Origin of the sequence: Chryseomicrobium imtechense (genome assembly GCF_041475995.1) — a bacterium.
Lineage (GTDB): Bacteria > Bacillota > Bacilli > Bacillales_A > Planococcaceae > Chryseomicrobium > Chryseomicrobium aureum.
Window position 1 is genome coordinate 1 of sequence record NZ_JBGOBM010000018.1, and the last position, 49,034, is coordinate 49,034.

The 49,034-nt window shown below is 40.7% G+C and carries 47 protein-coding genes and 1 other annotated feature; of the genes, 11 read left to right on the forward strand and 36 right to left on the reverse strand.

What is annotated here, in order from left to right:
* Nucleotides 1–112: 112 nt before the first annotated feature.
* A complete protein-coding gene (locus AB5N96_RS12605) occupies nt 113–703 on the reverse strand; it encodes a phosphatidylglycerophosphatase A family protein (RefSeq protein ID WP_204588895.1) in 591 nt (196 codons plus the stop codon).
* Between the two features lie 87 nt (nt 704–790).
* Between AB5N96_RS12605 and AB5N96_RS12610 the strand changes: the two genes are divergently transcribed.
* From AB5N96_RS12610 to AB5N96_RS12620, 3 genes are read left to right on the forward strand one after another with little or no spacing between them, the layout of a single operon-like run.
* The gene (locus AB5N96_RS12610) at nt 791–1,510 is read left to right on the forward strand and encodes an alpha/beta hydrolase (protein WP_204588894.1); all 720 of its coding nucleotides are present in this window, start codon (nt 791–793) and stop codon (nt 1,508–1,510) included.
* Between the two features lie 53 nt (nt 1,511–1,563).
* On the forward strand, nt 1,564–2,076 hold the full coding sequence (locus tag AB5N96_RS12615) for a 2'-5' RNA ligase family protein (protein WP_204588893.1): 513 nt from the start codon (nt 1,564–1,566) through the stop codon (nt 2,074–2,076).
* A gap of 3 nt (nt 2,077–2,079) precedes the next feature.
* Nucleotides 2,080–2,511, forward strand: coding sequence for a GNAT family N-acetyltransferase (locus AB5N96_RS12620; protein ID WP_204588892.1), 432 nt, complete (start codon nt 2,080–2,082; stop codon nt 2,509–2,511).
* 432 nt (nt 2,512–2,943) lie between these two features.
* On the opposite strand, the gene mgtE is transcribed toward AB5N96_RS12620, so the two are convergent.
* The 5 genes from mgtE to AB5N96_RS12645 are packed head-to-tail and all read right to left on the reverse strand — an operon-like array spanning nt 2,944 to nt 7,082.
* A complete protein-coding gene (gene mgtE, locus AB5N96_RS12625) occupies nt 2,944–4,314 on the reverse strand; it encodes a magnesium transporter (protein WP_204588891.1) in 1,371 nt (456 codons plus the stop codon).
* Nucleotides 4,311–5,222 carry an RluA family pseudouridine synthase gene (locus AB5N96_RS12630; RefSeq protein ID WP_239584740.1) on the reverse strand — a complete coding sequence of 304 codons (912 nt, stop codon included), beginning with the start codon at nt 5,220–5,222 and terminating at the stop codon, nt 4,311–4,313. Before AB5N96_RS12630 ends, mgtE begins: the two co-directional genes overlap by 4 nt.
* Nucleotides 5,212–6,018 carry an NAD kinase gene (locus AB5N96_RS12635; RefSeq protein ID WP_204588889.1) on the reverse strand — a complete coding sequence of 269 codons (807 nt, stop codon included), beginning with the start codon at nt 6,016–6,018 and terminating at the stop codon, nt 5,212–5,214. The genes AB5N96_RS12630 and AB5N96_RS12635 overlap by 11 nt, the downstream gene beginning before the upstream one ends.
* Nucleotides 6,015–6,686, reverse strand: a complete 672-nt coding sequence (gene yjbM / locus AB5N96_RS12640) for a GTP diphosphokinase (protein WP_204588888.1) — start codon at nt 6,684–6,686, stop codon at nt 6,015–6,017. The genes AB5N96_RS12635 and yjbM overlap by 4 nt, the downstream gene beginning before the upstream one ends.
* 15 nt (nt 6,687–6,701) lie before the next feature.
* Nucleotides 6,702–7,082: a UPF0738 family protein gene (locus AB5N96_RS12645; protein ID WP_204588887.1), complete on the reverse strand. Its 381-nt coding sequence runs from the start codon at nt 7,080–7,082 to the stop codon at nt 6,702–6,704.
* Nucleotides 7,083–7,166: 84 nt separating this feature from the next.
* On the opposite strand from AB5N96_RS12645, the gene AB5N96_RS12650 reads away from it, so the two are divergent.
* The 3 genes from AB5N96_RS12650 (at nt 7,167) to AB5N96_RS12660 (ending at nt 8,988) form a co-directional block, all read left to right on the forward strand.
* Nucleotides 7,167–7,715, forward strand: coding sequence for a CYTH domain-containing protein (locus AB5N96_RS12650; RefSeq protein WP_204588886.1), 549 nt, complete (start codon nt 7,167–7,169; stop codon nt 7,713–7,715).
* A gap of 65 nt (nt 7,716–7,780) precedes the next feature.
* Nucleotides 7,781–8,179: a globin domain-containing protein gene (locus AB5N96_RS12655; RefSeq protein WP_204588885.1), complete on the forward strand. Its 399-nt coding sequence runs from the start codon at nt 7,781–7,783 to the stop codon at nt 8,177–8,179.
* Nucleotides 8,176–8,988, forward strand: coding sequence for a DsbA family protein (locus AB5N96_RS12660; protein WP_338032413.1), 813 nt, complete (start codon nt 8,176–8,178; stop codon nt 8,986–8,988). The genes AB5N96_RS12655 and AB5N96_RS12660 overlap by 4 nt, the downstream gene beginning before the upstream one ends.
* A 215-nt stretch (nt 8,989–9,203) precedes the next feature.
* Here the strand turns inward: AB5N96_RS12660 and pepF are convergent, their stop codons facing one another.
* The 5 genes from pepF to AB5N96_RS12685 form a co-directional block, all read right to left on the reverse strand.
* A complete protein-coding gene (gene pepF, locus AB5N96_RS12665; RefSeq protein ID WP_204588884.1) occupies nt 9,204–11,015 on the reverse strand; it encodes an oligoendopeptidase F in 1,812 nt (603 codons plus the stop codon).
* A 621-nt stretch (nt 11,016–11,636) separates the two neighbouring features.
* The gene (locus AB5N96_RS12670) at nt 11,637–12,173 is read right to left on the reverse strand and encodes a competence protein CoiA (protein WP_499705699.1); all 537 of its coding nucleotides are present in this window, start codon (nt 12,171–12,173) and stop codon (nt 11,637–11,639) included.
* Nucleotides 12,174–12,242: 69 nt separating this feature from the next.
* Nucleotides 12,243–12,875 carry an adaptor protein MecA gene (mecA, locus tag AB5N96_RS12675; RefSeq protein ID WP_204588882.1) on the reverse strand — a complete coding sequence of 211 codons (633 nt, stop codon included), beginning with the start codon at nt 12,873–12,875 and terminating at the stop codon, nt 12,243–12,245.
* A 143-nt stretch (nt 12,876–13,018) separates the two neighbouring features.
* Nucleotides 13,019–13,414 carry a transcriptional regulator SpxA gene (spxA, locus tag AB5N96_RS12680; RefSeq protein ID WP_133079788.1) on the reverse strand — a complete coding sequence of 132 codons (396 nt, stop codon included), beginning with the start codon at nt 13,412–13,414 and terminating at the stop codon, nt 13,019–13,021.
* A gap of 408 nt (nt 13,415–13,822) precedes the next feature.
* The gene (locus tag AB5N96_RS12685) at nt 13,823–15,031 is read right to left on the reverse strand and encodes a putative glycoside hydrolase (RefSeq protein WP_239584739.1); all 1,209 of its coding nucleotides are present in this window, start codon (nt 15,029–15,031) and stop codon (nt 13,823–13,825) included.
* A gap of 107 nt (nt 15,032–15,138) precedes the next feature.
* Nucleotides 15,139–15,341: a binding site (T-box leader), on the forward strand.
* A 47-nt stretch (nt 15,342–15,388) separates the two neighbouring features.
* Between AB5N96_RS12685 and trpS the strand changes: the two genes are divergently transcribed.
* Nucleotides 15,389–16,378, forward strand: coding sequence for a tryptophan--tRNA ligase (trpS, locus tag AB5N96_RS12690; protein ID WP_204588881.1), 990 nt, complete (start codon nt 15,389–15,391; stop codon nt 16,376–16,378).
* A 243-nt stretch (nt 16,379–16,621) separates the two neighbouring features.
* Here trpS and AB5N96_RS12695 read toward each other — a convergent pair whose 3' ends face one another.
* From AB5N96_RS12695 to AB5N96_RS12725, 7 genes are all read right to left on the reverse strand, one after another.
* Nucleotides 16,622–18,445, reverse strand: a complete 1,824-nt coding sequence (locus AB5N96_RS12695; protein ID WP_204588880.1) for an oligopeptide ABC transporter substrate-binding protein — start codon at nt 18,443–18,445, stop codon at nt 16,622–16,624.
* 54 nt (nt 18,446–18,499) lie between these two features.
* On the reverse strand, nt 18,500–19,408 hold the full coding sequence (locus AB5N96_RS12700; protein ID WP_204588879.1) for an ABC transporter permease: 909 nt from the start codon (nt 19,406–19,408) through the stop codon (nt 18,500–18,502).
* A 30-nt stretch (nt 19,409–19,438) separates the two neighbouring features.
* Nucleotides 19,439–20,401: an oligopeptide ABC transporter permease gene (gene opp4B / locus AB5N96_RS12705; RefSeq protein WP_204588878.1), complete on the reverse strand. Its 963-nt coding sequence runs from the start codon at nt 20,399–20,401 to the stop codon at nt 19,439–19,441.
* Between the two features lie 2 nt (nt 20,402–20,403).
* The gene (locus tag AB5N96_RS12710) at nt 20,404–21,351 is read right to left on the reverse strand and encodes an ABC transporter ATP-binding protein (protein WP_204588877.1); all 948 of its coding nucleotides are present in this window, start codon (nt 21,349–21,351) and stop codon (nt 20,404–20,406) included.
* Nucleotides 21,348–22,367 carry an ABC transporter ATP-binding protein gene (locus AB5N96_RS12715; RefSeq protein WP_204588876.1) on the reverse strand — a complete coding sequence of 340 codons (1,020 nt, stop codon included), beginning with the start codon at nt 22,365–22,367 and terminating at the stop codon, nt 21,348–21,350. The genes AB5N96_RS12710 and AB5N96_RS12715 overlap by 4 nt, the downstream gene beginning before the upstream one ends.
* Nucleotides 22,368–22,737: 370 nt before the next feature.
* The gene (gene fabF / locus AB5N96_RS12720; RefSeq protein ID WP_204588875.1) at nt 22,738–23,970 is read right to left on the reverse strand and encodes a beta-ketoacyl-ACP synthase II; all 1,233 of its coding nucleotides are present in this window, start codon (nt 23,968–23,970) and stop codon (nt 22,738–22,740) included.
* Nucleotides 23,971–23,989: 19 nt separating this feature from the next.
* On the reverse strand, nt 23,990–24,925 hold the full coding sequence (locus tag AB5N96_RS12725) for a beta-ketoacyl-ACP synthase III (protein WP_392456045.1): 936 nt from the start codon (nt 24,923–24,925) through the stop codon (nt 23,990–23,992).
* A 173-nt stretch (nt 24,926–25,098) separates the two neighbouring features.
* Between AB5N96_RS12725 and AB5N96_RS12730 the strand changes: the two genes are divergently transcribed.
* Entirely contained in the window at nt 25,099–25,284 is a 186-nt protein-coding gene (locus AB5N96_RS12730) for a YjzD family protein (protein WP_204588873.1), read from the forward strand.
* A gap of 250 nt (nt 25,285–25,534) precedes the next feature.
* Here AB5N96_RS12730 and AB5N96_RS12735 read toward each other — a convergent pair whose 3' ends face one another.
* A complete protein-coding gene (locus tag AB5N96_RS12735; RefSeq protein WP_239584738.1) occupies nt 25,535–27,664 on the reverse strand; it encodes an ATP-dependent Clp protease ATP-binding subunit in 2,130 nt (709 codons plus the stop codon).
* A gap of 120 nt (nt 27,665–27,784) precedes the next feature.
* Complete coding sequence (locus tag AB5N96_RS12740; protein WP_204588872.1) at nt 27,785–28,093, reverse strand: metal-sulfur cluster assembly factor; 309 nt, start codon at nt 28,091–28,093, stop codon at nt 27,785–27,787.
* A 111-nt stretch (nt 28,094–28,204) separates the two neighbouring features.
* Between AB5N96_RS12740 and AB5N96_RS12745 the strand changes: the two genes are divergently transcribed.
* Both AB5N96_RS12745 and AB5N96_RS12750 read left to right on the forward strand, forming a co-directional pair.
* The gene (locus AB5N96_RS12745; RefSeq protein WP_499705700.1) at nt 28,205–29,023 is read left to right on the forward strand and encodes a Cof-type HAD-IIB family hydrolase; all 819 of its coding nucleotides are present in this window, start codon (nt 28,205–28,207) and stop codon (nt 29,021–29,023) included.
* A gap of 10 nt (nt 29,024–29,033) precedes the next feature.
* The gene (locus AB5N96_RS12750) at nt 29,034–29,885 is read left to right on the forward strand and encodes a DegV family protein (protein ID WP_204588870.1); all 852 of its coding nucleotides are present in this window, start codon (nt 29,034–29,036) and stop codon (nt 29,883–29,885) included.
* A gap of 34 nt (nt 29,886–29,919) precedes the next feature.
* Here AB5N96_RS12750 and AB5N96_RS12755 read toward each other — a convergent pair whose 3' ends face one another.
* From AB5N96_RS12755 to ftsE, 16 genes are all read right to left on the reverse strand, one after another.
* Nucleotides 29,920–31,227 carry an alpha-amylase family glycosyl hydrolase gene (locus AB5N96_RS12755; RefSeq protein ID WP_392456041.1) on the reverse strand — a complete coding sequence of 436 codons (1,308 nt, stop codon included), beginning with the start codon at nt 31,225–31,227 and terminating at the stop codon, nt 29,920–29,922.
* A 123-nt stretch (nt 31,228–31,350) separates the two neighbouring features.
* Nucleotides 31,351–31,725 carry a YisL family protein gene (locus tag AB5N96_RS12760; RefSeq protein ID WP_204588868.1) on the reverse strand — a complete coding sequence of 125 codons (375 nt, stop codon included), beginning with the start codon at nt 31,723–31,725 and terminating at the stop codon, nt 31,351–31,353.
* A gap of 14 nt (nt 31,726–31,739) precedes the next feature.
* Nucleotides 31,740–32,636 carry a fumarylacetoacetate hydrolase family protein gene (locus AB5N96_RS12765; protein WP_204588867.1) on the reverse strand — a complete coding sequence of 299 codons (897 nt, stop codon included), beginning with the start codon at nt 32,634–32,636 and terminating at the stop codon, nt 31,740–31,742.
* 56 nt (nt 32,637–32,692) lie between these two features.
* Nucleotides 32,693–33,850, reverse strand: a complete 1,158-nt coding sequence (locus AB5N96_RS12770) for a DUF418 domain-containing protein (RefSeq protein WP_499705701.1) — start codon at nt 33,848–33,850, stop codon at nt 32,693–32,695.
* 14 nt (nt 33,851–33,864) lie between these two features.
* On the reverse strand, nt 33,865–37,458 hold the full coding sequence (addA, locus tag AB5N96_RS12775; RefSeq protein WP_499705702.1) for a helicase-exonuclease AddAB subunit AddA: 3,594 nt from the start codon (nt 37,456–37,458) through the stop codon (nt 33,865–33,867).
* Entirely contained in the window at nt 37,455–40,916 is a 3,462-nt protein-coding gene (gene addB / locus AB5N96_RS12780; protein WP_499705703.1) for a helicase-exonuclease AddAB subunit AddB, read from the reverse strand. The genes addA and addB overlap by 4 nt, the downstream gene beginning before the upstream one ends.
* Before the next feature lie 55 nt (nt 40,917–40,971).
* Nucleotides 40,972–41,475 (reverse strand): signal peptidase I, encoded by a 504-nt coding sequence (gene lepB / locus AB5N96_RS12785; RefSeq protein WP_204588863.1) that lies wholly within the window; start codon nt 41,473–41,475, stop codon nt 40,972–40,974.
* Entirely contained in the window at nt 41,456–42,103 is a 648-nt protein-coding gene (locus tag AB5N96_RS12790) for a TVP38/TMEM64 family protein (protein WP_392456032.1), read from the reverse strand. Before AB5N96_RS12790 ends, lepB begins: the two co-directional genes overlap by 20 nt.
* A gap of 75 nt (nt 42,104–42,178) precedes the next feature.
* Nucleotides 42,179–42,445, reverse strand: coding sequence for a CsbA family protein (locus AB5N96_RS12795; RefSeq protein ID WP_204588861.1), 267 nt, complete (start codon nt 42,443–42,445; stop codon nt 42,179–42,181).
* Nucleotides 42,442–43,617 (reverse strand): PDZ domain-containing protein, encoded by a 1,176-nt coding sequence (locus AB5N96_RS12800; protein ID WP_499705704.1) that lies wholly within the window; start codon nt 43,615–43,617, stop codon nt 42,442–42,444. Before AB5N96_RS12800 ends, AB5N96_RS12795 begins: the two co-directional genes overlap by 4 nt.
* Before the next feature lie 115 nt (nt 43,618–43,732).
* On the reverse strand, nt 43,733–43,900 hold the full coding sequence (locus tag AB5N96_RS12805) for a lipoprotein (RefSeq protein ID WP_499705705.1): 168 nt from the start codon (nt 43,898–43,900) through the stop codon (nt 43,733–43,735).
* Between the two features lie 49 nt (nt 43,901–43,949).
* Nucleotides 43,950–44,516 (reverse strand): TlpA family protein disulfide reductase, encoded by a 567-nt coding sequence (locus tag AB5N96_RS12810; protein ID WP_392456026.1) that lies wholly within the window; start codon nt 44,514–44,516, stop codon nt 43,950–43,952.
* Nucleotides 44,513–45,118, reverse strand: a complete 606-nt coding sequence (locus AB5N96_RS12815) for a hypothetical protein (RefSeq protein ID WP_499705706.1) — start codon at nt 45,116–45,118, stop codon at nt 44,513–44,515. The genes AB5N96_RS12810 and AB5N96_RS12815 overlap by 4 nt, the downstream gene beginning before the upstream one ends.
* Nucleotides 45,119–45,184: 66 nt before the next feature.
* The gene (locus tag AB5N96_RS12820) at nt 45,185–46,528 is read right to left on the reverse strand and encodes a murein hydrolase activator EnvC family protein (protein ID WP_499705707.1); all 1,344 of its coding nucleotides are present in this window, start codon (nt 46,526–46,528) and stop codon (nt 45,185–45,187) included.
* 38 nt (nt 46,529–46,566) lie between these two features.
* A complete protein-coding gene (ftsX, locus tag AB5N96_RS12825; RefSeq protein WP_204588856.1) occupies nt 46,567–47,454 on the reverse strand; it encodes a permease-like cell division protein FtsX in 888 nt (295 codons plus the stop codon).
* A complete protein-coding gene (gene ftsE / locus AB5N96_RS12830; protein ID WP_204588855.1) occupies nt 47,444–48,130 on the reverse strand; it encodes a cell division ATP-binding protein FtsE in 687 nt (228 codons plus the stop codon). Before ftsE ends, ftsX begins: the two co-directional genes overlap by 11 nt.
* Nucleotides 48,131–48,639: 509 nt before the next feature.
* Between ftsE and tnpA the strand changes: the two genes are divergently transcribed.
* Nucleotides 48,640–48,945, forward strand: a complete 306-nt coding sequence (gene tnpA / locus AB5N96_RS12835; protein WP_094944451.1) for an IS66 family insertion sequence element accessory protein TnpA — start codon at nt 48,640–48,642, stop codon at nt 48,943–48,945.
* Nucleotides 48,946–49,034: the final 89 nt, after the last annotated feature.

Sequence of the window (49,034 nt, forward strand, 5' to 3'; positions counted from 1 at the left end):
CGCAGGAGCCCGCGACGAGGAAGCTCTCGCAGCGCCCACGGAAAGCAGCCCCGTAGTGGAGCTCAACGTCTCACTTTGCACTATTTCTGAACAGTCGGCTCCACATCTAAATCTAAGTTGTAGCCCCATCAATTTTTGATTCTGGCGCTGTCTCTTCTGGTGTGATATCACGGAACGTCTCATTTTGTTCCTCAAGATCACGCGTTCTATGTGCAATTCGAGAAGCCGCGCTTGCTGCTACACCTGCTGCTAAATCGTCTAAAAATGTGTGAACTTGCTCCCCTGCTTTTGTATCAAGCTGAGAGATGATTCCAATTTTATTTTTATCCAAATGGCCGAAAGTCGTTACAGCGATACTTCCGTATGTGAAGACAGAACCTAGAGCAATCGTTTCATCTACTCCAAACAACCCTTCATCGCTTTCGACGATTGATTGTAGCGGTTCAGACAACATTTTCTTTTCCGCTAGTTCGTCCAATTCAATCCCTACTAAAATGGCATGTTGCATTTCACGCTTTTTTAAAACCGATTTGACCGATTCTTCGCAGTGTTCCATAGTAAATCCATCATTATATGGGAGTTGCATTTCATAGACGATTTTCGCAATATCCTCAATTGTCACGCCTCGACGATTTAATGCATCTTTCGTTGCTTGGTAGACCGTGTCGGAATGGACACGTGTGCGTTGTGAATTTGAATCCATAATTCTAACCTCCTAATTGTTCATCCATTATACTATTTTGTGAGGATTTGATACAATTTGAATACAACGTACGAATGGAGTGAGACGATGGAAAGAGGAAAAATCGAAGAAAGATCACTATATAGCGAAGCACTCCAACAAGAAGTGTCGCTACTAGTCTATCTTCCAGCTACTTATTCACCTTTATATAAATATTCACTATTGATAGCTTCAGACGGGAAAGATTACTTTCAGCTAGGCCGTATTTCTCGTGTAGTCGATGAATTATTGCATGAAGAAGAAATTGAAAACTTGATTGTTGTAGGCGTTCCTTATGAAAACGTAAAAGATCGACGGTCGAAATACCATCCAAATGGTGATCAAAACAAAGCTTACATGAGATTTCTGGCACAGGAGCTTGTACCTTATTTGGATGAACAGTTTCCAACCTATCAAATTGGCATGGGTAGAGGATTAATTGGTGATTCATTAGCAGCAACGGTCTCCTTAATGACGGCATGTTCATATCCCCATACATTCGGAAAAGTAATTCTGCACTCTCCTTATGTAAACGATGCTGTTTTAGAAACTGTGAAAAATACTTCGGCGACTCATTTCAGCATTGATCATGTAATCGGTCTTGATGAAACAGCTGTTGCTACAGGTGATGGTGTCGAAAAGAACTTTTTAGAAGACAACCGCGAATTATCAACACTATTTGAAGACAAAGGATTCACCTATCGTTATGAAGAACAATCTGGTGGACATACATGGAAGACATGGCAAAAAGATATGAATCGGGCAATCTTGATGAATTATACGAAATAGACAAATTATTTGGTATACTAATAAAAGAACCATAAGATATGGAGGGATCGACTATGAAATTCGGTATCGTTGCATTTCCATCAAAAGCAGTTCAAGATTTTGCGAATTCATATCGAAAGCGATATGACCCACATTATGCGTTGATCACACCGCATATGACTTTAAAAGGCGTATTTGAAGCAGATGATCAAGAAATTAAAACAATTGCAGCTAAAGTGGCTAAGGTGGCTGCTTCTCAAAAACCATTTAAATTAAATACTACGGGTATCAGCTCTTTCGCTCCTGTAACCAACGCCATCTATTTCAAAGTGGAACCAACGGAAGAATTAGTATCGTTGCATAAGAAATTAACGGAAGTGGACTACCAAGATTCTGAGCAATATGCTTTTGTGCCTCATATTACAATTGCTCAAAAAATGACGTCTAGTGAACATGACGATATCTATCCACAACTTAAAATGATTGGTGCAAAGTTTGAAGAAGTCATTGATCGAATTCATTTGTTGTATCAATTGGATGATGGTTCTTGGACGGTTCACGAAACTTTCCGCTTAAGTGGAGAATAATTCATGATTGTTGCTCACAAAGTTCAGTCAAAAAAACACTATGAAGATGCACTTTCTGTGCGTAGAACAGTTTTTATCGAAGAGCAAGCTGTTCCGCCGGATTTAGAAGTAGATGAGTTCGAAGACAGTGCTGTTCATTTTGTGGCTTATGATGAATTGCGCCCTATAGGTGCAGGTAGATTTCGTTTATTACCAGATGCTATCGCGAAAGTTGAACGCATATGCGTATTGCCAGACTATCGCGGGAAACATATCGGGAATTCGCTAATGGATGAAATTGAAAAAGAAGCGAAATTGCAAGGGTGCCGTCAGTTAAAGTTGAACTCTCAGACTTCTGCGATTCCTTTCTATGAAAAACGCCACTATACCATTTCATCTCCAGAATTTATGGATGCCGGTATTCCCCACAAAACGATGATAAAAGAAATCGATTAAAAAAAGTAGGTACTCCTCGGTTATTTCGAGTGAGCGCCTACTTTTTTGTGTGCTAAATTTGAAAATAGTTTCCATAATATAACTTCGGTAGAACAAATATGGATTTGGGTAGAATAAATCTCAGTTTCGGTAGAAGAAAGTATGTTTTCGGTAGAAGAACGACCGCTCAGTTCGCAAACAAAAAACCGGCATACACCCAAATTGGTGTATGCCGGCGTTCTCCACATCTAAAAAGAAATCGAGTTGCGCCTCCTAGAAATCCCGCAAGAAGCCATCGCAACCCATGAAGCAGAGAGCGCTTCACGGGCCACGCTGTCATCTTGCACTATTTCTGAACAGTCGGCTCCACATCTTAAAGTAAAGTTGAGTGGAATGGAGGGGTTGACTCCAGTGGGATCAAAGTCTGCCGTGAGATCCCGCAGGAGCCTTTTTTTATAGTCCTGGAATAAATGTCGTTGCTAGACCCAAATATATTAAAATACTAATAATATCATTGATTGTTGTAATGAATGGACCAGAGGCAACGGCTGGGTCAATCTTCATGCGGTGAATCAACAGCGGAATAAAAGAGCCTGCGATTGTAGCAACTAAGATTGAAGATGAGATTGCTGCTCCTACAAGTAGCCCAATCAAAATATCCCCTTTCCAGAAATACACTAACAACACGACAACAATTCCACTGATTACACCCGTAATCAAGCCAGTCCCCGCTTCCCGGAATAACAACTTTAATTTTGATTGTTCTTCAATATCACCTGTCGCAATACCTCGAACCGCAACGGCCAGAGCTTGTGTCCCACTATTACCAGCCATTCCAGCAATTAATGGAATAAAAACAGCAAGCAGGGCAACTTGATCTAAAGTCGCTTCAAACATACCGATAATATTTGCAGTAAACATCCCTAAAAACAAAAGAATTATAAGCCAAGGTAAGCGTTTTTTGGCAGCTTGTAATGGATTTTTATCAAACGTGTCCATATCTGAAACAGCCGCTAACTTCGAGTAGTCATCCGATGCTTCTTCATCTAAAACATCAATAATATCATCGACTGTGATAATTCCTAATAAGTAACCACGATGATCGACGACTGGTAGTGCAAGGAAGTCATAATCTTTCATCATTCGCGCGACTTCTTCTTGGTCTTCTGTGACCGGCACACTTACAACTCGTTCGTTGGCAATGTCTTTGATTAACGTATCTTCATCTGAAATAATCAAATCACGTAGCGAAATAACTCCCGTTAAAAAATGGTCATCATTCACGACGAACAAGTAATAAATCGTCTCAGCGTCTGGAGCTTCTCTTCGTAAGATTGTCATGGCCGATCGGACGGTAGACGATTCAGGAATCGCAACGTATTCCGTTGTCATGATAGAACCGGCCGTATATTCATCGTAGTGGAGTAAATCTTTAATTTCTTGTGCGGATTCCGCATCCATCATACTTAAATAGCTTACAACTTGCTCTTTATCCAGTTCATTTAACACGTCAACGGCATTATCGGCATACATGTGAGACAGCATGTCAGCAGCATAGGAAGGTTCCATCTCTTCAAGCAACTCTTGATAGTCGTCATCATCAAAATTGTTGGCCTCGAAAATTTCTGCTACTTCTTCTGGTGATAGAAAATGAAAAATTTGTTTGCGAATTTCTGGATCGACTTTATCAAAAAATACAGATTGGTCATAGGGGTGCAAATCCATAAATTCATCGCGAAATAAATCAATCTGATCGTTTTGTAAGTAATCGAGTAGCCGTTGTTGTTGAAGTTCTAGCACTTGTTCTTTTGTTTCTTCATTCATAACACATGTCCCCTTTCGAGTATGTGGGTAAAGTCATCGGGCAGAGGACATTCGATGACGAAATCAGTTCTCGTTATTGGATGTGTAAACGATAGTGAGTGAGCATGAAGAGCATGGCGCGGAATGAGCCGTAGGGACCCTCCATACAAATCATCACCAGCTAGAGGACATCCAATATGGGCCATATGAACGCGAATCTGGTGCGTTCTCCCGGTCCACAAATAGAGTTCTACATACGCATAATCTTGAGTTTCAACTCGAAATGTACGAATGAAATCATAGCTTGTACGTGCTGTTTTTCCATCATCTGAAATACAGCGCTTAATGATGGAGTGATCTTCTCGCCCAATCTTAGCCGTAATCTCTCCTGAAAGTGGAATAGGAATTCCTTCCACTACTGCGCGATAGCGTTTTTGAATAGCTCCACGCTGCATTGCCTCACTCAACAGATGATGGGCATGACGATGCTTGGCGATTAGCACAAGACCCGTCGTATCTTTATCTAGACGAGTGACCATATGGACTGTAGTTTTGTAATTTTGTTGTTTGTAATACCCCGCAATACGATTCGCCAGTGAATCGTTTGGATGATCTTTTGAAGGAATGGCGGGTAAACCGGATGGCTTGTTTACAATCAAAATGTGATCATCCTCGTAAAGAATGGTAAGCTCTTTTTGTACCGGAATGAGTCCGTCGCTCAGCTCTTCTTCAGGGAAAATGACTTCAATTTGATCACCATCACGGATGATTGTTCGCACTGTTTTCTCTTCGCCATTCACTACTAGCTTTCCTCCACTATATTTGATGGCAGTCAAAGCACGTTTTGAAATGCCGTGCATTTTTATTACTTCCCGCAAGTAGGTATCTTCGCCTGCGTGGAGGAACTGATAGCTAAAATTAGTCTTCATGATCCGCATCGATAAAGGAATCGTGGACTCTCTTCCAAAACGGGAAAGGACGGAAACGGGCGAAACGTACTTTCTCGTCTGCCACACGGTAACTGATAGAAGATACGTCTTTATGAAGCAATTGAAGATGGTCAACAGTCACCATGAAATCAACGGCTTTCACTGGTTTAAGTGTGCATGTATGGTGTTTTGGCAAGACGAGCGGTGAGCCGACTGTACGGAACACTCGGTTGTTAATCGAAGCAATTTCCGATAACTGAATCGCTTCTAAAGAGGGATGCACAATGGCTCCCCCTAAAGCTTTATTGTATGCAGTAGAACCGGATGGTGTGGACATACAAAGACCATCTCCGCGGAATGTCTCAAAGTGCATTTCGTTTAAAAACACATCCATCACTAGCGTCACATCTGGTGATTTCACAGTGGACTCGTTTAATGCCAAATACGTGGCAGGGTCTTCACTGGACTGGTAGTCGACCGTCACTTCAAGAAGGGGGTATTCGATAAATTTAAATTCTTCTTTTGCGATACTGATAACCAGCTTTTCAATTTCTGTAGGCTTCCAATCTGCATAAAAGCCAAGATGTCCTGTGTGAAGCCCAACGAAGGCGACTTGTGATGAGCTAGAGCGGTATTTATGGAAAGCGTGAAGCAATGTACCATCTCCACCAATGGATAACACGATATCTGGTTGATTTTCATCATACTCTAGTTCAAAGCTTTTCAAGTAGCGCATGGCCGTGTCACGTAGTTCGTTTGACAAAGCGTCGCCTCTTGACTGTATGGCAAACTTCATTCTGACTCCTCCCTCTTCCGCTCTTTCCAGCCTAGCGTGGACTGTTCTTTGTATTCTGTAAAGTAAACTTGCGCCTCTTGAATTTCATTTCGTATCAAGGACATTTCTTCATCTAATCGAAATGCCGCTTCTGCTGCCGATTGAAGACGACTTTTTATATTTTCAGGGAAGTCCCCTTTGTATTTGTAGTTTAATGAATGCTCTATAGATGCCCAAAAGTTCATAGCAAGAGTTCGAATTTGAATCTCTGCAAGTATCTTTTGTTCTCCATGCATTGTTTGAACAGGATATTCAACAATCAGGTGATAGGATCTGTACCCACTTTGCTTTTTGTTTGAAATATAATCCCGTTCTTCTACGACTCGCATGTCATGTCGTTTACTAATCAATTCTACAACATGTTCAATGTCATCTACGAATTGACACATTAACCGAACACCTGCAATGTCTGGGATCTCAGCCGCAAGTTGCTCGGACGGAACAAACGGGATGCGCTTTTCTAATGTTTTGTCATATATACTTGCGAGCGGTTTCAAGCGACCTGTCACAAATTCGATTGGTGAGGTGGCATTATGTACCGTATAATGTGCGCGTATTCCTTTTAATTTTACCTTCAATTCATTAACCGCTTGTTTATAAGGGTCTAGAAATTGCTCCCATTGTCCCACGCGTCACACCCCCCTCTAGTTTTGTTGTACGTAAAATTGTTGAAATGTCTTTTCAACTTCCTCTACAAAGCGATGACCATAATTTTCATTTCCTTCAATTGAATACAAGAGAGATGTCAGCTCTTCAAAAAAGTGAGTGAGCTCTATTGTAAACTCTCCATTGGTTACAAAAACAGGAGCGGGTTCTTTGCTGACTAAACTTAGCGCTCCCCAGTCTTTATGGTCGAAGTGCAAATAGCAGTATTCGTCCCCTGCTTCTAATAAGTATACAAAACTCATACGATCTGTATCTGTTATCATGCGCCCACTTGCTGAATGGCTCGCAGTTAAATAATCGGTAGTTACTGTCCATTTAGATTGTTCATGCATAACTGCTAATACGTTTAGTGTTTCCAATTCAAACACCCTTTCTGCTTACTATAGGCTTATTTTAGCATACTCTATGAAACTAGCGGTATAATGGTTGTAAGAGGTGATCAAATGGAAATGCATAACGAAATTGAATTTAAAACGATGCTGACGGAACAGGAGTATACGCATTTACTTAGCTCTTATTCGTTCACATCTTACACTCAATTCAATGACTATTTGGACACAACAACCGGCAGCTTTTCAAAGCAAAAAAAGGGCCTCCGTATCCGGACAAAAAATGGTCAGTATGAAGTAACTGTAAAAACGCCAACTACTGAACTCGAAACACTCGAACAGAACTGGTCCCTATCTAAAAAGCAATACGAAGAATTTAAGCAGACAGGAGACTTATCGTATCTTCACGAACAATTTTCAGAACCGTTACAATCAATCGGATCTATGGAGACACTGCGCCATGAAATGCCTTATAAGAGTGGCGTCATCATGGTCGACTTTTCCAAATTTCTACATACACACGATTATGAGCTTGAATTTGAAGTGCCTGTCATTCAAGACGGAGAGCGTGAATTTCATGCGTTTTTACAAGAACATTCTATTCCTTATCGACCTGCAAAAAAGAAGCTAGTTCGCATGAAAGAAGCTATGACTAGGGTCTAATGTTTGAGAAAACAGTACTAGGTTGGTAGAATAGACAGACAGTACTAATAAAAGGAGTTTCACCAATGACCAACAAACCGATACTTCCCTATGACCAAATTGGGGCTGAAAAATTGTCTCAACTGATTGATGTTTTTTATGGATATGTCGGTCAACATCCATTATTGAAACCCATTTTTCCAGATGATCTGACTGAGACGGCAAGAAAACAAAAACAATTTATGACCCAATACCTTGGTGGCCCAGATTTATATACAAATGAGCATGGACACCCTATGATGCGTATGCGCCACAATCCATTCCCGATTACACCTGAACGTGCTGAAGCATGGCTACTGTGTATGGAGAGAGCAATGGATGATGTCGGCCTTGAAGGACCTTTTCGTGACCAATATTATAAGAGACTCGTTTTGACTGCACATCATATGGTCAATACACCAAGTGATAAGGAGGATGTGCTGTGACAAAATCTCAGCCAAATTTCGAGCAGACTGCTACAAGTTGTATGCAACGCCCGCTTGAAATTTATGCATTTCTCGATCCTTTGTGCCCAGATTCCTGGCGTTTTCAATTGACGCTCAAACGTTTACAAATTGATTATGGTCATTATTTTAGTCTTCGTGTGATTTTAAGCACCAATCTATCGAAGCTGAATTCAGGAAATGTTTGCACGGCCCCTATCCAATCTGACCAGCCAATCATGGAAATTGAACATCCTGTTCTTCCAAGCATTGCTGTAAAAGCTGCAGAATTTCAGGGAAAACGTGTAGCTAACCGATTTTTATCGAACTTACAAGAAGCTTATTTTGTATACAGACAAAATGTAAATTCGCTAACTACGCTAAAAGGAATTGCACAAGACTCTGCAATTGATGTAAAAGAATTTTTACAAGATATTCGGTCTACTGAATGTGCAAAATCGTTTCAAAGTGATCTTTCCATCTCTTGTGAAATGGAAATCGATCAATTTCCATCCATTGTTGTCTTTAATGAAAACATCGAAGACGAAGGCATTAAAATTTCCGGCACTTATTCCTATGAAATTTATGAGCACATCTTATCGGAACTTGTAGGAGATTCTATTACCAAACAAGATCCTCCAGAAGTAGAAAACTTATTAGACCAATTTATATCGCTATCTTCTAAAGAGATTGCTATATATTACAATATGCATGAGAAACAAGTAGAATATGAGATGAAAAAGAAATATCTTCAACGTGAAGTCGATCGTGTAGTAGTTGGAGGTATTACGAAGTGGAAATCATTAAAATAGGAAAAAGACCTTGTTCAACCTACCGTTGACAAGGTCTTTTTCTACTTACAAAGGGGATGGGAGAAATGTTCACGTTAAACAAAGGGGTGTATGTTTTATGTGAATTATTTCACATCCTTAATTTATCATGGTTGTCCGTACATTTCAATCGATGTGAAGGGTATTTCACAATATCGTCAAAATGAAAACCCTTTCTTGTAGAAAGGGTCTCTTTTTTACTGATTTGCAAGCAATTTTTCAAGCTCACTTAATTTTTCTTCAAATACTTTACATGCATCTTCAACAGCTTTTGAACTAGTCATATCTACTCCAGCAGCTTTTAATACTTCAATTGGATAATCTGATGATCCAGCTTTTAAGAAGTTATTGATATAACGATCGACTGCGGGTTGGCCTTCTTCAAGAATTTGCTTGCTCAGTGCAGTTGCAGCACTAAGGCCTGTCGCGTACTGGTAAACATAATAGTTGTAGTAGAAATGAGGAATTCTAGCCCATTCTAAGCCGATTTCTTCATCTACCACCATATCGTCTCCAAAATATTTCTTGTTAAGGGCATAATACTCTTCTGTCAGTTTCTCCGCTGTTAACGGAACGCCCTGTTGATCCAACTCATGGATAAGGTGCTCGAATTCAGCAAACATCGTTTGACGGAAGATTGTCCCACGGAATCCTTCCAACCAGTGGTTCAACAAGTAAATCTTTTTCTTCGGATCATCTATTGTCTTTAATAAGTAATCATTCAATAGTGCTTCATTAGTTGTAGAAGCCACTTCTGCCACAAAGATAGAATAATCTCCATATGCATAAGGTTGCTCTTGACGTGAGTAATAGGAATGCATGCTATGCCCAAACTCATGCGCAAGTGTGAACAGGTTATTCACGTTATTTTGCCAGTTCATCAAAATGTAAGGGTTCGTCCCATATGCACCTGATGAGTATGCACCAGACCGCTTTCCTTTTGTCTCTTCTACGTCCACCCAGCGATCTTTAAGACCTTGTTTGACGATAGACACATAGTCCTCACCAAGTGGCGCAAAACTCTCTACCATCGTTTGTGCGGCTTCTTCATAGCTGTACTCCATTTCAACTTCTTTTACAAGAGGTGCAAACAGGTCATACATATGCAACTCGTCTAACCCCATTACTTGCTTGCGAAGTTTTACATAGCGGTGCAACAAATGCACATTGTCATTGATTGTCGATACTAAATTGTCATAAACAGTCTCTGGAATATGATTACTTGCCATAGCAGCAGCGCGAGCATTTTTATAATTTCGAATAGACGCTTGAACGTTATCGCCTTTAATGTTGCCTGAAAGGATTGAAGCAAATGTATTTTTGAACTGGCCATAAGTGGCATACATCGCTTTAAACGCCTCTTCACGCACTCGTTGATCTTTACTTTCTAAAAAGCGCATGTAGCGACCATGTGTCAGTTGAACTTCCTTACCGTTTTCATCTTTGACCACTGGGAATTCGAGGTCTGCATTGTTTAGCTTCCCAAAAGTATCTGCCGAGGCAGCACTAACTTCTGCAAATTTTGAAACTAGCTCTTCTTGTTCTTTCGATAAAACATGTGGACGTTGCTTTGCAATTTCATCAAGTAGCTGTTTGTATAGCTGCAACTCTTCGTGTTCTTGCAAATACTGCGCCACTTTTTCATCGGACAATTCAAGAAGCTCAGGAACAAAATAAGAGAGTGCTGTCAATACTTTTACATATAGCGATTTAATACGGCTCTCCATAGCCTGTGATGAGTTGTTTGCTGTGTCCTCATCATGACGCATGTGCGCGTATGTGTAGAGGATGCGTAAGCGCATAGATAACTCGTCTCGATACGTAAGTGCATCGAATAGTTTATCTGCTCCATCACTAAGCGTCCCTTGGAAAGACGTAGCTTTTTCAGCCAAAGTAGATACTGCTTTATATTCGGCTTCCCACTCTTCGTTTGTTGCAAAAATATCTTCAAGTTTCCATGTTTTTTCAACAGGGACATCTTTTCTAAGTAAAACGTTTGATTCTGACATTTGCTGTTCCCTCCTTAGCATACTTTCCTATTTTCTCAATCTTTTGAACGTTTTGCAACTATCTGAAAACTATACCATTGCGAAATATAGCAGGTTTTACTGGATGATTTAGAAAATGGCCGGTGTGGCAAATGATTTGCTTTTAGAAAGGATGAATAGGTTTCTATTAATTGAAGATTCCTTGTCGTGTGCAACGTGTGATCAGATAAACTAAATAAAAAATCATCAGCTGTTCCCTCTCTACATGTCACTAAGAAATTGACATACGCAAACTGCCAGTAGATATCTGGTCCAAGTGAATGAGGAAGCATACATGGGAGACCAATATAAGTAGGGAAAGTTGCTTCTGTTTTTCTCCATTTGGTGATCAAGAAATGAAAACGTTTATCTTTTGAAAACGAAAATAAGAATGCCTCCCTTCTCATCTTTTCATAATTCTTTTTTAACAAATAGAGTACTTTTTGAGGTTTTGGTTGTATCACCTTTGGTTGACTAATATAAGAAAGCGGGGAATTCCCTTGGAGTTCTATCCGTTCACAAACAGCATAGTCTCCTGTATAGAATTCATACAAAATTAGTTGATGAAGTGTGGCGGTTTTTACACAAAGAAACGTTATCGATTTACTTCCATTTACTTCCATTCATGTGTGTAAAAATGCCGGCTTGAAGAAATTTTGAGAGTTTAACGTAGGAGAAATCTGTGAGGTTTTTGGGAAGAAAATCTGCGTGTAAAATCCATCGGCACTGATAGCCAAGCGAAAGATACCCTGCTGTGCGCAATTGTAATTGTTCAGCTGAGATTTTACTACACTGGAATTCAAAGATCATGGGGATTGGAGATTGTAGACAGACATCTGCTCGTTGAACAATTGTAGGGATGTAGAATTCAAGGTGGACGTCATGAAAATGGGTGCGTAATGCAGAATAAATAAGGGACTTACCTGTGAGGTGATTTTGAGTTTCACGTTGTGAAGCAGCACTGTTCGTGCATGATACATCATGTGCAAAGTGTGCGACTTTTACCGATCCTCTTTTTAATGTTAGGCGCTGCTCACACTCCGGGCAATAATACTCTCTCCTTGGTAGCTGATGAATAGCTTGTTGCGACATTTCATAAAGGCATATAATTGAGCCTTCTGAAGTGATTGCAGTAAACATAAATCCTCTCCTTTCATGTACTGCTCACACTATAGCACATCCAAAAGAAAAAACCTCCTAAAAAGGAGGTTAAAAGTGTTTGGATAGTTGCTTGAATACGTCTTCTTCTAAAATCGTTTTAGCATATTCTTCTAGAACATGAATTGTTACAGATGCAACTGAAGCATATTCGACTACAATGCTTTCAAGATTTAATTTGTATTCATCCACATCATCTTCATTGAAAGTTAATGCCAAATAGTAGTGCCCTTCATAGAAAAATAACTTTGAAGACAATAGTTCATCTTGTAAGCGTCTTGCTAGTGGGAGTAGATCATCAAATTCTGCGAATCGATAGAGTACGGATTGTCCCTTATCATAAAGCTCTTCATCAGAAAGTAAATCCTGATCAAATAGGTTTTCTGACTCACCCATCAATTTTGCAAGGGGTGCTGGATAATCTGCCGGTTTACCGTCTTGTGCAATATCTGGTTTTGTAACGACGACTTCAATACCTTTATCTACAGCATGTACTTGAATCCATAATGGACCTTCAAAATCAAAAGGATTGATTTCTTCAACTTCATCCATCATTTCCCAGAAAAGTTGTTCACTTTTCTCTCTGCTAAACCAAATCTCATCTGGGTTGAATCCACGTTCTTCAATGTCGATGTATGAAATGTAAATTTTCAAAGTAGTGTCATTAATACGTTCGTAATTCATTCTACACATCTCCTCTCTGGTTCAACCGCGTCCTGCTTATTTCTATTGTATGACGAATAGCTTTGAATTGAAAGTGTTCCGCTTGATGAAAAAGGTACAAAGAAGGAGTTGATCGACTAGCAATCAACTCCTTTCATCTTTGATTAGTTTACCATGCGTTGTGCTTCTAGCAACTGATAAGCACGCACTTTGCGTGGTAAAAATCGTCTGATTTCATCTTCATTATAGCCAACCTGTAAGCGTTTCTCATCGATAATAATTGGACGACGTAAAAGTCCAGGATGATCTTTGATCAACTCATAAAGGCGTTGAAGTGGTAAACTGTCCAAATCAACATTTAATTTTTGGAAGATTTTCGAACGTGTCGAAATAATTTCGTCTGTTCCATCCTCAGTCATTCGAAGAATCTCCTTAATCTCAGCTATCGTTAAAGGTTCGGAGAAAATATTGCGCTCTGTATATGGAATTTCATGTTCCTCCAACCATGCCTTTGCTTTGCGGCAAGACGTACAGCTTGGAGATGTATAGAGGGTCACCATCATCTGATTACACGCCCTTTCAGAAATTTATAAGTGTGTTACATTCTTTAAATTAGAATAACTCTAAATAACAACTTGTAGTTTTAGTATACATCAATTTTCTTTGATTTTAAACCCTAAATTTAAAATAATTTTATGTACTAATTGTGACTACACATAGTTACAAGGTGTAGTACTAGTTTACCCAGCATAAGCTAATTATAAACATAATTCGTCTTACTAAATTGAAAAAATCATTCTCATTTAGAGCTGATCCATTGAAAATTGCTGTTCTATATATAGTAGTACGCATAAATAACACAAAAGGTTGCATAAAATATAAAATATTTGATTGATAAATTTGAAAAACCAGCAGTTACTCTAGATAGTCTAGAGAACTACTGGCAATTGTTTACTCTTTTCGCATTACTATGGAGTGTAATCTACATTAGGTGTATACGAGTTACCTGCGTTCCATAATAGAAATTCATCAATTCCTGCCTCGTTCAATGCACGAATTTGATCTTCTACTTCCTGTTTGCCATACACTTTATAATTCCCTGCACCTAAATACGAAGCGGTGAAATCTTGGATCCACGGCCTTGAAGTCGGAGGATTTTCTAATTCCGCAAGTTTTGCATTTTCAACTTTCGCATACTCTTGCACTAAACGGTAAGGCTCTAAATCTGGTTTCGCAATACCAAAATACGATGTCCAGTGGCTTGGATAAATCATAGATGAAATAACATCCACGTTATCGGAGATTTTAGAGAAATTTTGACCGATTCCAGGTGCTTCCGGTAATGTTGCAGAATAACCAAATATATCTACTGAAACTTCTACATCATAAGGCTTCAGTTTCTCCCGTGCATATGCAACAAAGTCGGTTACTGCTTGTACCCTGCTCTGAACGTCATCTAAACCAGATGTAGCATAATCTCCTTGAGAATAGTTCAAACTTTCCCAACGATTCTCAAACCCCTCTGGAAAACGAACATAATCAAATTGAATTTCTTTATACCCCATCTCAGCAGCTTCAATCGCTATTTCCACATTATAATCCCATACTTCTTGTAAGAATGGGTTTACAAACGCTTCCCCACGGCGATTCTTCCATACAGACGAACCTTCTTGGAATGACCATTCCGGTTTACGTTCTGCAAGTTCCGTATCTTTGAATACTACTACTCGTGCAATCGGATAGATTTGCTTCTCTTCCATAATTTCAAGAACGCCTCTCATATCCTTCACAAACGGTTTTCCAATGTCGTAGGCAGCGAGTGGGCTATCTTCTTCTGGTATGTACGTTAAATTGCCAAAATCATCTTTGACATCAATCACCATCGCGTTAAGGTCTGTTGAGTCAAGAAGGTCAACAAGACGTGAAAAGCGTTCTCCACCTGCTGAGTGGCCTGTGACATAAATTCCTCGAACAGCATCTGGATAGTCAAAAGTTAAACCTGATGAAAATCGAAATAACGCAGAAGCTTCTAAAACTTCTTCATCAATCGTTGAATATGTAAATTGTTTTCCCATGAAAGGTTCTCTTTCATCCTCAGCAAACGTGGATGACGGTGCTAAAAGGCTAGTTGTTAATAGAACACTGGTCGCAAGAGCTATCATTCGATACGATCTCATGTATACATCTTCCTTTCTATGTTAAGTGTACCAATTGTTTTACTGTGTGAAAAGACTGAATATAGACATTGCATGACTGTTCGAAGTAAGCTATACTTTTGTCAAATAACTATGCGATGATGAAGAAGAGTACTTTAGATCCTAAACTTCAGAGAGGCTGTGGGTGGTGTGAGCAGCTGTTTAGACTAAACGAATGGGCTTCAGAGCTGATGTATAATCCGGTTCACCCCGTTAGCAGTGACAAAGCGACCATAGAATCTCTATGGTAATTTGGGTGGTACCGCGGATTTAAGCATCATTCGTCCCTATTTAGGGAGAATGGTGCTTTTATTTATGGAAAAAAAGGAGCGAATCAGTATGAAACGAATTTTTTCAGGAGTACAACCAACCGGAACTGTAACATTAGGGAATTACATCGGCGCGTTCCGACAGTTTATTGACTTGCAAAATGAATATGACTGTATCTTTTGCGTCGTTGACCAACATGCCATAACCGTACAACAAGATCCTAAAGAATTAAGAGACAATATACGCTCACTAGCTGCCCTTTATTTGGCTGTTGGACTTGACCCAGACAAAGTGACTTTATTTATTCAATCAGAGGTACCAGCGCACGCGCAAGCTGGTTGGATCATGCAATGCATCTCAAGCATCGGTGAACTTGAGCGCATGACACAATTTAAAGACAAGTCAGCAGGTAAAGAAGCTGTCTCTGCATCTTTGTTAACATACCCACCACTGATGGCAGCAGATATCTTATTGTATAAGACAGATATAGTTCCCGTTGGTGATGACCAAAAACAACACATCGAGTTGACACGGGATCTTGCAGAGAGATTCAATAAACGGTATAAAAAAGTGCTAAAATTACCTGAAATTCAGTTACCTAAACATGGTGCACGAATTAAATCACTACAAGAACCCACTCGGAAGATGAGTAAATCGGATGAAAATCAGAAAGCTACTATGCGGTTACTGGATACACCTAAGCAAATTGAGAAAAAGATTAAGAGTGCTGTAACAGATTCTGAAGGCAAAGTATATTATGACGTAGAAAACAAACCAGGAGTGTCAAACTTACTAGCAATTGAGGCATCTCTCTCTGGTACATCAATTGACCAGGTCGTAGAAAAGTATCAAGACAGCCAGTACGGAGAATTTAAAGCAGGTGTTGCGAAAGTAGTCATAGATCATCTTGCACCGATTCAAGAGCGCTACCACGCACTTATTGAGTCAACTGAACTTGATGAAATTTTAGATAAAGGTGCTGAAAAGGCTAATCGTATTGCTATCGCTACTCTTCGGGAGATGGAGAATGCGATGGGCTTAGGGCGAATGAGAGTATAAGTATAAATAGAAGACAACCGATAAGCAGCTTGAACTCAAGTGATAAAAAAATCATTTCGAGAACAAGCTGTTTTTTTAATCCTATCGTTATGTAATTTGTCATTAGAAGAAGCTGTGCAAGAAGAAATACCGCTATGAAATAACAACTACAAAACAGAAAAAACCACATAGTATTCCCCTTTCCTTTCACTATATGAAAAAAAGACCCTTTACAGAAGAATCTGTAAAGGGTCTTGGCGTGAATTATTTCACTGGAGCATCAGCAGTAAGTTCGATGTCGATTAAATCGAAATCTGTTTCATAGCTGAAGTCATAGTTTTTAACGCGATCGTTAATTGGAAGTAACTCATATCGGAACTGCATTGGGATTACAGCAGAAACTTCATGCATGTATTCTTGCCACTCACGGAATTTACTTGCACGGAAATCAGCATCAAGAGCTTCTACAGAGTCGATAGCTTGTAGTAAGCCTTCTAGCTCTTCAGACGTATAACGGCTGAAGTTGTAAACTGCAGTTTCAGAATATAATCCTGATGGAGATGGGTTTGTACCAGTACCCCATGCACCCATGAAGATATCGATTTCTGGATCGTCAGCTTGTACTTTGTCGTAGAATGTGTTGAACTCGATTAGACGACCAGTTGCAAGTTGCACATCAAGACCAACTTCTTGCCAGTTTTGTAGGTAGTAGTTGATTACTTGTTCTTGAGTCTCGTCACCAGACATAGCTGCTAACATGATTTCAAGTTTTTCACCGTTTGGATCTTCACGTAGTCCGTCGCCGTCTACGTCTTCGTAACCAGCGTCATCAAGAATTTGGTTCGCCATTTCTGGGTCATACACGTATCCTTCAAGTGATGGATCGTGGAATGAAGCAAATACTGGTGGAATTAGAGAATTCGCACGCTCACGAAGACCGAAGTAGAATACTTCAGATACTTGTTCGATATCTAATGCGTAACCCATAGCTTTACGAAGCTCTATGTCACCCATTTTTGAACCTTCAATATCAGTTTCAACTAAGTTTGTATCGTAGTTGAATTTCCCAAGCTTGAAACCAAGGTACGAGTAGTAAAGTTCTTCACGACCAAGAAGAGTAATGTTTTCAAGGTCTTTTACATTTTCATAAGCACTTGTTGGGAATGACATAGCTAAGTCATACTCACCAGTCTCCATTGCTTTTGCAGCAGATGCTGATGGTACAGTTTGGATGACAACGCCATCTAACTTCGCTTCGCCAGCCCAGTAATTTTCGTTACGGACGAATGATACAGACTCACCAGGTACGATGCGATCAAATTTGAATGCACCAAGTGTAACTGGGTTTACGCGAACTGCTTCAGACTCTAAAAGCTCTGCTACAGGAATATCACCAACGATGTGGCTTGGCTCTGCGTATGTCCAAAGACCATCTCCACCTGAGTAGATAGCTGGAGATACTTTGTTGAATTGAATTTCTACAGTTTTCTCGTCAACGATTGTAATACCAGAGATTGTATCAGCTTCACCAGCATTGTACTCAACAGCACCTACGATATTTTGGAAATCAGCATCGTAACGTACACCAGCATAATCTGGGTGACCGATGATCAAGTATGGTTGCACGATGTCTTCAGCTTTTAACGGTTCGCCATCAGACCATAATGTATCTTGATTGATTGTGATTGTTGCTTTGTTGTTGTCTCCATCAACTTCGATAGAAGCAATTCCATCGTTTGTCAATAAGAAGTCACCATCAGTTTTGAAAAGTGAGTTACTTGACCAAGAAAGAATATCTGCATCATATGCATCTTCATATAATGTATAAGAGAAGATTCCTTGGAATGGTGAATCATTTACTAATGCAACCTTTAAAGTACCACCTTCAATTGCGTCACCTTCGTTTTCAAGTACAGTTGGGAATAAATCTTCAGTAGATTCTGCGCCCTCTTCAGTGCCTTCTTCAGTACCTTCTTCAGAAGTACCTGGCTCTTCGCTTGGAGTTGCTTCTTCTTCGTTGTTACATGCTGCTAAGAACAACATGAATGCAACTAGCAACGCAAGTATAGCTAAAAGCTTCTTATTCATTCGTTTTCCTCCTTTTTATACTCTCTTTTTATATCAAACGATGTACGTTTAATATCACCCTAAGCGCTGACGCGCATCTGCCGAACGGCGTATTGCCTGTCCAACATAGTTAATTGCCAACATTAGTAATAAAATTAATAATGAAGCTGGCAACCAGTTCCACCATGCATTTTCTAAAATAAATGGATCATTAGCATACGCAACGAGCGTCCCAAGAGATGGTGTTGATGGTGGCAACCCAAATCCTAGATACGATAATCCTGTCTCAAGACCAACATTTCCAGCAAAGTTTAACGTCATTTCAACAATTAGAATGGACGATAAGTTCGGCATCATTTCTTTAAAAATAATGACAGAGTCACTTGTTCCCATTGTTTTAGAGGCGTTGATATAATCGCGGCGACTTTCTGTTAAAGCTTTACTACGTACGAGACGTGCAGTTCCTACCCACAAGAAGACACTCATGATTAGAACGAAAGTTACTACTGTATATTTTGGAACGATAGAAATGAATACAATAATGATCATCAATGATGGAATCGTAATGAAGAAATCAATGATTCGCATGAAGATGTTATCAATCCATCCACCGAAATACCCTGTGATTAAACCAATTGCTATACCAACAATACCAGTAATCAAAGTTACTGAGATGGCAATTGTAATCGAATTACGCGCTCCAATAATGAGTTGGCCTAATATATCTCGGCCTCCTTTATCTGCGCCTAGCCAAAAGTCACTACCTGGTGGTGCCATTTGATCTCGTAAACTGATTCGCATCAACTGCGTTTGATCAATCATAAATGACCAAATATAAATTGTAGTAATCAAAACAATTAAGAAAATCAATGATGTCATTGCTAGTTTATCTTTAGAAAACTCACGCCAGATTACTTGAAATCCAGTAGGTGGCGCGGCTGCAGGTGTTTTTTTCTCTACATCAATAGTCTGTTTTTCAGCCATCGTTCGAATCCTCCTTTTCCATTATGTTTGTCAATCAATCCGGATACGTGGGTCAACAATACTCATGATGATATCGGATAGTAGACTTCCCAATAATGTTAAGAATCCGAAAAGCAATACCAGTGTTGTAATTACACTATAGTCACGACCGTTGATTGCCTGTACAAACAATTGGCCCATTCCTTGGTAACCGAAAATCGTTTCAATGAAGATCGATCCACCTAAAAGGTTTGTTATTGTAAATCCAAGGAATGCTGCGATTGGTAACAATGAGTTACGGAAGATGTGTCGTGAATAAACTTTATTATTTGGAATACCTTTTGCTCGCGCAGTGCGAACATAATCCATTGTTTTGGAGTCAATGATTTCCGTACGTAGATACTGAATGACACCCGTTGTTCCTAATACTGCGAAGACCATCGCTGGTAACAGTAAGTGATAAATCTTACTTAGTACATATCCAAAGGTTCCAGGGTCAGCACCTATACTAACTGTACCACTTGTCGGGAACCAACCTAGTTCGTATCCGAAGAAGAATACTGAGATTAAACCGAGTACAAATGTTGGAATCGCATAAACGATAAAGCTGTAGAATACGATTGATTTATCAAGAATAGTATCTTGATAGCGCCCCGCCAGTACCCCTAGAGGAATAGCTAATAGATACAATAGGCCAACACTCACTAACGATAACCAGAACGTATTAAGTGCTCGTGCACCAATCAGTGTTGAAACTGGTTGGTTAAACGTATAAGAACGCCCAAAGTCTCCTTGGAAGGCATTCCCCATCCAATTAATATATTGGATGTACCACGGATCATAAAAACCAGCCGCTTGGCGCAGTTGCTCAACACGAGCCGGATCTGTTTCAGGTGTGATCAAACCAGTAAAGGGATCACCAGGCATGAATTTTGCCATGATGAAGATTAATAAACTTAGTACAAACAACTGAGGAATCATGACGAGAAATCGTCGTACTACCGTTTTCCACATAGTTAGTTGCCCCCCTGTTCTGCTGCTGTCATCGCCACTTGGTGCGTGTCAGAGATTGGGCGTAAATCAAATACTCGACCATTTTCATCGAAATATTTTTTGTTTTCTGTATGATAGTTCGCTTCCACACGTTGGCGCTCAATTTTACGCTCATCGCGTGTAGAAGGATCAATGTTTGGAATTGCAGATAATAAACGTTTCGTATAGATGTGTTGTGGGTCCCCGTATATTTCATCACGAGTTCCTGTTTCTACGAATCGACCTTTATACATGATGTTGATTTCGTCACACATATGTTTAACGACACCAAGGTCGTGAGAGATAAACAAATAAGTAAGACCTAGTTCTTGTTGGATATCTTTCATGAAGTTCAGTACTTGCGCTTGAACAGAGAGGTCAAGTGCTGATACTGGCTCATCTGCAATAATTAATTTAGGGTTTGTCGCAATTGCACGGGCAATTCCGATACGTTGCTTCTGACCACCTGAGAATTCATGTGGGTACTTCAACTTCACATCTTCAGGCATCCCGACGATAGCAAGCAGTTCGTTAATACGACGACGTTCCTCATCAGGCGATAATTTTAAGAAGTTACGAATTGGTTCAGCTAAAATTTCTGATACACGTTTACGTGGATTTAAGCTAGAATGTGCATCTTGGAAAATCATTTGAATGTCACGATTGTAGGCAGAATTACGTTGTCTGCGAGAGTTCGTTACATCTTTACCTTCATAGATGATTTTTCCAGAAGTAATTTTTTCTAATCCGATAATAGACTTTCCAGTTGTGGATTTCCCACAGCCCGATTCGCCTACTAGACCATATGTCTTGCCTTGTTCAAATTCCATGTTAATGCCGTCAACAGCAAGAACGTGATCTTGAATGGTGTTAAAGAATCCTCCGCGAATCGGATAGTGTACACGAAGGTCTTGTATCTGCATGAAACTCATTCGATGATACCTCCCATTTCCTCTTCACTCTGGAAGTAAAAATGTTGCCAGCAGGTACATCTCACAAAGTGTCCTGGTGCAATCTCATGAAGCTTTGGATCTGCTTCGTGTGCTTCGGCTGGAATCCACGGGATACGTGGAGCAAAACGACAGCCTTCACGCGGTAAGTTAATTAGAGAAGGGACAAGTCCTTGAATGACTTGCAGTCTATCTTCTGTACTGTGCGCTTGTGGTATTGAGTTTAATAAAGAACGTGTATATGGATGCTTTGGATTATTGAACAATTCATTTACTGGTGCTTCTTCAATTACTTGACCTGCATACATAACCGCTACACGGTGAGCGACTTCAGCTACTACACCAAGGTCATGTGTGATCAAGATAATACCAGCGCCAGTTTCTTTCTGTAATTCAATCAAAAGATCTAGAATCTGTGCTTGTATCGTTACGTCTAATGCAGTTGTAGGCTCATCCGCAATAATAATAGATGGCTTACATGCGATTGCGATTGCGATAATAACACGTTGACGCATACCACCAGACAACTGGTGTGGGAATTGACGAGCAGTACGAGTAGGATTTGGAATTCCAACTTGTGCAAGCAATTCAAGTACGCGTGCTTTGCGTTGTTCTTGCGTTAAATCCGTGTGGTAAATCAAGCTTTCTTCGATTTGATCCCCGATTCGCATTAACGGATTCAATGCTGAAAGCGGATCTTGGAAAATCATGCCGATATCATTTCCACGAACTTTGTTCATTTTTTCATCTGAAAGAGCGGCTAAGTTTAAGTCTTTAAATTTAATTTCACCGATTACACGGGTCTTGTTGGAGTTATGTAGTCCAATGATTGAAGTGGCAAGTGTGCTTTTCCCACATCCTGACTCTCCTACAATTGCAAGAATTTCATTTTTACGAAGTGTTAGGGAAACTCCATCCACTGCGTTGTAATATTTATCCTTGATGCTGAAGCCCGTATGTAAATCTGAGATGGTTAATAGTTCTGATGCGTTATTCAACCTACTGCTCCTCTCAAGTTTCACTAAGATGTTTTTACTAAGTTGATATTTCAAAGTTTCTATTTTTCAGTTAATTGTTCACCTAGATGTAAATTCTATTACAGAATTATTACAGTGACAATAAGTTTTTTGGCTCATTTCATAATTTCGAGCATTCTAGTTATTTAGAAAACTTTGTAAACCTTAGAGAGACAAGGGTTTGCGCAAAATACAATATTGGGAAAATTTTTTTAAGAAATGAGTAATGATTCATTCCATATGCGCCTTATGGCATAGTGTAATGATTTAGCGCTACAACTCACTAAAGTATTGTAGAATTAAACAAAGCTGCTGATAAATTATCAGCAGCTTTTATTATTTCGCAATATAATTAATATTTTTTCAAAACTAAACTTGCATTGTGACCACCAAATCCAAGTGAATTTGAAATGGCTGCATAAACTGTTTTCTCACGTGCTTCATTTGGGATATAATCCAAATCTAATTCAGGATCTGGAGATTGTAAATTTATTGTAGGAGGAAGAATTCCTTCTTTGAGAGCTAACGCCGTAAAAATCGCTTCCACCCCTCCTGCTGCACCTAATAAATGACCAGTCATTGATTTTGTAGAGCTTATTGCTAGCTTATGCGCATGGTGACCAAATACAGATTTGATAGCTTGTGTTTCAAATAAGTCATTGTAAGGCGTGCTTGTACCATGTGCATTAATGTACCCTACTTCATCAAGAGACACCTGCGCATCATTTATCGCTTGTTTCATTGCTCTAGCGGCACCCTCGCCTTCAGGTGCTGGAGCTGTAATGTGATGTGCATCTCCAGTTGAGCCGTACCCAGCAACTTCAGCATAAATCTTTGCTCCACGTGCAAGTGCATGCTCTAATTCTTCTAAAATGACTATTCCTGCACCTTCTCCGATAACAAAACCGTCACGGTTCGAATCAAATGGACGTGAAGCTGTAGAAGGGTCTGGATTCGTAGTCAGAGCGGTATTTGCACAGAATCCTGCCACTGCCATATTGGTGATAGGTGCCTCTGCTCCACCTGTAATCATAATGTCCGCATCTCCACGCTGGATAACTTTAAACGCATCTCCTATAGAGTTTGTTCCAGACGCACAAGCTGTCACAGAACAGGAATTGATTCCTTTTGCACCAAAATAAATTGACACTTGACCTGAAGCCATATCCGGGATCATCATCGGTACGAAAAACGGACTTACACGTCGAACACCTTTGTCTAAAAACGTCCGGAATTGACTTTCATATGTTTCCATCCCACCGATTCCAGAGCCGATCCAGACACCTGTTCGTAGCCCAGTACTTTCATCTAGCTCCAAATTTGCATCTCTCATTGCTTCTATAGAAGCGGCAAGTGCATAATGTGTGAAGCGGTCCATCTTGCGAGCTTCTTTCTTTTCAATAAAGTCTTCTATAGAGAAGCCTTTTACCTCTGCAGCTACTTTTGCAGGAAATTGATCTGCATCTAGTCGTGTAAGTGGTCCGACTCCAGATCTACCAGCCTTAATCCCTTCCCACGTTTCAACTGCTGTATTTCCAAGAGGCGTCACGGCACCTATTCCTGTAATTACTACTCGTCTACCCAATTCAATCCCTCATTTCAAGTTATTTTCCCCAACGCAATGCAATGGCGCCCCAAGTTAAACCGCCACCAAAACCTACCATGACGACGACATCTCCATCTTTGATTTTGCCTTGTTTTAGTTCATAGTCAAGCGATAGAGGTATGGAAGCCGCAGAAGTGTTTCCATACAAATGAATAGTTTTGGACATCTTCTCTTCCGGTAAATCTAATCGTTCTCGAGCAGCTTCCATAATACGAATGTTTGCTTGGTGTGGAATCAAGAAATCAACATCCTCTTTTGTGAGTCCTGCTTTCTCAATCACATTGACTGCTGACTCACCCATTTGACGAACTGCAAATTTAAATACTTCACGTCCGTTCATTTGAATATGGTCACCTTGTTGAGATAAATGTTTGCCTCCACTTCCATCCGAACCAAGTTCGAATGATAAAACTCCGTTCCCTTCTGTAACTGGCCCAAGGACGACCGCTCCAGCCCCATCTCCAAACAGAACTGCTGTCGTGCGATCTTCCCAATTTATAATCTTAGATAGCTTTTCAACGCCTACAATCAAAACATGTTTATAGACATTTGTTTGAATGAACTGAGAACCTGTAATTAATGCATACATAAATCCAGCACAAGCAGCTGACACATCCATGGAAGCAGCCTTTGTAGCACCTAGTCGGTGTTGTAACATGTTTGCAACCGTTGGAAATGGCTGATCAGGAGTTACTGTAGCCACTAAAATTAAATCAATGTCTGTAGCTTCGACTTGGGCGTTCTGTAATGCTTTCCGTGCTGCTTCATATGCAATATCCGAAGTATCTTGTGACTCATCTGCCAGATGTCGTGCCTCTATTCCTGTCCGTGATTTGATCCATTCGTCTGACGTTTCCATTCGTTCGGCCAAGTCATCATTTGTGACTCGGTTTTCTGGAACGTAGGATCCAATTCCCCATATGCCTACACCCATTTTGTCATCCTCTTTTCTTTACTATCTATTATTAGCACCTGGTCATAATCATATCGAAATCGTGAACATTTATCAACACTCTGCTGATGTTTAGGATGTTTTTTAGGTTTTTCATACATTCGGGAAATAATTTGTGGTATGATTCAAGAAGAAAATTGACTGAGGTGACGACTATGCAATACGTAACAGTTCTCTTTTGGTCACTAATTTTAGTGACAATGTTAAATTATGTAGTAAGCGCTGTAATTAATGTAGACTTCGTTTTGTCGAATGGTCTTATTATGGGTGTTGTCATGGCAGTAGCTATCATTTTAATTGATGCTTTGCTTCCGAAGATGCCTAAAAATGCTCATCATTAATTGGTGATGTGGTTAGAAAATAAAAACAGTATTTTCTCTTGGTTTTAATCAGGAGAAGATACTGTTTTTTTATCTCTTATATTAGAGCTTAGAATGATCGTTCAATGAGCGTGCAGGGGGAGCGTTCCGCGGGCGCGGGCTGAGCCAAGGTCTCAGCTTCCGCTTTTAATCCCGCTGGAGTCACCCCTACACTCTTTAGTTGAATTGTAGACTTACACTAAATCTGAAAATCAGTTCTTCATTCACAATTTTAAACAGAAAGTTGAAGCTGACCATCTTCAATTGACAGTTTGATTGTTTGGCCTGGTACTACTTCTGCACGGATGAGCTGTTTGGCTACTTGAGTCTCTATATTGCGCTGTATAAATCGTTTCAGTGGTCTTGCCCCGTACGCAGCATCTACCCCTTGTTCAACAATCCACTTATAAACAGAATCATCGACTTCCAGCTCAATTTCTTGTTGATGGAGTTTTACAGCGAGTTCTTTCATATATTTAGCTGCAATTTTCTCAAAGTGCTCATTGCCAAGAGCATGGAACATCACAATATCATCCATCCGATTTAACAGTTCCGGTTTAAAGTGTTGGCGAAGTGCTTGCATGACCAAATCGTGATGATGTTGATCCACATCGGTTTTTGTTTCAATTAAATAAGAGGAACCAATGTTCGACGTCAAGATAACAATTGTGTTCGAAAAATCGACGAGACGTCCTTGGCTATCGGTGATACGGCCATCGTCTAAAATCTGGAGTAGAATATTCGCTACATCAGGATGAGCTTTTTCTATTTCGTCAAGTAACACGACGGAATAAGGATTTCTTCGAACAGCTTCTGTTAACTGCCCCCCTTCTTCGTATCCGATATAGCCAGGAGGCGCTCCCACTAATCTTGATACGCTATGCTTCTCCATATACTCTGACATGTCAATTCGAATGAAATGTTGTTCCGAATCAAATAATTGTGCAGCGAGCGTTTTGGCTAACTCTGTCTTTCCAACGCCAGTTGGCCCTAAGAACAAGAAAGATCCAATTGGTTTGTGCGCATCTTTAATTCCTGCACGCGCACGGAGAACAGATTCTGAAACGTACTGAATGGCTTGTTCCTGCCCTACAACGCGTTCAGCTAAGATTTCTTCTAACCGTAATAACTTCTCGCGTTCTCCTTCGACAAGTTTTGTGACGGGGATTCCTGTCCATCTTGCTACAATTGAAGCAATTTCTTCTTCGGTTACTTCTTCACGTAGTATGCGTCCTTCAACTGGAGTAGCTTGTTCAAGTGCCGCTACTTCTTTTTCAGCTTCTGGAATTTTCCCATGACGCAGTTCCGCGGCCTTTGTTAGATCGTATGCCGATTCTGCCTCCTCAAGCTCCCTACGCAAGCGGTCCAATGCCTCTCTTTTGCCTTGAACTGCTTTTAATTCTGCCTTTTCGCTTTCCCACTGATTTCTCATTTCCGATGAAGAGGATTCAAGTGCATTTAATTCTTGGCGTAAATTCTGTAGTCTCTTTTGGCTAGCGACATCTTTTTCTTTCATCAATGCTTGTTCTTCAATTTGAAGTTGCATGATTTTACGCGTCACTTCATCGAGTTCTTGTGGCATTGAATCAATTTCTGTTCGAATCATTGCACAGGCTTCGTCAATTAAATCAATCGCTTTATCTGGCATGAAGCGATCCGTAATATAACGATTCGATAACTCTGCAGCTGCTACAATCGCACGATCATGAATGCGCACACCATGATGCAGTTCAAAACGTTCTTTTAACCCACGAAGAATAGAGATGGCATCTTCCACAGTTGGCTCTTTCACTAGAACTTGCTGGAATCTACGCTCTAATGCAGGATCTTTTTCAATGTAAAGTCTGTACTCATCTAGCGTTGTTGCTCCTATACAGTGAAGCTCCCCTCTAGCAAGCATGGGCTTTAACATGTTCCCTGCATCCATCGCACCGTCTGTCTTGCCAGCCCCGACTATCGTATGGAGTTCGTCGATAAAAAGTAAAATAGAGCCTTCGCTATCTTTAACTTGTTTTAAGACAGACTTTAAGCGTTCTTCAAATTCACCTCGGTACTTTGCACCAGCAATTAATGCAGACATGTCGAGTTCATAGATTTCTTTGTCCTTCAATCCTTCAGGTACATCTTTTTTAACAATTCGTTGGGCAAGTCCTTCTACAATCGCTGTTTTCCCTACTCCTGGTTCCCCTATGAGAACTGGATTGTTTTTTGTTTTCCGAGAAAGAATTCGAATCACGTTCCGAATTTCTTGATCGCGGCCAATCACTGGATCCATTTTTCCTTCCTTGGCGTAGCTGACCAAGTTTCTTCCAAACTGCTCTAAAGGTGTTTTGTCATCTGACGGCATTTGATTCATTTGCATCGTAAGTTCCTCCTGACTTTGACCTTCTTTGACTAATTTGATTATACAAACTGATTCGACACCTTGTAAAGTAAAATGCTGTAAACAAAAAAACTCGACAACTGTCGAGTTTTGAGTAATTTAGCGAATGCCTAATGCAATTTTAGCGTAGCGTGACATGTGATCACGTGACCAGGGTGGATTGAACGTAATATTTACATCTGTTTCTTTTACCTCAGGTAACTGACCAAGAGCAGTTTTAACCTGATCAACAATCATCGGCCCCATCGGACAGCCAATTGACGTCAACGTCATCGTTACTACAGCCAATCCTTCTTCAGACAAGTCAACATCGTATACTAAACCAAGGTTGACGATATCAATTCCAAGCTCCGGATCGATGACTTCTTCAAGAGCACTCATCATACTATCTTTCATATCTTGATCCATTTTAATTCCCACCTTTCCGTTACTTGTAGTGTATCAAATGAACTTTACAATTGCCACCTTTGACGCTGTTTCGTGAGAAGAGTACACTAGTGTGTAGGGAGAGGTGAAAGTATGGAAAAACATTTGATCATACTAGATCTGGATGGAACACTATTAACAGATGAGAAAGTGATTTCACCACGCACAAAAGAAACACTTAGAAAAGCAAAAGAAGCTGGGCACGAAATTATGATTGCGACGGGGCGCCCATTCCGTGCAACAGGTATGTATTATAAAGAGCTTGGTTTGACTACACCGGTTGTAAACTTCAACGGAGCGTATGTCCATCACCCACTATCTTCTAGCTGGCAAACACGACACGAACCAATCAATTTAAAAGTTGTCAAAGAGGTCGTTGATGCGGTTGAGGATTACGAAGTGAAAAACTTGCTAGCAGAAGTATTAGATGATGTGTATTTGCATCAACATGATGAAAAAATCATGAATGCATTTGCATGGGGAGACCCGAAGTTTACGACGGGTGACCTACGTAAATACCTGACGCAAGATCCAACAAGTATGCTGATTCATGCAGATGAGCAACATGTTGAATCGATTCGAAAACACCTTCGTGACGTTCATGCAGAAGTGATCGACCACAGACGCTGGGGCGCACCTTGGCATGTTATTGAAATCGTCAAAAGTGGGTTGAATAAGGCTGTAGGCATTCAACCTGTGGCTGAACACTTAAATATTCCAAAGAGCCGTATTATTGCTTTTGGAGATGAAGACAATGATTTGGAAATGATTGAGTACGCTGGAACTGGTGTTGCAATGGGCAATGCCATCAATCCTTTAAAATCAATTGCAAATGAAATCATCGGCACAAACAATGAAGATGGTATAGGGATTTATTTAGAAGAGCGTTTGAGTTTAAAACTACATGTATAGGAGGAATACAATGAAAATTTACGCGGATAGTGCTACTGATCTTCCTTTAGCCTACTTCCAACAAGCGGACGTGGACTTGTTCCCACTCCGTGTACATATCGAAGGAAACGATTATGAAGATATCCTAGGAATCCAAGCAAAAGAAGTGTATGACAAAATTCGTGAGGGCCACCAACCTAAAACCTCTCAAGTGTCCCCTGAAACGTTTTTACAAGAGTTTGAATCGTTAGCAAAGCGTGGAGAACAAGGAGTCTATGTTGCATTCTCATCTGAACTATCTGGAACGTATAATACTGCGGTAATGATGCGTGATCAAGTGCAAGAGAGTTATCCTGACTTCCAATTTGCTGTTGTCGATTCAAAATGTGCTTCACTTGGCTATGGAATGCTTGTTAAAAAAGCTGTCACTCTTCGTGAAAGAGGGCTTTCTGTTTCAGAAATCGAACAGCAACTTCTTGACACAATTTCAACAATCGAGCACTTCTTTACAGTAGAAGATTTAGATTATATGGCACGTGGAGGACGCGTTTCTAAGACGAGCGCATTTGTAGGGGGGCTATTAAACATCAAGCCTGTCCTACATGTCGAAGATGGAAAGTTGATTCCGATTGAGAAGATTCGCGGTCGCAAAAAAGTAATCAAACGACTCGGGGAGTTAGTCGGTGAAAACGGAAGTGAGTTAGCAAAGCAAACCGTGCATATCTCACACGGTGACGATGAAACTGCTGCCAATGAATTAAAATCACTGCTTGAAGAAACATACGGAGTAAAAGATTTTGAGATTCAGATGATTGGCTCCGCTATCGGTGCCCATGTTGGACCGGGTGCTTTATCTGTATTCTTCTACAATAAATTGACGTAAAAAAACCGGAGGGCCAAAGTGGCTCTCCGGTTTTTTAGTTCTGTTGTGCACGTTTTTGCTTCCCTTTTCTCCAAACAAGGTAAATAAAACCTAAGAACAAAGCATAAGCAATTGCCATAGCAATAATATAAGCCGTATTTAACCCTGAATTTTCTTTCACATGGTAGAGTTCAACTAATTCACGGTCAATCGTCAAGCGATACTCTCCATTATCTGCTTGACGCACCACGTCACGCCCAAATAGACCACGCAACTCCTTATCGACTCCCACAATTTCTTCTGAAGCAGCAAATGTTTTCGTGCCACTCGTATTATTGATGACTACGATAAAAGCCTCATTCTCTGTAGAGCGCTTAAAAACTAAGTATCCATCCTCTTCTTGCAACAATTCGAAATCACCACGCTGAAGGGCTTCCGATTGGTTGCGAATGGTTTGTAAGTCCTCGATAAATAGCATGATATCTTCATCAACACGGAAGTTCATGATTTGGTGACTAGATTCTTGTGAATCACCGTTCATGGCAATTTCTGTTCCATATGTCATTACAGGTACTCCTGGCAATGTAAGAAGCGCTCCCATAGCTACCATAATACGTGTAGGGGGGAACATGTTTTCTTCAGTACTGAAGTAAGTAAAGCGTTCCGTTACTAAAGTATCCAATGTTAGTATGTCTGATTCAGTAAAATTGATCAGGCCACTCATCGGTTGGTCGACTGTTTTGAACGCTTGTTGAAATGCAGTAGTCGTATCAGATGAATAGTTTGCATCGAGTTCGAGATCAGTTTCTTCTAAACTGATGACATCACGTTCATCTGTATTGATTGCAGCGACAAATTGTTCAACTTCCGGTGTGATGGTTGCAGGGATGTTTGTCAGTTTCACCCCGTCAATAGGGAACCTTTCAACAAACGCTTGCATCTCTTGAAGGTTTTCAGGCGTTGCATCACCAATGGGTAAGTCGATCATAAGCTTCATATCTTTTGCGTGTAATTCGTCTAGTAAATCTACAAATTCTTCTTCTGTTCCGTATCGAGACTCGATTGAAGAATAGCTACTAATCTCAGAGCCATCATACTTTTCGGTTTCAAAGATGGGACCTATAGATATGTAGGTAAATCCCATGTCTTGAATGTGTGCGAGACGATCACGAATTCCGAGAAAATCTCCCCCCGCAAACGCTTGCGGGTCTTGTGTATTGACGTCTATGTCGTTGTTAGACGTTTGGTTAAAGTAGCGGTCAACGAGTAAGTCATAGATACTTTCCTGTTGCAATGAAGCAAATGCAGGTGTAGGTATGCTTAGCAGTAAGACGGCTACTACTAGTAATGGTATGCGTTTCATTCGGCTACTTCCTCCTTCATCTTTCTTTATTGTACCAGAGCAAAAGAGAAATTCACCTGCTACAATCTGAAGATTATGTGACCAACAAAAAACCACCCGACCGAAGTCGAGTGGTGAAATGGATTACGCTAAGAAATTGAATCCCATTGGAAGCTTGAATCCTAAGAATAGAGCTACGAATAAGAACACAAGCATCAATACAACAAATAATGTAGATGGCTGGCCCTTTTTCTTTTTCACAAGCGCCATCTCCATCATACCGATGACCAACACGCCTGCTAAAAATTTAAACCCGTACAGCATGCCCATTCCAAAGCCCATACCCTCAATGAAAAGAGCAAGTCCTGTAAGAATTACTAAAATATAATCTACACGTAAAATCATATGTACGATTTTCGTGTTCTTTGCAGCTGCTGGCATGAGGTAAGCGATGAAGAAAAGAGCAATTGCCAACACCCAAGTCGTGATGTGTAAATGAATTGATGCTAAAAAGTCCATGTCGTTCCTCCTAATTATTCAATATGTGTGACGAGCGTACCGATACCTTCTACGGAAACTTTAACCATATCACCAGACGCTAAAAACTTTGGTGGATCGAATCCTTTTCCAACACCTGCAGGAGTTCCTGTTAAAATAATATCTCCAGGTTCGAGCTCCACAACCGCGCTCAATTTTGAAACAATTTGTTCAATCGAGTAGACCATAGTCGATGTTTTTCCATTTTGACGAATTTCATCGTTTACTTTCGTCACAATTGTCAGTTCATGTGGGTTTGGAAGTTCATCTTTTGTCACTACGTAAGGACCCAGTGGACAGCTTCCTGCAAGACTTTTCCCTAAGAAATATTGTTGGTGATTCTTTTGAAGGTCACGTGCGGTAATATCGTTGCCGATTGTATAACCAAAGATTGCATCAAAGGCCATACGTTCTGGAATGGACTTCCCACCTTTTCCGATGACAATGGCAAGTTCCCCTTCATAATCTAACTGACTCGTCACGTCAGTGTGTAGAGAAATTGTTGCCTCATCTCCGACAATAGCTGTTGGAGATTTTGTGAAAACTACAAAATCAATCGCCTCTCCACCCATTTCTTTTGCATGATCTGCATAGTTTTTACCGATAGCAAAAATGTTTTTAGGTGTTCGTGGAATCGGCGACAACCATTCAATATCCGTAAACTCATGCTTGAATGTACCTGCTTCGTCACTTATCTCAGCTAGTTTTACTAACTTATTGATTTGCTCGACGAAGTCCATGCCCGTTGCCGTTCCCTCTGCAAGAGTAGCAGGAAAATCTGTAAATTTACCAAAGTGCTCATTGATCTTTTGAACATCCCATACGGCTTCTTGCTTTTTCACTTTCGGTCCAAACTTCTCATGCTGTTGATAGCGATAGGATAATAGTTTCATAAGACAGCTCCTTTTCCCTTTAACTACAGTCTATTATAGTTCGACTAAAATTTCATCTATTTGTTGCGTGGGTACGTCAAAGTCCGCCAAATTTTCTCCAGCGGCCCTTGTTTTGCACGTGACAACCAAAGTTCTGCAAAAATCACACAGAGTGCATAGATACCAAGAGCAATCCACGTACCTGCTACTACGTCTACCTGTCCATAGAAACCAAGCCCATACGAATAGAAGAATGTTGTGGCAAGAATTGACATTAAAATATAGATAGATAGAGACATGCGTCCCGCCGTTTCAAACGGTCGGAAAGCTATAAATGATGTGAACTTAGCAGCCAGTGCCAAAAACAGAAATGCGTATCCAATCGCTTGTATGGGTCCTCCAAATGAATCTTGAATCATTGCTGTCAAGATATTGCCTTCTGTAAAATACGGCACCCATTTCGTAACGGTACCTACTGTGGCAATACTCACCCCAATTAGGATACTTCTCACCGGATTGACACGAATAAAGCCTATCAGATTCCCTTTAGCTGCTGCAGACCCAAGCATCATCAACGGAAGAATCGTAAAGAGCATCCACAATAAGAACAATCCACCTTGATTCATAAACATCCAGTCCGCTAAGCGCTGCGAGAAAGCTTCTGCATAGTTTCCTGAACCATAAGCCAGAATGGACGCCTCAATCCCTTGCACCGAGTTATACATTGCTAGTGCATTCGCATCAAGACGTGTCACTAAGAACAAAAGACCTGTGATTGCGATGTTCGGAATCATATAAAACAATAGAGCTAATCCAAACAACCATTTTGCAGACAGCCGTAACATAAATAACAAAACAAAACCACTTGCTGCATACGTAATTAATATATCCCCAGCCCATAACAAGAGGACATGAAGAATTCCAAATAACAGGAGCACGCCCATTCGTTTTAAACCGAATGAAACAAACTTGTCTTGCATTCGCTCAAATTGTAGAGCCAGACCGAACCCAAACAACATCGCAAAGAGTGGATAAAAACTGCCTTGTACCCATATATCAATCCACTGATACATCACTTTATCTTGGGGCACAGTGTACCAGTTAAATGGATCGAAATAGATATAGGGTGAATGGAAGAATAACATGTTCACGATGAGGATTCCCAATAAAGAAAACCCCCGTAACTGATCGATTTCTCGAAATCTTTCTTTAGATGTAACCGGTTGAAATTGCACGATTCTCATTCCTCCTAAATGTCGACTATCTCTCTATATGTGACGCTGTATATACGTTTAGAAGCTAGCTTGATTGCTAATATATCTTCTAAAGCATTGCCGTAAATCGTCATCTGCACAGAGTAACGATTCCGAAGTTCTTGTGCGATATTGTCTGGTTGATTTCTCAGTTCAACTAGCGCATCCGTTTTAAAATCAATCAAGTGCCAGTTGTCATTTTTATCTTGGAAGAACAGGTCAATGACCCCTTGGATGATTTGATGATTTCCCGCGTCATCTTGGTAGGCATAAGTAAACGGTTGCTCTCGGTAGTACTGTTTGGCAGCCAGCAACTCTTGCATCAACTCACTCTGCAAGAATGCATCAATATCTTTCACTCGTACAAGTTGTTTTTCTTCTTCCGTCAAGATTTCTCGTTGTACAAGTTCATTCAAGAAGTTTGGAATGTTTACGCTCTGAGAAATCGGAATATGTTGAAAAACACTATGATAAATCGTTCCACGAGAGGTAGCAGAAATACTAGATCCTCGTTCCATAAACGATGGAACTTCCCACTCTTCTTCTTGGAATGCACTTGGTGGACTTGCAAAAAAGTCTTCATTACTTGCTTCATAGAGCTGCACTCGTTTTAACTCACTAACTGTCTGTTTTGCCGCTTTTTTTGTAGCTACTTCAAACGGATAAGGTTCCAGATAGAAGTTTGGTAGAGACGCATTTTGCACACTCATTTGATCAAATTGCTTCACTTGTTCAAATTCCGCAACTTCTTTTTCTTCCATTATTTCGAGCTCGAAGTGAAATACTCCAGGCAACGGCTTGATTGCACTCGGTAAGAGACCGAGGAGCTGTTGAAACTCGGGAAGTCGCATCCAAGCTGGTCCTAACCAGTCCCAATAACTCTTGGCATTACTCCGCATGAATGGAGGGATAGGTGCAGTGGCAGGGACGTAACTTGCAGTGCCCCACTTCTCAACCGCTGCATCAACATCTGGAACAGTCAATACCATGAAAAGCTTCTCGCGTGCACGTGTCATTGCTACATACAAAATCCGCATTTCTTCCGCATTTGCCTGTAATTCTTTCGTTTCTTTTAATGCGTTATACGGCAAGGAATGGTAGGCAATTCGTAAATCAGGATCGATGGCTTTCACAGCAATTCCATAGTGTTGATCGAATAAGTAGTTTTCATTGAAATCCATTCGGTTGAAACCACGTGCCATTCCAGGTAAGAACACGTATGGGAATTCTAACCCTTTAGAGGCATGGATTGTCATAATTCGAACTACATTCTCCCGATCACTAATCGCCTTTGCCTCTCCCACATCATCTCCACGACTTCGAATTCGTTCGATAAAGCGAAGGAATCGAAAAACACCGCGGTATGATGTCTTTTCAAATTGCTCTGCTTGGTCAAGGAACAGATGGAGGTTAGATACACGCTGACTTCCGTTTGGCATTGTTGCCACTTGTTCAAGCAAATAAACATCTTGATAAATCGACCAGATCAAATCACTTAGTGGACCTGATTGGCTTTTCTTTTGCCATGCATTCAGCAGCACTACGAAATGCTGTACTTTTTCTCGCGTTGCTTGTGGCAGTCCTTGAAGAGCGTGACGATTCATAATCAAGTCATAATAGGAACATTTTTTATCAAAAGTCCGAAGTGTTGCTAGTTCCTCATCGTTCAACCCAATCATAGGAGAACGGAGTACGGCAACAAGGGGGATATCTTGCATAGGATTATCAATCACTTTTAACAGTTCCATCAGCCAGATGACCTCAAGGGCATCATAAAACCCTGTTTTCATCTCTACGTAAAGAGGAATGTGGTGTTTCTTAAATACGTCACTAAAGTCACCGGTCCACGTCATCGAGCGCATCAATACAACAAAATCCCGGTATTCGGCAAGTCTTGTTTTACCTGTCCAAGGGTCGGTCACTTCAGCTCCTGATGCGAGAAGTGTCTGAATTTTCGTGGCCACCCATTCGGCCTCAGCTCGCGCTTTTGACAGGTCCTCACCTTCTACATCTTTTTGCAAAATGTGGACGTCAATCGCTACATCAGAGTCAGGGTAAGGAGCTCCAGGCTTTAGGGAAGCATCTTCATCATAAGCAATTTCTCCAACATCTTCTCCCATGATTTGTTCAAAGATATAGTTGATTCCGCTCAGTACTTGTTTGCGGCTGCGGAAGTTAGCATTTAAATCGATTGCCTCTCCACTTTGAGTTGTCGTTTTATAGTCTTGGTACTTTCCGAGGAACAGCATAGGTTCCGCTAGACGGAAGCGATAAATAGATTGCTTCACATCTCCCACCATAAATAAGTTTCCTGTTGCATCATCCCCACTTTTTACGCGCTGAATGATACTTTCTTGCAAGAGGTTTATATCTTGATACTCGTCTACAAGTACTTCTTTAAACTTTCGGCGATAGCTCAGTGCAATGTCAGAAGGTGCCCTCTCGTCCGACAGAATTGCAAAGGCTTTATGCTCGAGGTCAGAGAAATCTAATAGGCTACGCTCTGCTTTTTTCTCTTCGTACCGAGCGGAAAACTCGTTGACACGTGAGACCAATGTTTCAATAATTGGATGCATGAAGCGAATCTCGTCAAGTAATCTTTCCGGTCGCCGCATAAAATAATCTTCTTTAATGTCCACTAGTTGCGTCTTGTACTGATTACGAATGGCTTGTGCTTGTTGTTTGACGTCTTCATCATGGTCCCCTCTAACAGCTTTAGCTGTTGGCCATTTGAAGTGTGAAAAGAAATCATATAAGTCTTGCCAAGTGCCACTCGTCACACACTCTTCGGCTGCAGAGAGAAGCTGACGGTCGAGTGCTGCAGTCTGCTCGAGTGCATCAAGACCACTACCTGAACGCGCGAGAGATTCCATTAATTGAACTTGAGAAAGCGCAGTTTGCACCCGATACAAAATCGATTTCTTTACTTGTTCCGTATACGGAAGGTCATCTACTGCCGTTGTTTTTGTTAATGCATATTGAGCAGTTACTCGACTTAACCAGTCATCTGGATTTGGGTGAACACGTGCGTATTTATAGAGTTGTCGAATTAAATGCTCTAGCGCGAGATCTGAGCGGTCTGATGAAAATGAATCCGCAAGGCGGTACATTCGCTCTTGGTCCATTTCATATGCTTCTTCAATGATTTCTTCTAATGCATCTTCTTGAAGGAGTGCTGCTTCATTTTCATTTGCTAAGCGAAATCCTGGATCGATATCGAGGAGGTACCCATGCTGACGAATCACTTGTAAACAAAACGAATGCAGTGTCGAAATGGATGCTTTATTCAGTAAATGCAGTTGTTTGCGCAAATGTTTAGAATCCGGGTCTTCTAATAATGCTTTTTCAAGGGCATCTCCTAATCGGTGACGCATTTCTGCAGCTGCTGCATTTGTGAATGTCACAACAAGCAGCTCATCGACATTCACTGGGTCATTTTTTCGAATGATTTTTTCAATTAAACGGCGAATAAGTACTGCTGTTTTCCCGGATCCTGCAGCAGCAGAGACGAGTGTATCGGAACCGTGTTGCCAAATGGCTTGCCACTGGGCATCTGTCCACGTTTCCGTCTGTGGTTTTTCAGGTATCATGTCGGTTCCACCTCTGTCTTGATTTTATCGAGTAGTATCTCTGGTTTTTCAACGACCAATTTACGAATAGGTTGCTGTGGATTTTGAGGATCGATTTGGCAGATGCTGCGATATGCACAAAACTGACATGGCATTTTGTCTCTTAATTTATATGGCAGTACGCGTGCATCCCCAGCAAGCATTCCTCCTCCTGCTTGCCGATGACGTTTTCGGATAAATTCGCCTGTCTTTTTCAACTCCTCAGGCGGCACAACTTTTGATGTAACGCCATACGAGCCGTCTCGTTTCACATGAACTGGAACAATATCGGAATGCCCTTTCAGTTCATCATCCATCGCTTCGAGTACGTCCCATTCTGTCGTCAACAGGCCATCCATTTTGTAGGATTTTAATTTCAAATCCTCAATTTTTTGTTCAGGGAGCTCTTCTTTTGTTTGGTGTGTAGGTTCATGCAAGTGCAAATATAAGACGCCCCCGGGTTGTGCAGGGCTGTCTAACCATTCGGACGAAAAATGAGTGGCGACATCTAAATACGTAAGCATCTGCAAAGAAAGACCGTGATACACTTCATTTAAATCAAGTCCTTTTTTGGATGATTTGTAATCAATGACGCGAATGTAGTTTTGGTCATGAATCGTCGCTGCATCAATCCGATCAATTCGCCCTCGCAATTCCATTGTTGAGTTGTTGGCGAGTTGCAATTTCAATGGCGGCAACTGTTCTCCGAGTCCAAATCCGACCTCGATAGCAACCGGATGAAACTTCGACCGCGTAGCATGCTGACGCATTGCATTTAATGTAGAAGATACGATTCGAGTCAACTTACGCGTGATGTATTGATACCGGTTCGTACTGAGTAGCAATTGATTGAAAAATAAAGGGACGATATGAGCAATAGCTTTACTAGCAAGTTCTGTAGACTGTTTTTGTGTTAAATCACTCCAAGCAATCGAGTGCTCGGTTGTATAATCGGATATCCATTTTAACGCTGCATGGAAAAGGTCTCCCATGGCAGGGGCTTCTAATTTAAAAACATCTCGCCCCTTCAGTTCTAGGCCATACGCTGCAAATTGCTTGAATGGGCAACTGTAATACGTTTCAACACGTGATACACTGCCCTTAATTGTTGAAGTATACAAATTAGTAGCTGCTTGTCGTGAAATTTTTTCTGTTCCTGGCTTTCGCTCGAGCGGTTTTTCAATATGCTCGACAACCGATTGCCAATAAGGGTCATCAAGCAAAAAACGTTCAACACCCTGCCAGTAAATTGGAAGTGGAAAACCTTGGTGCTGTTCATATTTTTTTAAACCGAACCCTATTAATGCACTACGTGGATGGTTGATGAGATGAGGCGTGTCACCATCAAAATCTTTTAAAGCTATTGTTTGTGTTAGTGATTCAGAGAACAAGCTTGCTAAGCGCTTCACATAGATAGAAGGTAACAACGCTTTTCCTTCTGAATCCGCTAGCACATAGCTGATTGAAACGTGATGGCTGGCTGTTGTAAGTACTTTATAAAGAACATAATTTTCTTCTAATAACTGTTCTTTAGTAGTAGGTGCAAGTTCGAGTCCTGTTGATGCTAAAAAGTTTCGGTCCTCATCAGTCAGTAAGCCTTCGTTATCGATTCTCTTAGGAAACGTTCCATCATTCATCCCTAATACAAACAGTGCTTTGATTCCTAAAAATCTCGCTGTGTCTGCTTGACCAATAATGACTTGATCGATACTCGGTGGGATTTTAGAAAAGCATAATTGATCAAAGCCTTCCTCTAAAATCGCAGATGCATCTTCTGGTGTAATGGATTGATGGCGGAACATCAATTCAAATTGTTCGAGAACATGCGTCCATTCTTTCCATACTTGTCGGTGTTCTACAGCTTCATCTTGCAAAGATTGTTGTTCCGCTTGTTGTTGCAGAACTGACAGCTTTTGAGGGACCGCAGCAGTTTGAATGGCGGTGACTAAGGCATTCGCAAACTCAAGTGCAGATGTACAAGAATTTAAAGTCTCTGCAAATGGACGAACGACAGCAAGAATCCGGTCTCGAGTTGCTTTCAATTCTTGTTCACTTGCGCGTTCTTCATCAGTTTGTGGCGACTTAAAATACTCCATTCCTCGTATACGTTTGACATGCCACCAGCTATCCGTCCACCATCTGTCTCCTCTGATGCCTCTTTCTAAAACAAAGTTTTCCAAACGATAAACACGCGTTCTCCAGGTGTCATCATTAGGTACTATAAGACCCGTTTTGATGGCGCGGAACATCGCTTCATACGAGAAATTGGTCTGATGGATTGCAAATAACGCTTTACTAAGTTCAATCAACGGATGGTCTAGCATCGGTCTTTTTTCATTGCTAAAGTGTGGAATATCTACTTGAGACAAACTGGTCTTCAGCAGTTGCTCGTATGTTTGTGCATCTCTATGAACGATGGCAATATCTTTGTAGCGATAGCCTTTTTCAAATACTAAATGACGTATTTTTGCTGCTACCGCGTGTACCTCTACTCGAGGGTTGGTAGCTTCAATTACTGTGATTCCTTCTGTATCTGAACTAGTAGCAGGTCGCAATTGATCAAACTGCGCTTCTGCATGACGAAGGCCATTCGTTTGTAGCCTGTGCTGATTAATAAGATGAAGATCTGGATGCACTGGTACATCTTGTTCAAAAGCCAGTTTCTCTATCTTCGCAAGGGTAGTCGCCGGTGCATGAAAAAGACTATCTTCGTCTAGCGCTTCGTGACGTGCATGCAGAGGTAGAGCAATATGTACTTCTTTAGCATGGCACATGAGCTTCTCTACTATGGAAAGCTCAATTGGTGTAAACGCAGTAAATGAATCAATATAAAATTCACTTTCTGCAATCAAAGATGATTTCGGAATTTGTTCAATCAATCGGCGCAGGTGTCCTTCGCCATCGATGTATTCAGTTCCCAGACGCGCTTCAAGCTCTTGTGTAATTGTCATCAAGTCTTGTGCTTTTTGTTGCAGTGGAACGAGCGCACCTTGTTCCTGCAACCTTTTCAGACTCGCATTTAACGTTTCAGGCGTAATGGTATATCTACTGATTTCTTTTAGCATTGTCTCCATTTGATCAGTAAACCCGCGCTTACTTGCAGCGCGTGAAAAAAGCAAGAACTTGTCTTTGTGTGTTCGCAGCAAACTCCTAATGAGCATGCGGTAGCCAACACCATTTACTTCCTCACGGGTGATTCCACCTGTTTCTTGCAAAACACGCCATGCCAGTCGTTTAAAGGTTGTAACTTGGCTTCTAATCAATCCTCGTTGCCCTAGATGTCGTGCTAAATGCCATTCTGCAGTAAATGACATCTGATCCGGCACGAGGTAAAAGAGTGGGTCTCCTAGTGATTGTGTTTTTGTCTTAGCAACAAGCTCATTCATAATTGTCGTTGTCTTGCCACTACCTGTTCGTCCTGTAATAAAGCGTAGTCCCATACAAGCACCTCCTAAAAAGAACCTTTGTTTCTATTGTAGCAAAGAAACAAAGGTTCTAATAATGTAGCCATGATAAATGTGAAACTGGATAGTAAACAAGTTTTACTTCGCCTACAATATCATCTTTTGTAAATACTCCTAATACACGACTGTCAAGGCTCCTCTTCCGGTTATCTCCAAGTACAAAATAAGATTGGTCGTCGAGCTCCACTTGAAAATCATCAACTTCATAGTCTTGCTCATAAATATAAGACTCCACTAGTCTCTCTCCATTTATCAGAAGTTGGTTGTTTTTAAATTCAATCGTATCAGTAGGTATACCCACAACTCGCTTAACGATTTCTTGGTCGTCCCTATTTTTCAAAATCACCAGATCTCCTCGATTGATGGGAGTTACAAGACTGACCACCACTTGATCTTTAGAGTGAAGTGTCGGAAGCATGGAATCCCCTTCGATATGGTACGTCGTGACGACAAACGAACGTATAAATACAATGAGCGCCACACCTATGATAAGTGCAAGACCCCACTCTTTGAGCTCATCTTTCCACGTTCTCATGAACCCGTTCACCTGCTCTCTGTTTGGCAATCTCACGAAAGTCCTCTTCCACTTTTTTATCAAGACGCTTTTCAAAATACTTGCCCACGCCCCATAGAAGTACGATGACTACAGCAACAATTGCAGTTCGTACGGGCTCAGTAACTAATGCACGAATATCTGACCCAATAAAACTTACAATGAAAATCATAATGAATTTCCCTAAAATAACAGCCGTCAAGTATGTGGATTTTCTAATATTAGATAGACCTGCCACGACATTGACGATAGCAGAAGGAGTAAAAGGAAAACAAAGAAGCAAAAACAATGGACCAAATCCGTTTCGCTCCACCCAGTGAATTAAACGAGAAATCCGTTTGTGGCGCGTAATAAATTTTAAAATACGAGCTCTACCGAACCTACGCACAAACAAAAATACAATATAGGCACCAAGAACAGATCCCACCCAAGATAAAATAAAACCAAGTAATAAGCCATATGCCGTGACATTTGCTACTATGAATACGACCAATGGCAAGAAAGGCAAAAATGCTTCTAACATCGGTAACAAAATCCCTATTAGCGGTCCAAATGTTTTATATGTATTCATGATTTCTTCTAATGTCTCTAAATTCGCCCATTCGTTCATAAACTGCATCACCTTCTTTTGACTAGTATTGCCGTTTCAGATGCTGCTAAAACATTGTTCACAAAAACGACTCTATCACTTAGACAGAGTCGTTTCGTCTTGTGAATTTTGTTTTTTCATCATACGAGTTGCGTACCAAAATCCGATTGTCATAGATGCCGCATCCACGATGTAATGAATCCATTCTCTTGTATAACCTGCAATAACAGATGCTGTGAATAGTGCAATCGTAATTACAAGTGCTACCCACTTATTGAAAGTTATGCGCGTAAATAAAACAACCAACAGTCCAGGTACGAACAGTGCTAACAACAACTGGGTACCTTGGCTTAAATCATTCATGATGTCGGCCTTGCTATCATCAAACCTAGTCGATGATGATCATGCCTGAACAAAACATGTTGTTTCAAGCGAAGTTCATTATTGTGATCGAGAACTTCAAGACGGCAATGTGCTGCATTAATTTGTATTGCTTCATAAAGTTGTTGTTCATTGAATACACGTTGTCCGTTCACTTTCATAATTCGTTCTCCAATCTCGAGGCCCATCTTGTCAGCTGGAGACCCTTGTAAAACTCCTGCGATTTGAATGCCTTCAGCTACTGGAGCTACCTTGTAGTACCCTGTGTTTTGTGCATGATAGCTCCGACTATCCAAATACATACGAAGAACAAAAGCAAGTACCAGTGCAACCACACCAATCCAAGCTACAAATATTCCCGAAATGGATAGGATGACTATTCCGATTCCTAGATACAGAATTTCTTTTGCTCGTTTTGGAATAGATTCAGCAACATAACTAGATTTTGTGAGTTGTTGAAAGCCAATCACTAGTGGGAACGCCACAAGTGCAAATGAAGTTTCACCGAATTCGACTAACGGCCAAAATGTTTGATAAGTCCCAAACCAGTCACCGGGAATTAAAAAAATCACAGGCACTAACCAGATTTGTTTTGTTTTGTATTGCACAGCTGAACCACCACGTTTTGTACGTACCGCTTGTGGTGAGATGATTTTTAAGCCTTGCTTCTTCAACACAATGCCTTCTATCACTAGAAGTAATCCGACTAATACACCAATTGACCAAAGTTGCTCGACGGAAAAGTTTGAGGCAGAAAACGTAAATGGCCCCGCATATAATGTATAAGATAGTTGATAAATGATAAACCAAATAACAACAGCTACAGGAATTATGTAAGCTGCAGAGAGCACTTGAAATTGAAAACTTACCAGTGCAACAAGTGCGACAACTGCAAGTAGAAGTAAAAACTCAGGATAATAGAGAACGCCGACAGCAAATAATAGTGCTGATGCTAAAATACCAAGCCATGCGCCTGAGAAAATCCCTTTCAGTTCTGTCCAACCTGGGCTTAATCGTGTTCGATAATCTCGTCTCTCTCGTTTCACACGGAAGTATCCAGCGGCAACGGCTGCTGCTAGTGCTAAGTAGAAAACAGGATGAACAAAGAATTGTCCGATATTCCACAGTATTTCAATGACTAATTGTTGATCCATCGTATCCCTCCCAGCGGTTACTTTCTATTTTAGCAAAGCAACCATAAGAAAAGTATACTTTTATTGAGATTGAGAAAAGTAATCAAGTGCTAATCGAATTGCTTCATCATTGTTTTCAGCAAGTAGCTGTATTATCTGAAACATCATAAAGGCTGTGACGTTTAATTAGCTCACGAACATCTTGTAGGAGAGTTGGTGAATCGCGAACGGCAGGTTGGTCATTGGTTACATCACAAGCAGTAAGTAGGATTACACTACTGATTACTAGTAGAAACCGTTTCAAAAAAAGCCTCCTCATCGTACTATACGAGAGGAGGATTCTGATTATTCGTTTATGGCGTAGAACTAATCAACTGTTCCATCATTGCTTCATCCATTGGCCCAACAATTTTATGTTGTATCCGGCCATCTGTTCCAATAATATAACTGGTCGGAATCGTAATCGCTTCATAAGCATCGCCAACATCACCTGTTTCATCTAGTGGTATAGAAAATGTTAATTCGTAATCTCTTACAAACTGCTCGATTTTATCAATACCACTGTCTTTACTAGTAAGATTTACCGCAACTATTTCGACTTCATCCCCATACTGTTCATGAAATTTTTGCATGTGCGGCATCTCTGCCTTACAGGGTGGGCACCATGTCGCCCAGAAGTTTAAAATTACCTTTTTCCCCTTCAACTCACTTAATGTGATTTGTTTTTCGTCAAGTGTCTGTAGCGTAAACTGAGGAGGTATATCCCCTTTTTGTAATGTAGAGTTTGGACTAGTAGCCATATCCGTCCCTAGTTGTTCATTATTTAATGAGTCTACTGTATCTGCGTTTTCTTGTGCAAATGAATAAGTTGCCATTCCAATCAAAACAGCAAGCCCTAGTAATGCAATGATTTTTTTCACGTTGCTACCACCTTTTTAGTTGAAAATCGGATAAAGACTTCTATTCCTATACCTACGCCAATTAACAGAAATGTATACGGCTGAAATACCCCTAGGGGTTGGAAAAATGTACTAAAAAAAAGAAGGACGGCTACTCCTAGCAGTAATCTTTGATTTCCTATCCATGTGAGAACCAGTGCACTAAGTGCAGTTGCAAGTATAAAAATCTCAAGTGCTGGATTATTTTCGTTAAGTAGCACCATAAAGAACAGATAATAACTACTCATCAGTAAAGGAAATGTACGATAGTTTTTTGGTTCTAAATAGTTCGCTTTAAAAAGTACATATAATGCGGCGATAGTCCCCATCCCCACTCCTACGTAGCCTCCATTAAAGTAGAGTATGCTTAGTGGCTGATTGAGTACTGTTTGGAAATCGGTAACAATTACGCTCAGCTTCCATACAAGTATAAAAGCAAGTGACGCATCTATAAAAATACTAGTCAGTTGTTTATCAAAACGTAAATAAAGAGTTATTGCCACAGCGACAATCGAGATGAAAAAAGCAAGCCATGAAGATGGCATCGTCAATGAATAGATAATGTACCAATCTGTAATAGTCACACTATTCCTCCTACCTACACTTATCGTAAAGAAAAAAGCAGCTCACGTAAAGTGAACTGCTTTTCATCACATTGGAATATAGCGAAGTGGATTCACTGAGTTTGCAGCCATACCATTCCAGCCACCAACATGAATTTCGAAGTGCAAGTGAGGTCCCGTTGAGTTCCCAGTGTTCCCTAAAGTACCAATCTGTTGACCTTTTCCTACAGATTGTCCAACGGATGCACCAATAGAGTCTAAGTGAGCGTATAAAGATGTAAATGTTTGGCCATCAATATTATGCGTAACCATTACAACATTTCCGTACGTGCTAAATGGAGCTGCATAGCTGACTACTCCAGCAGCTGCTGAAACAACTGGTGTACCGATGCTGTTGGCAAAGTCTACACCATAATGCATGCGTCCAGTGCCATAAATAGGATGTACTCGGTATCCATAACCAGATGTAAGGCGTCCATTTACTGGTTTCGTCCAAGCTCCAGCTGACACTGCTGGCGCTGATACTGCTGGTGCTGTGTTACTAGATCCACCACCTGAATTTGCATTACGTGCTGCAGCTTCTTCGCGTGCTTTACGTTCAGCTGCTTCTTTACGGCGTTGTTCTTCAGCTTGTTGGCGAGCAATTTCTGCAATACGTTGCTGCTCGGCTACAATTTTATTTTTTGTTTCTTCACTTAAATTCGCAATTTCTTCATAATCTGTTTCCATAGCTTGTTGCTCATTTTTTAGCTTGTTTTGCTCTTCTTCAAGCTGGTCTAACAAATCGTTCATTTGCGCTTTTTGACCGTCTAGAGATTCTTTCAGTTTTAACAATTCCGCTTTTTGATCTTCTTGCTGCTGTAGTTTTTGTTCAACCAAAGCTTTTTCTTCTTCTAGTTGTTTTTTATCAGCTGCTTGATCACGAATGATTTGTCGGTCAGCTTCCATTAATGTATTAACAGCTGAGAAGCGGTCGATGAAATCAATAAATGAATTTGCTCCAAGCAGAACGTCCACGTAATTTACGGATCCCCCACTCAATTGAACCGCACGAATTCGATCGCGCAGAAGTGCATCACGCTCTTCGATTTTCTTTTCAAGTTCAACGATAGAAGCTCGCAGGTCTGCAATTTCGTTTTGTGTCACTTCAATTTCAGCGAGAACTTCCTCAATCTTTTTTTCTGTTTCTACAATTTCATTACTTAGCTTTTGGACTTTGTCCTCAATTGTTGAAATTTCGCTCGCTTTTTCTTGAATCTCTCCCTTTTTCTGTTCAATTGAAGAGTTCAATTCATTTTTCTGTTGCTCTAATTCTTGTTGTTGCTCTTTTAGTTCATCTAAATTTGCAGCGGAAACCGTTCCACTTGTAAATAGTAAGGTGGCAGCTGTAAGCCATGTTGCCATTTTCACTTTCCGTGACGTTGTCGACATGCGTTCATTTTCCCCTTTCTTTCACTGGTACGTTTTCTCTATACTTTTAAAAACTTACGAACAGACATAAAGCTTCCCCAAATACCAATCATAATTCCCATGACAAGAATCAAGCCATTCACTTGCAGTAAAAATGGCATTGGTGGAAGGAGTGTAATCAGTTCACTTTGCGCAAGTCTTGGTTGAAGCTCATTGTAAATTGCGTAGTAGGCTGTTGTTACAAGTGTCATCGGCAACAAAGCTCCCATAATTCCTAGCCACATCCCTTCGAACACAAAAGGAATGCGAATGAACCAGTTGGTTGCTCCAACTAATTTCATGATTTCAATATCACGGCGTCGTGCAACAATTGTGATGCGGATCGTATTCGAGATTAAGAACATTGCTGTAAATAGCAACCCTAAAATTAATACAAGTCCAACATTTCGACTAACGTCTAGTACCGCAAATAATCGTTCAATTTTTCCTTTACCGAACTCAACTCGTGAGACTTGATCCAATCGTTCAATTCGAGTAGCTACTGCTGCTGTTTCGGTTGGCGTTGCTGCTTTTACATAAAATACATCATGTAATGGATTGTCTTGTTCAAACAACTGAAGATCATTCCCGAAATCTTGTGCAAGCTTTACAAGCTCGTCTTCTTTCGTGGAGTAAACCACTTCTTTAACACCTAATGTATCAGCTATCTGTTGTTCTAGTTCCGTAATCTGTTGATCTTCTGCTGTAAGTTCTACAAACACTTTCATTTCAACATCATTTTCTAGATCGTCTGCTAGTTTGTTTAAGTTCATCATGATAACGACGAACACACCTACTAGGAGTAGTGTAACGGTTACAGCGCTTACAGAAGCAAATGTCATCCATCCGTTTCGTGCAATGCTTCGAAAACTTTCTTTCACGTGACGGCCGAATGTTCTAAATTTCATACCCGTAGTCTCCTTCTGCTTCATCTCGGGCAATCATTCCGCCTTCAACTGCAATGACACGGTGTTTGAGTGTGTTTACAATTTCTTTGTTGTGGGTAGCCATAATAATGGTCGTTCCCCGAGAATTAATTTCTTTGAAGATATTCATAATCTCCCAGGATGTATCCGGATCTAAGTTTCCGGTAGGCTCATCGGCAATGACAAGCTTTGGCCTGTTGACGATGGAGCGCGCAATTGAAATCCGTTGCTGTTCTCCACCTGACAATTCAGTAGGAAACATTCTAGCTTTATGCTTAAGTCCAACGAGGTCTAATACTTCCATAACTCGTTTGCGAATCACCTTTGGACTTTCTTCTATTACTTCTAATGCAAATGCAACATTTTCATACACATTCATACGAGGGAGTAATTTAAAGTCTTGGAAGACGACGCCAATCTGACGCCTTAAAAGAGGCACTTTCTTCGACTTTATTTTTGCTAAGTTGATGCCATTGATAATTATGTCACCACTTGTAGGCTTTTCCTCTCGGTACATCATTTTGATAAATGTAGATTTTCCCGCGCCACTTGGTCCAACTACATATACAAACTCTCCTTGTTTAATGTCTACTGTAATCCCGTTCGCTGCCACGATACCATTTGGATACTTCTTATAGACATCTTTCATTTGGATCATATTTCTAACCACCTATTTTGTATACTTCGTTAAGCGCAACAGGTTCATTATAACATCGAAAAAAAGTTTTAATGTTACAGGTATATTTCATTTTGCTAAAAAAGCGATGAAAGAGGTTTATCTTTTACCATGAAAAAAAGAGCTGATTTAGTTCAGCTCTTCAGTAGATTTTTTAGATTGCTTTGCAAAAATTTCTGCATCTACTATTAAGTGAGTGTAGTGCAGGGGCTGACTCCAGTGGGATTCAAGTCGGAACGTGAGACCCCACAGGAGCCTGCGACGAGGAGGCTCACGCCGCGCCTTCGGAAAGCAGCCCGGGAATGGAACCCAACTTTTCAAGCGTGGCGTTCTCCACATCTAGAGTAATCGAGTTGCGCCTCCGAATGGAATCGAGTTGCGAACGCCAGAAACACGCTCCGGAATCGTAAGCGTCAAATAGTGCACACATTCTAATAGAAGAAAATTCATGAGATACTCCTCCCACAAATGAAATTTGGGAGGTTTTTTCTTTGAAAAGAAAAGAGAAAGAAGCGTATTGGTTGGCGATGATCGAAGAATATCGTGCTAGTGGTTTGTCCCTGGTCGAATGGTGTGAAACAAGTGGTATTGCACTTCACAATATGAAATATTGGCTACGAAAACAGTCCCCAATCAATCGAGAATCTACTGAGGAGACCAGTTGGGTCTCCTGTGTCGTCGAAGAACCAAAAGAAAACTCAATTTCTTTGAGAATAAATCAAGTTGATATCGAGGTGACGAGTGGCTACGATGAGACACTTCTATTACAAGTGATCCGGACGCTGCGCTTGGTATGATGAATGGTCGCACTGTCGAGCGCGTCTATCTAGCAGCGGGTCCAACAGACCTTCGCAAATCGATTGACGGACTTGCTGTCATCGTCCAG

What these genes read in the sequence shown, in the direction of transcription:
- AB5N96_RS12605 (WP_204588895.1), bottom strand. Translation starts at nt 703, where the DNA reads ATGGATTCAAATTCACAACGCACACGTGTCCATTCCGACACGGTCTAC.
- AB5N96_RS12610 (WP_204588894.1), top strand. Translation starts at nt 791, where the DNA reads ATGGAAAGAGGAAAAATCGAAGAAAGATCACTATATAGCGAAGCACTC.
- AB5N96_RS12615 (WP_204588893.1), top strand. Translation starts at nt 1,564, where the DNA reads ATGAAATTCGGTATCGTTGCATTTCCATCAAAAGCAGTTCAAGATTTT.
- AB5N96_RS12620 (WP_204588892.1), top strand. Translation starts at nt 2,080, where the DNA reads ATGATTGTTGCTCACAAAGTTCAGTCAAAAAAACACTATGAAGATGCA.
- mgtE (WP_204588891.1), bottom strand. Translation starts at nt 4,314, where the DNA reads ATGAATGAAGAAACAAAAGAACAAGTGCTAGAACTTCAACAACAACGG.
- AB5N96_RS12630 (WP_239584740.1), bottom strand. Translation starts at nt 5,222, where the DNA reads ATGAAGACTAATTTTAGCTATCAGTTCCTCCACGCAGGCGAAGATACC.
- AB5N96_RS12635 (WP_204588889.1), bottom strand. Translation starts at nt 6,018, where the DNA reads ATGAAGTTTGCCATACAGTCAAGAGGCGACGCTTTGTCAAACGAACTA.
- AB5N96_RS12650 (WP_204588886.1), top strand. Translation starts at nt 7,167, where the DNA reads ATGGAAATGCATAACGAAATTGAATTTAAAACGATGCTGACGGAACAG.
- AB5N96_RS12655 (WP_204588885.1), top strand. Translation starts at nt 7,781, where the DNA reads ATGACCAACAAACCGATACTTCCCTATGACCAAATTGGGGCTGAAAAA.
- pepF (WP_204588884.1), bottom strand. Translation starts at nt 11,015, where the DNA reads ATGTCAGAATCAAACGTTTTACTTAGAAAAGATGTCCCTGTTGAAAAA.
- AB5N96_RS12670 (WP_499705699.1), bottom strand. Translation starts at nt 12,173, where the DNA reads ATGTTTACTGCAATCACTTCAGAAGGCTCAATTATATGCCTTTATGAA.
- mecA (WP_204588882.1), bottom strand. Translation starts at nt 12,875, where the DNA reads ATGAATTACGAACGTATTAATGACACTACTTTGAAAATTTACATTTCA.
- spxA (WP_133079788.1), bottom strand. Translation starts at nt 13,414, where the DNA reads ATGGTGACCCTCTATACATCTCCAAGCTGTACGTCTTGCCGCAAAGCA.
- AB5N96_RS12685 (WP_239584739.1), bottom strand. Translation starts at nt 15,031, where the DNA reads ATGAGATCGTATCGAATGATAGCTCTTGCGACCAGTGTTCTATTAACA.
- trpS (WP_204588881.1), top strand. Translation starts at nt 15,389, where the DNA reads ATGAAACGAATTTTTTCAGGAGTACAACCAACCGGAACTGTAACATTA.
- AB5N96_RS12695 (WP_204588880.1), bottom strand. Translation starts at nt 18,445, where the DNA reads ATGAATAAGAAGCTTTTAGCTATACTTGCGTTGCTAGTTGCATTCATG.
- AB5N96_RS12700 (WP_204588879.1), bottom strand. Translation starts at nt 19,408, where the DNA reads ATGGCTGAAAAACAGACTATTGATGTAGAGAAAAAAACACCTGCAGCC.
- opp4B (WP_204588878.1), bottom strand. Translation starts at nt 20,401, where the DNA reads ATGTGGAAAACGGTAGTACGACGATTTCTCGTCATGATTCCTCAGTTG.
- AB5N96_RS12710 (WP_204588877.1), bottom strand. Translation starts at nt 21,351, where the DNA reads ATGAGTTTCATGCAGATACAAGACCTTCGTGTACACTATCCGATTCGC.
- AB5N96_RS12725 (WP_392456045.1), bottom strand. Translation starts at nt 24,925, where the DNA reads ATGGGTGTAGGCATATGGGGAATTGGATCCTACGTTCCAGAAAACCGA.
- AB5N96_RS12730 (WP_204588873.1), top strand. Translation starts at nt 25,099, where the DNA reads ATGCAATACGTAACAGTTCTCTTTTGGTCACTAATTTTAGTGACAATG.
- AB5N96_RS12735 (WP_239584738.1), bottom strand. Translation starts at nt 27,664, where the DNA reads ATGCAAATGAATCAAATGCCGTCAGATGACAAAACACCTTTAGAGCAG.
- AB5N96_RS12740 (WP_204588872.1), bottom strand. Translation starts at nt 28,093, where the DNA reads ATGGATCAAGATATGAAAGATAGTATGATGAGTGCTCTTGAAGAAGTC.
- AB5N96_RS12745 (WP_499705700.1), top strand. Translation starts at nt 28,205, where the DNA reads ATGGAAAAACATTTGATCATACTAGATCTGGATGGAACACTATTAACA.
- AB5N96_RS12750 (WP_204588870.1), top strand. Translation starts at nt 29,034, where the DNA reads ATGAAAATTTACGCGGATAGTGCTACTGATCTTCCTTTAGCCTACTTC.
- AB5N96_RS12755 (WP_392456041.1), bottom strand. Translation starts at nt 31,227, where the DNA reads ATGAAACGCATACCATTACTAGTAGTAGCCGTCTTACTGCTAAGCATA.
- AB5N96_RS12760 (WP_204588868.1), bottom strand. Translation starts at nt 31,725, where the DNA reads ATGGACTTTTTAGCATCAATTCATTTACACATCACGACTTGGGTGTTG.
- AB5N96_RS12765 (WP_204588867.1), bottom strand. Translation starts at nt 32,636, where the DNA reads ATGAAACTATTATCCTATCGCTATCAACAGCATGAGAAGTTTGGACCG.
- addA (WP_499705702.1), bottom strand. Translation starts at nt 37,458, where the DNA reads ATGATACCTGAAAAACCACAGACGGAAACGTGGACAGATGCCCAGTGG.
- addB (WP_499705703.1), bottom strand. Translation starts at nt 40,916, where the DNA reads ATGGGACTACGCTTTATTACAGGACGAACAGGTAGTGGCAAGACAACG.
- lepB (WP_204588863.1), bottom strand. Translation starts at nt 41,475, where the DNA reads ATGAGAACGTGGAAAGATGAGCTCAAAGAGTGGGGTCTTGCACTTATC.
- AB5N96_RS12790 (WP_392456032.1), bottom strand. Translation starts at nt 42,103, where the DNA reads ATGAACGAATGGGCGAATTTAGAGACATTAGAAGAAATCATGAATACA.
- AB5N96_RS12795 (WP_204588861.1), bottom strand. Translation starts at nt 42,445, where the DNA reads ATGAATGATTTAAGCCAAGGTACCCAGTTGTTGTTAGCACTGTTCGTA.
- AB5N96_RS12800 (WP_499705704.1), bottom strand. Translation starts at nt 43,617, where the DNA reads ATGGATCAACAATTAGTCATTGAAATACTGTGGAATATCGGACAATTC.
- AB5N96_RS12820 (WP_499705707.1), bottom strand. Translation starts at nt 46,528, where the DNA reads ATGTCGACAACGTCACGGAAAGTGAAAATGGCAACATGGCTTACAGCT.
- ftsX (WP_204588856.1), bottom strand. Translation starts at nt 47,454, where the DNA reads ATGAAATTTAGAACATTCGGCCGTCACGTGAAAGAAAGTTTTCGAAGC.
- ftsE (WP_204588855.1), bottom strand. Translation starts at nt 48,130, where the DNA reads ATGATCCAAATGAAAGATGTCTATAAGAAGTATCCAAATGGTATCGTG.